We start from the raw sequence: 55,617 nt of genomic DNA, 5'->3' as shown, positions 1-55,617 counted from the left end.
CAGCCGGCCCGGTCGCCGTCCCACCACAGCGCGACGACCGGCCAGGGGGCTCCGACCGCGAGTGCTGTGGCCCAGCCGCCCAGCACGCTGTCGACCGGCTGCTCCCCCGCCTCCTGGCCACCCCCGTCGCCGTTCTCCCGCCAGGGCGTGCCCTCCGGCACGAGGACGCTCCACCCGTCACCGGCGGGGGCGAGCAGCATCCGCTCGCGCAGCAGACGGGCCACCGGCCGTACGGAGTCGGGCTCGGCCCGGCACAGCAGCAGCGCGCCCACGGATGATGTCGCGTTCATGTCCCACACCGTAGGGCAATTTGCCCATATTGAGCGCTATTTGATCCATCCATGGCACCTCGCTCTCCCTTGACTTCCCGAATCCGCGATATATCGTGTTCTGTAAGAGACGCGATATGTTGCGTCGCACTGCGTTCCTCCGGGAGGTCAGATCCATGCCTGTGTCGACGTGGGCCATCGCCGAGCCTCGGAAACTGACCTTCGACGCCCCGGTGACGTCGCTCAATGTGCGCATCGCCAATGGCACGGTCAATGTCGTGGGCACCGACGAGCCGACCACCCGGCTGGAGATCTCCGGGATCGAGGGGCCGCCGCTGATCGTGACCCAGCAGGACGGCAGCCTCTCGATCGGCTACGACGACCTGCCCTGGCACGGTTTTCTGAAGCTCTTCGACCGCAAGGGCTGGCACCGCAGCGCGGTCGTCTCGCTCGCCGTGCCGGCCGGATCGGCGGTGGAGGTCGGCGTGCTCGGCGCCGGAGCGTTCGTCTCCGGCATCCGGGGGCGCACGGATGTGCGCGGCGTCAGTGGGGACACCGCGCTGGTCGGCCTCGCCGGTACGGTCCGCGCGGACACGGTCTCCGGCAACGTGGAGGCCCAGGCCGTCACCGGCAGCCTCCGCTTCAAGTCGGTCTCCGGCGATCTGACGGTCGTCGAGGGGGCCGGGACCTCCGTACGGGCCGATTCGGTCAGCGGCAACATGGTGCTGGACCTGGACCCGACCGGTGAGCCGACGGACATCCGGCTGACCACGGTCTCCGGCGAGGTGGCCATCCGGCTGCCGCACCCGGCGGACGCGACGGTCGAGGCGAGCACGGCGAGCGGCCCCGTCTCCAACGGCTTCGAGGATCTTCGGGTCACCGGCCAGTGGGGGGCGAAGAAGATCACCGGCACCCTCGGTGCCGGCACGGGGACACTGAAGGCCACCACCGTCTCGGGCGCGATCGCCCTGCTCCGCCGCCCACCCGCCGAGGACGACGGATCCGACGCCGAGCCGACCGGAAAGGTGCTCTGACATGCCTCCCGTATTCGCCCATGGGCGCCTGCGCCTCTATCTGCTCAAGCTGCTGGACGAGGCCCCTCGTCATGGCTACGAGGTGATCCGGCTCCTGGAGGAACGCTTCCAGGGGCTGTACGCACCCTCGGCGGGCACCGTCTATCCCCGCCTGGCCAAGCTGGAGGCCGAAGGCCTGGTCACGCATACCACCGAGGGCGGCCGCAAGGTCTACTCGATCACCGACGCCGGCCGCACCGAACTGGCCGGCCGCACCGGCGAACTCGCCGATCTGGAACTGGAGATCCGCGAATCGGTCTCCGAACTGGCCGCCGAGATGCGCGACGACGTGCGCGGCGCCGCAGGCAAGCTGCGCAGCGAGATGCGGGCGGCGGCCGGCGAGACGCGGCACACCGCCGCCGGCGGTGCCGGTGCGAAGGGCGACCGGGGGTCCCCCTTCGGCGACTTCGGCGACAACGAGGCGTGGCGCACCGCCAAGGAGGAACTGCGCAAGGCCAAGCAGGAGTGGAAGGAACAGGCCCGCCGGGCCAAGGACGAGTCGCGGCGTGCCCGCGAGGAGGCCCAGCAGGCCCGCCGCCAGGCCAAGGAGGCCCAGGACAGGGCGCGCGAGCAGATGCAGAACGCGGCCCGGCAGGTCCAGGAACACTTCGCCCGGGGCGACTGGCCCACCGGCGTACGGGAAGGGCTGGCCGAGATCACCGGCCGCCTCGGCGGGCTCGCGGCGACGGGCGGCTGGCCCCCGTACGTCAAGCCGGACCCGGCGGACGCGGACCCCGAGTGGGGCAAGGACACGGTCGGCACGGGCGACCCGGCCCGGGACCTGGACCGCCTGCTCGACCGCTTCCGCGACGACATCCGCGACACGGCCCGGGACCGGGGCGTCACGCAGGCCCAGCTGACGGAGGCCCGCCGCCATCTGTCGACGGCGGCGGCCCACATCGGCGCACTGCTGCGCAAGGACACCCCTGCGGAGGAGGGCGATGCCGAGGGCCGTGGCACCACGTCCGGCGACAAGGGCACCGACGGCGCGCACTGAGCCGGCGGGGGGAGCCTGCCGTACCGGACGGGCTCCCCCACCCGCCCCGGGGGGATCCCGTCAGCCCGCCTTGGCCTGCCCCTGCGCACCCCCGTCCCCGTACAGCGCACGGGTCACCGTCTCGTGCGTAGCCCCGTGCTCAGCCAGCACGTCGGCGACCACACCGGGGATGACGGTGAGCGCCAGCAGGATGTGTTCCTCGCCGATGAACCGGTCGCCGCGCCCGAGTGCGATCCGCAGGGACCTCTCCAGGACGGTCTTCGCCCCGCGGTTGAAGGGCACCCGCCCGGACCGGCCCCGGCGGTCCTTCCGGTCCTCCGCCAGTGCGCCCTCGCCGTGGGCATCCTCGATCCGCGCGACGATCTCCGTCACGTCGATGCCGATTCCGGCGAGTGCGTCCGTATCGGCCTTGGTCAGGCCGCCGCGGCGGTCCGCGGCGGCGAGCGCCGCCTCCACCGAGGCGCGGCGGTCGGTGAGGCCGAGCGCGGTGACGGCGAAGGAGGCCCCGTCGCTGCCCCGCTGATCCAGCAGGGTGAGCAGCATGTGCTGCTCGGTGACGGCGCGGGAGCCCGCCTTTTGAGCGCGGTCCACGGCGCCGGCCACCACGGCACGGGCACCGGCACTGAATCGTTCGAACATCAATTCCTCCCGTACTTCTTGTGCACGGCCTGCCGGCTGACGCCCAGTTCGGCGGCGATCTCCTGCCAGGACCAGCCCTGGACGCGGGCACTTCTGACCTGTACGGCTTCGAGCTGCTCCAGCAGCCGCCGCAGCGCGACGACGGCCCGCAGCCCGACGCGCGGGTCGCGGTCGCCGGCGCGCGCGGCGAGATCCGTTGCTTCCGTCATGGTGTCAACTTACGTTGACATGGAGCCCATGTCAACCACAGTTGACACGGCGGATCCCCGGCCGGACGCACGACGGCGGCGGGGGCGAAGGCCCCCGCCGCCGGTACGGACGGAGTGACGACTGCCATGAGATCCACCCATCGGCACATGCGCGGATCTCATGGACCGAACCGATGCACCGTCACGGTGCGTCAGGAAGCCGTAAGTACGATCTTTCCGAACTGGTCGCCCGAGGCAAGCCGTTCGAACCCTTCGCGGGCTCGGTCCAGCGGCAGCACCTCGTCGATGACGGGCCGCACCCCGGTCGTCGCGCAGAACGCCAGCAGGTCCTCCAGCTCGTCCTTGGACCCCATCGTCGAACCGACGACCCTGAGCTCCAGGAAGAAGATCCGGGTCAGCTCGGCGTGCGAGGGGCGGTCACCGCTGGTCGCGCCGGAGATGACCAGGGTGCCGCCGGGGCGCAGCGACTTCACCGAGTGCGACCAGGTCGCGGCGCCGACGGTCTCGATGACGGCGTCGACACGCTGCGGCAGCCGCGCGCCCGGCTCGTACGCCTCGATCGCACCGAGCTCGACGGCCCGCTTGCGCTTGGTCTCGTCCCGGCTGGTTGCGTAGATCCGCAGCCCGGCCGCTCTGCCGAGGACGATCGCGGCGGTAGCGACACCGCCGCCCGCTCCCTGCACGAGGACCGAGTCGCCGGGACGTACCCCGGCGTTGGTGAAGAGCATCCGGTACGCGGTGAGCCAGGCGGTCGGCAGACAGGCGGCCTGCTCGAAGGTGAGCTCCTTCGGCTTGGGCAGCACATTCCAGCTGGGGACGGTGACCTGCTCGGCGAAGGTGCCCTGGTAGCGCTCGGTGAGGATGGAGCGGGGCTCGTTCGGGCCGACGCCGTGTCCGGTCTGGCCGATGACGGAGTGCAGGACGACCTCGTTGCCGTCCTCGTCGACGCCGGCGGCGTCGCAGCCGAGGATCATCGGCAGCTTGTCCTCGGCGAGGCCGACGCCACGGAGGGACCACAGGTCGTGGTGGTTGAGCGAAGCGGCCCGGACCTGAACCGTGGTCCAGCCGGGCCGCGCCTCGGGTGCCGGGCGTTCGCCCAGCTCAAGGCCGTTGAGGGGGTGGTCGCGGTCGATGCGGGATGCGTAGGCGGCGAACATGGCGCCGACACTAGGCGCGGCGCCGGTGCGACGGAACCGGCCGGGCGTGTGACGTAGCCCGCGTGCGCAAGCGGGCCCCGGCGGGGGCGGCCTTCCGGCCCCCGAGAGGGTCCCCCACGCTCTTGAGGCCATGGAGGAGTGCGCCGTTCGGGGTCCGGGGCGCAGCCCGGGTCCCGGGAGAGGGCGGGGCGGGGAGAGGGCCCGTCACAGTCCCCGCACCCCACCCGCCCAGCCCGCCTCAGCGGCGCGCCACACCCTCCGCACGGGCCGCCGCGGCCACCGCGGCGGTCACTGCCGGAGCGACCCGCTCGTCGAACGGCGACGGGATCACGTAGTCAGCAGCCAGCTCGTCCCCCACGACATCCGCCAGCGCGTTCGCCGCAGCGATCTTCATGCCCTCCGTGATCCGCGACGCACGGACCTGCAGCGCCCCCGCGAAGATCCCGGGGAAGGCGAGCACGTTGTTGATCTGGTTCGGGTAGTCGGAACGCCCCGTCGCCACGACCGCCGCGTACTTGTGCGCGATGTCGGGGTGGACCTCCGGGTCCGGGTTCGCCATGGCGAAGACGAACGCACCGGGCGCCATCGACGCGACCGCCGCCTCCGGCACCGTGCCGCCGGAGACGCCGATGAAGACGTCGGCGCCGACCAGCGCGGTCTCCAGGGACCCGGAGATACCGGCCCGGTTGGTGAGCTCCGCCAGCTCGCGCTTGACGTCCGTCAGGTCCTCGCGGTCCCGGCTGACGATGCCCCTGCGGTCGGCGACGGCGACGTCCCCGAGTCCCGCCTCCAGCAGGAACTTCGCGATCGCCACCCCGGCCGCGCCTGCGCCGGAGATGACGCCGCGCAGGTCGCCGAGGGTCCGCCCGGACAGCTTCGCGGCGTTCCGCAGGGCGGCCAGCGTGACGACGGCGGTGCCGTGCTGGTCGTCGTGGAAGACCGGGATGTCCAGCCGCTCCTTGAGCTTGCGCTCGATCTCGAAGCAGCGCGGGGCCGAGATGTCCTCCAGGTTGACGCCCCCGAAGGACGGCGCGAGACGGACGACCGTCTCGACGATCTCGTCCGCGTCGGTGGTCGCAAGCGCGATCGGCACGGCGTCGACGCCGCCGAACTGCTTGAACAGGATCGCCTTGCCCTCCATCACCGGAAGGGACGCCTCCGGGCCGATGTCGCCCAGGCCGAGCACCGCGGTGCCGTCCGTCACGACGGCGACGACCTGCGACTTCCAGGTGTAGTCGTGGACCAGCTCGGGGTTCTCGGCGATGGCGCTGCACACCTTGGCGACGCCGGGCGTGTACGCGAGGGACAGGTCGTCCTTGTCACGGATCGGGACGGTGGACTGCACGGCCATCTTCCCGCCGCGGTGGAGCGCGAAGGCCGGATCGAACGGATCCTCGACGGCGCCCTCGCCGCTCTTGTCGGTATTGCTGTCGCTGCGAGGATTGACGATCTCCGCTGCCATGGTGTTGACCCCTTAAGTCTTCAACGTTTGAGGGTGGCCACTCCTGATTGAGGAGGGGTGGGCGGGCACCACGTACGTGCCCTGCGCCGGGCGGTTGGCCCGCCCCGGCAGGGGGAGGTACGTACGCGCGGGCGCGCCGCACACGCGCCCTGGGCCCCGGATGAGGGGTGTAAACGTCTTTCTTACCGGACGGACCGCTTCACGGACGAGTCCATACCGGCGCGGTGATGTGCCTCATAGTCGAAAACCTGGACAAGTCCGCCAACACACGAAATATGCGCCAGCATGTGAGACACGCCGTAGATTCTCCGGCTGAAAGAAGGAAAACCCTTGGAAGGTCCGGCCTTGATGTACCGGCCTCTTGGGGTTCGGGGATCGCCCGTTACCCGATTTTGACATGACTGGCACCCTGAATGGGCTAGTCCGAATGGCAAGATGCCCCTAATCGCACGAGGCGGCGACATCCGACGATGTGTGCCAACCGCCTGGCAACTCCACCCTTACCTGCCGGAGGAACCCGATCATGACCGCACGCACCACCCGTCGCACGGCCGCAACGTCCAGGATTGCAGCGGTCTGCGCCATCGCGGTCGCCGGCACCATGCTGCTGACCGCCTGTGGCGACCAGACGAAGAGCGACGACACGAAGAAGAGCACGGACTCCTCCAAGTCCGCCGCACCGCTCGCCAACCTGCTGCCGGCCGACGTCAAGGCCAAGGGCAAGATCATGGTCGGCTCCGACATCGCGTACGCGCCGGTCGAGTCCACGGACGCCTCGGGCAAGACGGTGGGCATCGACCCGGACATCGCCGAGGCCCTCGGCAAGCAGCTCGGGGTGACGTTCGAGTTCCAGAACGGCAAGTTCGCCGACCTCATCGCCGGTCTCGCGGCCAAGCGGTACGACATCGCCATGTCGGCCATGACGGACACCAAGGACCGTCAGAACGGCATCGACGGCGACACCAAGAAGAAGGTCGGCGCGGGCGTCGACTTCGTCGACTACTTCACCGCCGGTGTCTCGATCTACACCAACAAGGGCGCCGACAACGGCATCAAGACGTGGGACGACCTCTGCGGCAAGTCGATCGGCGTGCAGACCGCCACCTTCTCGCAGGACCTCGCCAAGGCCCAGGCCAAGAAGTGCACCGCGGCCGGCAAGAAGACCGTGAAGATCGAGGACTTCCCGACCAACCCCGAGGCCGAGACGCGGATGCGCTCCAAGGGCGTCGACGCGGTGTCCGCGGACTTCCCGATCGCCGCGTACTCGGTGAAGCACTCCGGCGACGGCAAGTACTTCGAGATCGTGGGCGACCAGGTCGAGGCGGGCCCGTACGGGATCGCGCTCGCCAAGGGCAACGACAAGCTGCGGGACGCCATCCAGGCCGCCCTGCAGGCGATCATCAAGAACGGTGAGTACGACAAGATCATCGCCAAGTGGGGCGTCGAGGCCGGCGCCAACCACGACGCGAAGATCAACGGTGGCTCCTGACCCGGGTTCGATACCGCTCCTCAACGGGGGAACTGAAAGGCACCATCGGTGACTGTTGACGTCAGCAAGACGGACGGCCCCGCCGACACTCCGCCGCCCGCTGCCGGACCGGAGGCCATCAAGGCCGTCCCGGTCCGGCACCCGGGGCGCTATGTGTCCGCAGCCGTCGCGATCGCCCTCCTCGTGGGGATCGTGTACGCCTTCTCGCAGGGCAAGATCAACTGGGGCACCATCCCCGACTACTTCTTCAACGACCGGATCGTCACCGGCGTGTGGAAGACCCTCGAGCTGACCCTGCTCTCCATGGCCATCGGTATCGCGGGCGGTCTGCTGCTCGCCGTGATGCGGATGTCCAAGAACCCGGTGACCAGCTCCATCGCCTGGTTCTACATCTGGTTCTTCCGCGGCACGCCGGTCCTGGTCCAGCTCTTCGTCTGGTTCAACCTGGGCCTGGTCTTCGAGTACATCAACCTCGGACCGCTCTACAAGGACTACTGGGCCAGCTTCATGACGCCGCTGCTGACGGCGCTGCTGGGGCTCGGGCTCAACGAGGCCGCGTACATGGCCGAGATCTGCCGCGCCGGTCTGCTCGCGGTCGACGACGGCCAGACCGAGGCCGCCCACGCGCTCGGCATGAGCCACTCCAAGACCCTGCGCCGGATTGTCGTCCCGCAGGCGATGCGGGTGATCGTGCCGCCCACGGGCAACGAGGTCATCAACATGCTGAAGACGACCTCGCTCGTCTCGGCGGTGCAATTCCTCGATCTGTTCAAGGTGGCGCAGGACATCGGGCAGACATCGGGGTCCCCGGTGGAGATGTACTTCCTCGCCGCCGCCTGGTACTTGGTGCTGACCTCGATCTTCAGCATCGGCCAGTACTACCTCGAGCGGTATTACGCACGCGGCTCGACCCGCGCCCTGCCGCCCACCCCGCTCCAGCGACTGCGCGCCACGCTCGGCCGCCGCTCCGCCCGCTCCGAGGGAGGCATCGCATGAGCACCCACGCGATGGTGAAGGCCGAGGGCGTCCACAAGTCCTACGGCAGCGTCGAGGTCCTCAAGGGCATCGACCTGGAGGTCGCCCCCCAGGAGGTCTTCTGCCTGGTCGGCCCGTCCGGCTCCGGCAAGTCGACGTTCCTGCGGTGCATCAACCACCTGGAGCAGGTCAACGCCGGGCGGCTCTACGTCGACGGGCAGCTGGTGGGCTACCGCCAGAAGGGCGACAAGCTCTACGAGCTCAAGGACAGCGAGGTCGCTCTGAAGCGCCGGGACATCGGCATGGTCTTCCAGCGCTTCAACCTCTTCCCGCACATGACGGCCATCGAGAACGTCATGGAGGCACCCGTCCAGGTCAAGGGCGAGGCGAAGGCCGTCGCCCGGGCCCGTGCGGAGCGGCTCCTGGACCGGGTCGGCCTGGGCGACAAGGCGAAGAACTATCCGTCGCAGCTCTCCGGCGGCCAGCAGCAGCGGGTGGCCATCGCCCGCGCCCTGGCCATGGAGCCGAAGCTGATGCTCTTCGACGAGCCGACGTCGGCGCTCGACCCGGAGCTGGTCGGCGACGTCCTGGACGTCATGCGCGGTCTCGCGGAGGACGGTATGACGATGATCGTCGTGACCCACGAGATGGGCTTCGCCCGTGAGGTCGGCGACGCGCTGGTCTTCATGGACGGCGGTGTGGTGGTCGAGTCGGGCCACCCGCGCGACGTACTGACCAACCCGCAGCACGACCGGACGAAGTCGTTCCTGTCGAAGGTGCTGTAGCGCCACGGGCATGACACGAGGGCGGTACGGACTCCGGTCCGTACCGCCCTCGCCCGTGTCCGGCGCCGGCTACTTGTGCAGCTGCAGCTCCGGGCTCAGCATCAGGGTGCGCAGCTGCGCACGGGTGAGCGGTGTGGTCGTCAGCGGCGGGCCCTGCCGCCGGCCGCTGACCAGACCGGCGCTGTCCCGGACGGCCATCATTGCGCCGTCGCCCAGGGTGAGCCGGGCCGTGAGCTCGGGTGCCCACATGGGCGTGCCGCCGTCGGGGTCGGTGTTCGAGTCGCTCCAGATGGTCAGGATCCGGCCGTCCGGCAGCACCTCGCGCACACAGTCGGTCGGCGCCTTCTCCCCGTTGGTCGGGTGGCAGAGGTCGGCCTTGAGGTCCGTGCCGTCCATCTTCGCGGCGATGTACTTGCGGTCCATGGTGTTGAGGGTCAGATAGCCGACTCCCCCGTCCCTGCGGACGGAGTACTCCCCGTCCAGCGGCCCGATGGGCTTCTCCCCCTTGGCCTGCTGCGGGGTCGCGTGCTTGATGACGACGGCCAACGAGACCTGCTCGACCGTGCCCACGCCCTGGGGCAGCAGCTTGACGAGCTTCTTGACCTGACCGCTGTCGCCGGCCGGCTCGGCGGGGGCGGCGACCGAGGTCTGTTCCGGCTTCTCCTGCGAGGCCAGGCCCGGGACCGCGACCGCGCCGGCCGTGACCACGGCGAACGCGGCCGCGGCGACCGTGGCCCGGCGCCGCCGGCGCACCCTGGCGGCTCTGGCGTACACCACCTCGGTGCTGATGACCGGCTGCCCCGCGTGCTCGGCGGCCCGCCCCAGCAGCTCCCTGACGTCGTTCATACCAATTCCTCCGCCATCTCGGCGCGCAGCGCCGCCAACCCCCGAGCCGTGTGGCTCTTGACCGTGTTCTCCCGCATCCCGAGCAGTGCGGCCGTGGCCTCGACGCTCAGGTCCTCCCAGTAGCGCAGCACCAGAACGGCCCGCTGCCTGGCCGTGAGCCGGGCGAGGGCCGCCCGCACCGCAAGGCCGGTGTCCGTGTCGGGCTCATGGCCCACGCGGTCGGGCAGTTCGCCATACGCCTGCTCGCGCCGCCAGAACCGGCGGCGGGCGGCGATGAAGGTGTTGACCAGGGTCTTGCGCGCATAGGCCTCGATGTTGTCGAGCCGCCCGTGACGCCGTCCGCCGAGGACGACCTTGACGAGGGTCGACTGGACCAGGTCCTCGGCCTCGTGGCGGTCGCCGCAGAGCAGATAGGCGCTGCGGAACAGTGCCGTACGTCTGCCCTCGACAAAGGCGTGCAGCACCGCATCGTCCTCGATCCGCATCGTGGGCGCCCCCTTCCCGGGTCCGCGGGTGCGGACCGTCTCACCCTTCCAGTGCGCCGGGATGCGCGGCGGGTTGCAGCGGTTGCGAAAAAAAGCGGGGCGGTACGGACCCGAGTCCGTACCGCCCGTCGAGCGCATGCTGCCGCTATTTGACGGCGAGCACCAGGGCGTCCGAGGGCGAGGCCCAGACGGCCCGGGCCTCGCCGAAGCCGGCGGCGCGCAGGGTGTCCGCGTGCCACTGGGCGGAGGGCATGTCGCCGTCCGCGTGCTCGCCGTAGATCTCGTACCGCTCGGCGGTCGGTCCGGCGAGGACCGGGTCCTGCGCGGCGAGGGCCCACCAGTCCGCCCAGTCGAGGACCCCCGCCTCCTTGGCGCGGTCCATGGCGGCATGCCGGTGAGCGCGTTCGGCCGCGTTGATGCGGGGGGTGGTGGTGTCGATCATGCGGTCGGCGTTCATGAACACCCCGCCGTCCCTGACGAGACCACCGAGCTGCCCGTAGAGCGTGGCGAGCGGCTCCGTGTGCAGCCAGTGCAGGGCGGTGGCGGTGAGGACGGCGTCGTACGTGTCGTACGGCAGCCGCTCCACCCAGTGCGGGTCCTTGAGGTCGGCCGCGACGAAGGTGACGCGCTCGTCGCCGGCGAAGGAGCCGCGGGCGATGGTGAGCAGCGCCGGGTCGAGGTCGACACCGGTGCTGGTGGCCTTCGGGAACCGCTTCAGGAGCCGGTCCGTAATACTTCCCGTACCGCACGCGAGGTCGAGCACCCGTGGTTCGGGCCCCACCACGGCCTCCACCATGTCGATCATCACCCGGAACCGCTCCTCGCGGTCGGGCAGGTACCACTCCTGCTGCCGGTCCCAGCTCTGCTGCCAGGCCTGCCAGTCGGTGCCCGATGCTGTATCCGTCACAAGAATCCCTCCAATGTAATACCCTGGTACCGCAACCGCCTATTACTCCGATCGCCGCACGACGACCCTAGACCGACACGGTAAGGACTACAAGTGGAACTGGCCTATTACTCGGACTATGCGGTGCGCCTGATCAACACCGAGGAGCCGGCCCGCAACAAGGACGTCCTCACCTCCGTCGAGACGGTCCGCGAGCTGTTCGGCACCAATGCGCAGGCCGCCAGGCGCGCCACCGACGCGGACGTGACCCGTTTCCGGTCCGTACGGGCGCGGCTGCGCGCCGTCTTCGAAGCGGCCGACGGCGGCGACGAGACGCTCGCCGTCGACCTGCTGAACTCGCTGCTGCTGGAATTCCCGGTCAGCCCGCAGATCTCCGGCCACGACACCCGCGACGAGGACGGCAAGCCGGACTGGCACATGCACCTGGCGGACCACCCGTCGAACGTGACGGCCGGATACGCCGCCATCGCGGCGATGGGCCTCGCCTTCCACCTCACGTCCTACGGCGTGGACCGGCTCGGCCTGTGCGAGGCACCGCCGTGCCGCAACGCCTATCTCGACACCTCGACCAACCGGTCCCGCCGCTACTGCTCCGACCGCTGCGCGACCCGCGCCAACGTGGCCGCCTACCGGGCCCGCAAACGTCTGGAGGCGGAGCGCACGGCCGACACGGGCCGCAGCGCGGTCGCCGCCCAGACCGCCACACCGAGCACCGATCGCTGATCCTTCCTCAGCGGCCGGTAGCGGGCCCGGACTCTGGCCAGCACCAGTTCCTCGGGCACCGTCCCGTAGTCCGTACTGTCCCCGCCCGCGAACGCGTTGTCGCCCAGCACCCACCAGCCGCCCGCACGGCGCTCGGCAGCGCGCTTGACGACCAGCAGGTCCTGCTGGAAAGGATGACGCAGAATCACCACGTCGCCGGGACGCACGCGCGCCCCGTACTGCACGAGCAGCCAGTCCCCGTGGTAGAGCGTGGGCACCATCGAAGGCCCCGTCACCTCCACCACCTGAAAAGGCACTCGCGCCACCAGCCCGCGCGCGGGCTCGTGCGTCAGCTCCGGCCCCTCCGGCATCTCCGGCACCTCCCCGGTCCGTTCAGTACACCGTCCCGCATACCGTTCCGTACATTCGGCCACTGGTCCCATCCTCGCCCCGGACTTTTGGCCTAAGCCCCTGGGGCCCCCACAAAAACACGTCCCCCACGGAGTAATGTCCCACCTGAGAAGACGATCACGAGGAAGGACAGCTCAATGCTTTCCCGCCTGTTTGCCCCCAAGGTGAAGGTCAGCGCCCACTGCGACCTGCCCTGCGGCGTGTACGACCCGGCCCAGGCCCGCATCGAGGCGGAGTCCGTCAAGGCCGTCCAGGAGAAGTTCCAGGCCAACGAGGACCCGCACTTCCGGGCCCGCGCGGTGGTCATCAAGGAGCAGCGCGCCGAGCTGGCGAAGCACCACGTCTCGGTGCTGTGGAGCGACTACTTCAAGCCCCCGCACTTCGAGAAGTACCCGGAGCTGCACCAGCTGGTCAACGACGCCCTGAAGGCGCTGTCGGCCGCGAAGGCCTCCACGGACCCGGCGACGGGCCAGAAGGCACTGGACTACATCGCCGAGATCGACAAGATCTTCTGGGAGACCAAGAAGGCTTGATCACCGCTCGCGAGCGGCCCGGCCTGCACGGCGGGCCGGAGCGGCGCAAGGAAGGGCCCGACCGGTCTCGCCGGTCGGGCCCTTCCATGCATGGACGTCGGGGGAGACCCAAGTGCGGCCGTCCGCAGCGGACTTGATCGGGACGTCGGCGGGCGGGGCGGACAGCGGGACCGGAGACATCGGTTCGTTCCGGCCGCAGCGGAGGGCAGGACGACGGGCAGGCCCTCACCTGCCTGATACGCCGTGGTCCAGCCGGAAGTCCTGCGGGAACGAGCGTCGGCGGAGGTCGTGACCGGTCCGGGCATACGCGCCCGCCGGTGAGGCGAGCCGCCGCATATCGCGTGGCGGCTGAGGCGTGGAACGCCGTCACCGGTGCCGGCGCAGCCGCGCCGCCCAGGGGTGGCCGGCGCCGTACGCCAGGGTGATGGTCTCGGTCAGCCAGGCGCGCTGGTCGGCGGTCATGACCGGCAGCGCCGTCGTGAAGTCCTCCTCGTCCTTGGGGCGACGGGACTTCGCCTTGTACAACAGCTGCACCTGCAGGGCCAGATACGGAATGCCGTCCCCCGAGACCCGGCCCAGCCGGTCGAGCGGGAGGCGGATGCGGGTGTCGCGGCGGAAGGCCCAGTCCGTGCCGTCCGCCTCGTCGAGCATGATCTGGATGCGCCAGGGCTCGTCGCGGCCCGGCCGGCACCAGATGTCGTGGACCGTGGGCGGCAGGATCTCGCCGGGGAGCCACGGGCGCAGGGTTCCGGGCGGGTCGGCGGCCCACCACTCCCAGCCGGCGAGCACCTGCTGGGTGGTGAGCTGGTCGCGACGGAGCAGTGTGACGTCGATGTCGGAGTGGTTCCGGAAGGCGTGGCCGACGGCCAGTTCGACCGCGTAGCCGCCCGCGATCCACCAGGGGGTGCGCAGCGGGGCGAAGCGGTCGGCGACCTCGGCCAGCGGGGCCGGGTCCCAGGGACCCCAGGGTGTTTCGGTGCGCATGGCCGTCGCCGCATTCCTTCGGTTCGGGGACGGGCGGCCGGCCGGATCGTCCGCCGGCCGCGCCGCCCGAAGGTCAGTCGGCCTTCAGCAGGTGCCGGTAGCTGTCCGGATTCTCGCTCAGGTACGTGGCGAGGCTCTTCCCCGGATGGCGGTAAGGACCGTCACCGCGTCCGAGACCAGGGCCATCTCACCGGCGGCGATGGCCTCGTAGGACGTGACCCAGCCGGCGACCTCCCACCCCTCGGCGCCGTACTGCGCCCGTGAGGCGTATGCCTCCTCCCGGGTCTCCGGATGGTAGGTGACAGTGCGTCCGGTGGCCCGGCTCAGCTCCTCGGCCGCCTCGGCGAGGGTGAACGCCTCGGGTCCGGTGAGGTCGTACGTCACGCCGTCGTGGCGGGTGTCGCCCTCGGTGTCCGCCAGCAGGACGGTCGTCGCCGCGTCCGCGATGTCCTCGTGCGCCACCGCCGCCACGCGGCCGTCGCCGGCCGGGCCGCGCAGCACACCGTCGGCCCCGGCCATCGCGGGGATACCGGCGAGGTACAGGCTGTCGCGCAGGAAGGTGTGGCGCACACCGGAGACACGGATGTGCGCCTCGGTGTGCCAGTGGTCGCGGGCGTACGTGAACGTGGCGTCCGGCGCGGCGCCGAGGAACGACACGTACACGATGCGCTCGACATGGGCGGCGACCGCCGCGTCCACGGCTGTGGTGTGCTCGCGCACCCGGTCGGGGCCCTCGTGCGCCGAGACGAGGAGCAGCGTGTGCGCCCCGGCCAGGGCCAGGCGCATGGCCTCCCCGTCGCCGTACGCGGCGGGCGGCGCGGCGACCGTACCCGGCAGGTCCGGCAGCCGGGACGGGTCGCGGGCGAGGAGCCGTACGGGGACACCGGCGCGCGCGAGCCGCTGGGCGACACGGCCGCCGACCGCGCCGGTCGCGCCGGTGACCGCGATGATCGGGACGTCCGTGGCCGCGGGGGTGCCGGTGCCGGTGGGGGGTGTGGCGTTCATGCGGGGTTGCCTTCCTTGCGCAGCCAGGGACGCACCTCCACGACCGCGTCCACCGGGACGGGGCCGTAGATGTGCGGGAATTCCTCGCCCCCGGGTGCGAGGGCCTCGTACCGCACGGGTACGGAGAGCCGTGCCGGGTCGATGACGAGGACCACCAGATCCGCCGGGCCCTCGGCAGCGGCCGCGGTCCCGGAGCCGTACAGCATCTCGGCCACGCCCGGGAGCTGGTGGGGCAGCGAGCAGTGGATGAAGCCCTCTTCCTGCAGGGTGCGGCCGCGGGTGGACATCTCGTACGTCCCCGTCCCGCGGGCCGCCTCCCACAGAGGGCCTTCGGTGAGGTGCAGCAGCAGTGCTTCGGCCATGGGGCCCAAACTAGACCCCGCGGGCCCTGCTCGGTCCGAACGAAAGGCCCCGGGGGTACGGCAGTCGCCGGCCGGAGGCGACGGTCCGGTCGCCACCCGCCGTCGGGTGGGCGGTGCCGGACTGCGGCGGGATGCGCGGTCCGCCGCCGGTGACGCCGTCGTGGTGGATCTGCGAGACGCCCTCGTGCTGGTTCACGTCGAGCCGGCCGAGGGCGGCGATCGCCCCCTCGGCCTCCGTGACGGCCTCCCTGGCCAGGGAGTCGCCACGGGCGATGATGTCGGCGCCGAGACCGTCGGGCAGCGCCACTGCGCGGGGCGCGAAGCCGCCCACGATGGCCGCCGCGGCCGTCAGCGTCACCGCCACCCTGATTCCTGTGCCATGCCGGTGCATGTAAGTTCTCATAGCGCGCAATATGTAGCTTTACGTACGATCTCTTGGGTACGCCACGCCGAATGGGGCCGGACGGGGTCGGAGACATGTCCCCGACCGCCCGACAACCCGGCCGGGACCGCACGGGGAACGACTCCTCGCTCGGGCGGAAGCTGGGCGCCGGGTGGGGGACACGAAGGACGACGCGTCACGGGTGAACCCCTGCCCCCGCTTGATGCGCCGGCAGCGAACGGCCCCGGCGCGGCCGCTCGTTCGGCGGAAGCTGGGTCCAGCGGCCCGGGGTGAACCGGGTCCTCCCATGGAGGTGCGCGCACCATGAGCAAGCGTCCGGAAACGCTGTACCAGGCCATCGGCGGTGTCGACGTGCTCCGCCGGCTGAGCAACACCTTCTACGACGAGGCGCTGGCGGATCCGCTGCTCGCCCCCGTCTTCGCGGACTTCACGCCGACCCACATCGAACATGTCGCCGTCTGGCTGGCCGAGATCTTCGACGGGCCCGCCGAGTACAGCGGGAGACTCGGCGGCCATCAGGCCCTGTTGCGCTCCCACCTCGGCCTGTCGATCACCGAGCCGCAGCGGCTGCGCTGGATGGAGCTGATGGGGACCGCGGTCGACAAGGAGCTGCCGGACGACGAGCTGCTGCGCCTTCGTGTCATGGAGTACTTCGACTGGGGCACCAGGATCGCGCGCGATGTCTCGGCGACCCCGGCCGGCACGGACCTCGGCGATCCCGGTCCGACACCGCGCTGGGGGTGGGACGGTCTGCGCTGAGGGCGGACGGCCACCGGCCGTAGGGGGCGAGGGGCCGACGCGGTTCGATCGGCCCCGCGTCACGGAGCCGTCGGCAGCGGCGGCGCACGGCGCGCGCCTGGACGCACGAAAGTTGGCGAGGACCCGGGTGGTGGGCGGCCGCTCGCCCCGCGCCGTCGCCTCCGTAGGCGACGGCGCGGGGCACGGACACCGCCGGACGGGCCACGCACCCTGCGTCGTGGCCCTCAGGAGCGTCGCGCCCTCAGGACCGCCTGTGCGTTCAGGCCAGTTCGAGCGGGAAGGCGCCACGGTGTCCGGTGCCCGCACCCTCCGCAGGGCGGGCCTCGAACTCGCGGCAACTCCAGATCTCCTGGACGAACCCGGTCCGCCGGTCCCACAGATCCAGCACGTCGTCCTCGCCCGACGCCCCGCGGTAGGCATCCTTCGCACCCCGGAAGCACGCGAGGCCGCCGGACAGTCCGCGGCCGGGCGTCGCCGGGAAGTAGTCCGAGAACGCGCACGCGATGCAGGTCTGCAAGCGGACTCCGGGCGGGAGGGTGCGCTGGATCGTGGCGAGCGCGGTGGCGAATTCGGTCTCGGCCCGGCGCGAGCCGTAGACCGCGCCGCCGAAATGCAGCTCCAGGTGGAGATCGGCCTCGGGACGGCGCAGCGACAACAGGCAGCCGAGCGTGGCCTGGTGGACCGCGCCGTCCACAAGGACCGGGAGCGGCAGGTCCCACTCCAGTACGCAGTCGGTGAGCGCACCGTCCGCCAGGGCGACCATTCCGCTTTCCGGCGGCATGCCTGCCACCGGAGCGAGATCGTCGAAGCTTTCGCCCTCGAAGTCGATGCCCCTGATCCGGATGCGGAGCTGTTGTCCGTCGGTGGTGAGGATGACGGACTCGGAACCCTGCCGGTCCCGGTACCACCCTGCCCATGACTCGTCTGTCATGGGCACGGACTGTAGCCCCTGCCCGCAGCCGTCGCCCTGCCGCCCTCCACTTCGCTGCCGCGGACGCGGTGGGCTCAGGCTGCCTGCGGCTCTCGCCACATGGGCCACATCGGCGGGCCGTCGGGGAGCTCGACGGTGGTGCCCATGAAGGCGAAGCCGAGCCGTTCGTAGAGCCGCCGGCTGCGGGCGCTGCTCGCTTCCAGGTAGGCAGGCACGCCGTCGCGGTCGCAGCGCTCCAGCACATCGCCGATCAGGGCCGCTCCGATCCCCTCCCCCTGGCGCTCCGGGGAGACCCCGATCATGAGCAGGTACTCATGCGCCCGGTCGTGCGGGTGGATCGCGCCCGTGAGCCTTCCGACCAGCTCGGCCCGCTCGTTGTCGGGGTCCGCCGTCGCCCGCATCAGCGCGGGGGTGGTGTCCTCCTCGACGGGTGCGCCGGAGGGCACGGGCAGCCACAGGGCCACGGCCGTGCCGTCCTCCAGCAGATCGATACGGCCTTCGGCGAGCGTGACGTCGACGAAGACGCCGAGGAACCTTCCGTGCACGGCCCGGCGGTGCGTCGAGTCCGGAAAGACCCAGCTGCTGACCGGGTCGTCGTGGAACGCCTCGTCCAGCAGCCGCACGACCTGTTCCCGGTCTGCCGCATCCGCCTGCCGTATCCGTACGCCCATGCCCGGCTCCCGCTCTCGCTCGTACCGCCTCAACCGACGTACAGGATCCTAGAGTTGACGGCGTACAGGCTGCGCGGGAGCCGGTCACTTCTGCTGCCCTCCTCCCTTCTCTCAGTGCGTCCGGCGGGTGACGAACTCCGCCAGGGCCAGCAGATCGCCCGCCGCGGAGAGATCGGGTACCGCCCGGGACAGATGGTGGACCGCGCGGGCCATCCGGTCGGCCGCGCAGACCTGCGCCCAGTCGCGGCCGCCTGCCCGGTCGACGGCGTCGGCGGCGCGGCTCACCTCGCCGGCCGTGCGCATGGAACCCCGGTAGAGCGCATCGAGTTCGGCTGCCGCCGGGGTGCGGGAGGTGAGCGCGGCGACCACCGGCAGGGACTTCTTGTGGGCGGCCAGATCCGCCCCGACCGGCTTCCCGGTCTGCACCGGGTCCCCCCAGATGCCGATCAGATCGTCGATCAGCTGGAAGGCCAGACCCGCCTCCCGGCCGAAGCCGTCCATCGCGCCGACCGACCGCTCGTCCACCCCCGCGTACAGCGCGCCGAGCGCGCAGGCGCAGCCGAGGAGCGCGCCGGTCTTGGCGGTGGCCATGGCGAGGCACTCGTCGAGCGAGACCTCGTCCGGGCCGCGTTCCTCGAAGGAGCAGTCGGCCTGCTGACCCGCGCAGAGTTCGATGACGCAGTTCGCGAGCCGGCCGGAGGCGCGGGCCGACGCCTGCCGGGTGTCCTCGGCGAGCAGCCGGTGGGCCAGGGCGAGCATGGCGTCTCCCGCGATGACGGCGGCCGGAATGCCGAACACGGTCCAGGCGGCGGGCCGGTGCCTGCGGGTCCGGTCCTCGTCGATGACGTCGTCGTGCAGGAGGCTGAAGTTGTGGACCAGTTCCACGGCCACGGCCGCACGCACCGCCTGCTCCGGGTCGCCGCCGACCGCCCGGGTCGCGGCGAGGACGAGCGCGGGCCTGATCGCCTTGCCGGCCTGCCCGGTGGTCGCGCTTCCGTCCGCCCGCTCCCAGCCGAAGTGGTACATCGCGACGCGCCGGATGGATCCGGGCAGCGACTCGACGGCGGCCCGCAGTCGGGGATCGACAAGATTCCGGGTGCGCTCCAGGAGCGCGACGGCCTCGTGGCCTTCGGTGGCCGCGGTGTCCGTACGGGTCGTCATGGTCACAATCGCTCCCTCAGGTCGCCCGGTCCCGGCGGTGACCGGCCAGGTTCCCCGGGCCGGAGCACCCCCGGGCCGGGGGTGTGGGTGGTTCGGCGAGCGGACGGCCTCCACGGGGGAGCCGCCCGGGGCACCGGGACCGGGCGTCCCGGGCCGGAGGCATGGCCGCTGCGGGCGCCCGGTCCGAGGCGTCGGAGGCGGTGGGCGCCGCCGCCGTGACGGCGCCCACCTCTCCCGGGGGTCAGCGCCAGCGGCTGACCTCGACGTTCTCCAGGACCCCCAGGGCGTCCGGCACCAGCACGGCCGCCGAGTAGTAGGCCGTCACCAGGTAGGAGATGATCGCCTGCTCGTCGATGCCCATGAAGCGGACCGACAGGCTGGGCTCGATCTCGTCGGGGATGCCGGTCTGCTGGAGTCCGATGACGCCCTGCTCGGCCTCGCCGGTTCGCATGCAGATGATCGACGTGGTGCGGGCTTCGGTGACCGGGATCTTGTTCGACGGGAAGATCGGCACGCCGCGCCAGGCCGGCACATGATGACCGCCGATCTCCACGCTCTGCGGCACCAGGCCGCGCTTGCTGCACTCCCGGCCGAAGGCGGCGATGGCCCGGGGGTGGGCGAGGAACAGCTTCGATCCGCGGCGGCGCGACAGCAGTTCGTCCATGTCGTCGGGGCTGGGCACGCCGGCGTGCGGCTGGAGGCGCTGCTCGTAGTCGCAGTTGTTGAGCAGACCGAACTCGCGGTTGTTGATCAGCTCGTGCTCCTGGCGCTCGCGGAGCGCCTCGACCGTGAGCCGCAGCTGCTGCTCGGTCTGGTTCATCGGCTGGCTGTAGAGGTCGGCGACCCGGCTGTGGACCTTGAGCACGGTCTGGGCGACGCTCAACTCGTACTCGCGCGGCGCCGATTCGTAGTCGACGAACGTGTGCGGGACGACGGCCTCGCCGACATGGCCCGCGGAGAGGTCGATCTCCGCCTCGCCGTACTTGTTGGTGCGCTGGTGCGGAATGCTGAGCAGCCCGGCGAGATGCGCACGCAGCGAGTCCGCCCGCTCGGCGAGGTTGAGCACATCCGCCCGCCTCAGCGTCAGCACCGTGCACGCGGTGACGGCACGGGCCGTGTACTCCCAGACGGCGTCACCCTCGATCAGTGAGTGATCACCGAAATAGGCCCCGTCGGCGTGTACCCCGAGCACCGTCTCGTCGCCGTAGGGACCGGTGCCGACCTTCTCGACCTTGCCGTGCGCCAGCAGGAAGACCCGGTCCGCCGACTCCCCCGATGCGGCGATCACCTGCCCGGCGGCGATCTCGCGCTGCTCGCACCGCCTGGCGAGCTCTCCGAGCACTTCCTCGTCTCCGAAGTCCCGCAGCGCGGGCAGTTCGCCGAGCTCCGCGGGGATCACCGTGACCCGGTCGCCGGTCTGCACGAAGGTCACCCGGCCGTCTCCGACCGAGTAACTCAGCCGGCGGTTCACCCGGTAGGTGCCGCCCTGCACCTGCACCCATGGAAGCATGCGCAGCAGCCACCGCGAGGTGATCTCCTGCATCTGCGGAGCGGACTTGGTGGTCGTCGCGAGGTTCCGCGCAGCCGCCGTGCCCAGACTCTGCTGCGGCGGTGTCTGCGTGTTCTGAACCTCTTCACCAACGGACATCTGACGCCCTCCCGATCATCGGCTGACCTGCGACAAGAAGCCTTTCAGCGTGCGGACACGGCACGCCATTACACAAAAGAGTGTGACTAATCGGGCTTTTTGCTGGGCACGACGCCGGGCGACGTCCAGGCGGCCAGATAATTTGCATACTCGATGCAAGTTATCTACCGTGGCCGTCATGCGGCTGACGAGATTCACCGACGTGGCGCTGCGCGTACTGATGCGCCTCGCCGTCGTGACGGACGAGGATCCGCCGACCACCCGGGAGGTGGCGGCGACCATGCAGGTGCCGTACACCCACGCCGCGAAGGTGGTCGCCCGGCTTCAGCACCTCGGCCTGGTCGAGGCGCGCCGCGGCCGCGGCGGTGGGCTCACGCTCACCGGATCCGGCCGGTCCGCCTCGATCGGCGGACTCGTCCGCGAGCTCGAAGGACCCGGCGACGTCGTCGAGTGCGAAGGCAGCACGCCCTGCCCGCTGCGCTCGGCCTGCCGGCTGCGCGGTGCGCTGCACCGGGCACAGGAGGCCTTCTACGCCTCACTCGACCCGATCACCGTCGCCGACCTCGTCGCCTCTCCCACGGGTCCACTGCTGATCGGCATCAGCAGCGGGCGCCCGGCCACCGACTGACCCCCTCCCGGAACGGGCCACTCCCGCGCCGGGGCCGCGTGCCAACAAAAATACGCATCCCAGATACCAATTCAATTCGAGGAGTCCGCCCGATGCTCTCCGAGCCGTCGACCGCCACCGTCCGTGCCACCCTCCCCGCCGTCGGCGCAGCCATCGGGGACATCGCCGACCTCTTCTACCGGAAGTTGTTCGCCGCCCATCCCGAGCTGCTGCGCGACCTGTTCAACCGTGGCAACCAGGCGTCCGGCGCCCAGCGTCAGGCTCTCGCCGGGTCCATCGCCGCCTTCGCGACGCAACTCGTCGAGCACCCGGACACCCGCCCCGACGTGATGCTGAGCCGGATCGCCCACAAGCACGCCTCGCTCGGCGTGACCGCCGCCCAGTACGACGTCGTGCACACCCATCTCTTCGCCGCCATCGCCGAGGTGCTCGGCGACGCGGTCACCCCGGAGGTCGCGGCCGCCTGGGACGAGGTCTACTGGCTGATGGCCAACGCCCTGATCTCCATCGAGGACCGGCTGTACGCACAGCAGGGCGTCGTCGCCGGTGACGTGTGGCGCGAGTGGGAAGTCACCGCCCGGATCGAGGAGACCGCGGACGTGGCCACCTTCCAGCTCCGCCCGGCCGACGGTGCGCCCGCCCCCGCCTTCCGGCCCGGCCAGTACGTCTCCGTACAGGTCGAACTCCCCGACGGGGCCCGCCAGATTCGTCAGTACAGCCTCTCCTGCGCCCCCGGCTCGCCGCTGCGCTCGATCACCGTCAAGCGGGTGCACGGCGGTGGCGCCCCCGACGGCGAGGTCTCGGCGCAGCTGCACGCCCGCACCCGGGCCGGCGACCGGCTGCGGGTCTCCGCCCCGTACGGCGATCTGGTGCTCGACGCCGCCGACGCCCCGCTGCTGCTCGCCTCCGCGGGCATCGGCTGCACCCCGATGCTGTCGATGCTGGAGCACCTGGCGGCCACCGGCCACAGGGCCCCGATCACCGTCGTGCACGGCGACCGCTCCCCCGCCGACCACGCGCTGCGCACCGACCACACCCTGCTCACCGGCAAACTCCCGGACGCCGTCGCGCACTTCTGGTACGAGAACCCCGAGCCCGGCCACCGCGCCGACCGCACCGGCCTGGTCGACCTGAGCGGACTGGCGGTCCCGTCCGGTACGCATGCGTACCTCTGCGGTCCGCTGCCCTTCATGCGGGCCGTGCGCACCCAGCTGCTGGCCAAGGGCGTCGCGGCGGCCGACATCCATTACGAGGTGTTCGGCCCCGACCTGTGGCTCGCCCGGGGCTGAACCTCGCTGGGGGAGAGCGCAATTGACCGGATCGGCTCGCACAACTCCCGAACAGCGCGGGTGGGGATGGCCCGGAGGCCGACGCTCCGGTACAAGCGGAGTACGGACTCTCTCCCCCCACGCCCCAAGGAGTCGGCCATGTCCACCCCCATGTCCGCGAGCACCTTCCTGACAGCCCTGAGGAACGAAGGGCTCACCGTCGTCCAGGTGGGCGACTGGCGTACGCACAACCGCAACCACAAGGGCCCGTGGGGCCCCGTGAACGGCGTGATGATCCACCACACGGTCACCAGCGGCACCGCGGCCACCGTCCGGATCTGCCGCGACGGCTACCCGGAGCTGCCCGGCCCGCTGTGTCACGGTGTGATCGCCAAGGACGGCCGGGTCCACCTGGTCGGCTACGGCCGCACCAACCACGCCGGACTCGGCGACGACGACGTCCTGCGCGCCGTCGTCGCCGAGAAGCGCCTGCCGTCCGACAACGAGGCCAACACCGACGGGAACAGGCACTTCTACGGTTTCGAGTGCGAGAACCTCGGCGACGGCGAGGACCCCTGGCCCGACGCCCAGCTCGAAGCCATCGAGCGGGCGGCCGCCGCGGTCTGCCGCCACCACGGCTGGACCTCCCGCTCCGTCATCGGCCACAAGGAGTGGCAGCCCGGCAAGATCGATCCGCGCGGCTTCACGATGGACTCCATGCGGGCCCGGATCCACGACCGCCTGAAGTAGCCGCACGCCCGCCTGCGAACACAGGCGGCGGGCAACCGGGCAGCGGCCGTCGAGGCGGCGGCTGCACCGGGCGACAATGGGCGCATGCCCTGCGACCCTCTCGAACTCTCCCGGCTGCAGCCGGTGCTCCCGTCACCCCTGCAGCCGGCCGAGGACGAGCGCTTCGCCCGGCACGGCGTACAGCTCCTGCTCAAACGCGACGATCTGATCCACCCGGATCTGCCGGGCAACAAATGGCGCAAACTCGCCCCCAATCTGGCGGATGCCGCCGGGCGCACCGTGCTGACCTTCGGCGGCGCCTACTCCAACCATCTGCGCGCCACCGCCGCCGCCGGCCGACTGCTCGGCTTCCCCACCATCGGCGTCGTACGCGGCGACGAGCTGGCCGGCCGGCCGCTCAACCCGTCGCTGGCGCAGTGCGCGCAGGACGGTATGCGCCTGCACTTCGTGGACCGCGCGACGTACCGCGCAAAGACCGATCCGGCGGTCCTGGAGCGGCTGCTGAGCGGCTACGGGGAGTGCAGCGTCGTCCCGGAGGGTGGCAGCAACGCCCTGGCCGCACAGGGCTGTACAGCGCTCGGGCGGGAGCTGCACGGTGTGGCCGACGTGGTCGCGGTGGCCTGCGGCACCGGTGGCACCCTCGCCGGTCTCGCCGCCGGCCTCGCACCGGGGCAGCGGGCGCTCGGCATCCCGGTGCTGCGCGGGGGCTTCCTGGGGGACGCGGTACGGGAGCTGCAGCGGGAGGCGTTCGGCGGGCCCGCCGGGGCGTGGTCCCTGGACGAACGCTTCGCCTTCGGCGGCTACGCCCGTACGACCGGCGAGCTGCACGCCTTCGCCGACGACTTCGAGGAGCGCCACGGGCTGCCCGTCGAGCGGCTCTACGTCGCCAAGCTGCTGTACGGGCTGACCGTCCTGGCCCGGGAGGGCGCGTTCGCCCCGGGGACCAGGCTCGTCGCTGTCGTCACGGGTCAGCCCTGGGGGGCCTCGGACTCCTCGCGGTAGGCCGCCGCCTCCTCCAGGTCCAGCCGCCGCAGCAGGTTCCGGAGCATCTCGTCGTCGATCCGCCGCTCGTCCCGCAGCCGTACGAAGACCGTGCGCTCGGCGTCGATCATTTCGCGGGCGAGGCGCCGGTAGGTGTCGTCGGCCGACTCGCCGGTCAGCGGGTTGGCCGCGCCGAGCCGCTCCCACACGGAGTTCCGACGCCGCTCCAGGACATTGCGCAGCCGTTCGGCGAGCGGTTCGGGCAGACGGTTGCGCGGGTCGGCGAGCAGCTCCTCCAGGCGCGCATCGGCGGCCGCGGACGCCTCGCTCTGGGCCTGCGCCTCGGCCAGGGTCTCGACCTTCGGGTCGCGTCCCGGGAGCTTCAGGATCCGCACCAGGAGGGGCAGGGTGAGCCCCTGGATGACCAGGGTGCCGATGACGGTGGTGAAGGTCAGGAAGAGCACCAGGTTCCGGGCCGGGAAGTCCTCGCCGGCCGTCGTCACCAGGGGGATGGAGAAGGCGATGGCGAGCGAGACGACGCCGCGCATCCCGGCCCAGCCGACGATCAGCGGCGAGGTCCAGGCGATCGCGGGCTCGCGTTCCCTGATCCGCTTCGACAGCAGAGCCGGCAGGTAGGTGCTCGGGTACACCCAGATGAAGCGGACCACGACGACGGCGAGGAATACGGCCACCGCGTACCAGAGCGCCTGTCCGACGGCGTACGCACCGAGCCCCTTCAGCACGAAGGGCAGCTGCAGTCCGATCAGCGCGAAGACCGCCGACTCCAGGATGAACGCGACCATCTTCCACACGGCCGCCTCCTGGAGCCGGGTCGCGAAGTCGACCTGCCAGGCGCGGTGCCCCAGATAGAGCGCGACGACGACCACGGCGAGCACTCCGGAGGCGTGCACGCGTTCCGCCGCCGCGTACGCCACGAAGGGGATCAGCAGCGACAGGGTGTTCTGCAGCAGCGGCTCCTTGAGGTGGGTACGGAGCCAGTGCAGCGGCACCATCAGCACCAGGCCGACCCCGACACCGCCGACCGCCGCGACCAGGAACTCCGCGATCCCGGCGCCCCAGCTGACGCCCTCACCGACGGCGGCGGCCAGCACCACCTTGTAGGCGGTGATCGCGGTCGCGTCGTTGACCAGGGACTCGCCCTGCAGGATGGTCGTGACCCGGGAGGGCAGCCCGACCCGGCGGGCGATGGCGGCCGCCGTGACGGCGTCCGGCGGCGCGATGACGGCGCCCAGCACCAGCGCGGCGGTCAACGGCAGGTCGGGCACCATCCAGTACGCCAGCCAGCCGACGGCGAAGGTCGCGAAGAGGACATAGCCGACGGAGAGCAGGGCGATCGGCCGGACGTTGGCCCGCAGGTCGAGGTACGAGCTGTCGACCGCGGCCGTGTAGAGCAGCGGCGGCAGCAGCAGGGGCAGGACGATGTGCGCGTCCAGGGTGTACGTGGGAATGCCCGGCAGGTAGGAGGCGAGCAGCCCCACGGCGACCAGCATCAGGGGGGCGGGCACCGGGGTGCGGCGGGCGGCCCCCGCGATCGCCGCACTGGCCGCGACCAGTGCCACCAGGGGCAATGCGTCCATCTCACCGTCCTCACATCCGTCGTAACCTGACAATCATGATGGAGTGCCCGCACGTTCTCGAACTGCCGCGCGCCGAGCCCGCCCCGCTCAGCGCCACGTGTCCCGAATGCCTTGCCGCGGGCACCCACCCCGTACAGCTGCGCCTCTGCCTGACCTGCGGCCACGTCGGCTGCTGTGATTCGTCACCCCTGCAGCACGCCACGGGGCACTTCAAGGAAACCGGCCATCCGGTCATGCGGAGCTTCGAGGTGGGCGAAAACTGGCGCTGGTGCTTCGAGGACGGTTCGATCGTCTGACGTCTGGGTACGTCAAACCGGCGCCGGTTGTTCGCAATTGACCGTCGCAGCCCTCTAGCCACTGTGTGTACTCATGGGCTTACCATGAGTGACAGTCGCGGGATGGGGTACGGGCGACACGGCATCATGGATCGCGATAGCGTCGCCGGACCAAGTACCGAAGACGTACCGCATGGCTCCGGGGCACCCTCCCGGGCCCTCGAAAGAGTTTGTGCCACCTTGGAGGTGAGGGTGTCCCAGATCGCAGGCGAGCCCGGGAATCAGGACTTCGTGGAAGTCCGGCTGCCCGCTGCGGGTGCCTACCTGTCCGTGCTGCGTACGGCCACGGCCGGTCTCGCAGCGCGTTTGGACTTCACTCTCGACGAGATCGAGGATCTCCGTATCGCGGTCGACGAGGCCTGCGCGATCCTGCTGCAGCAGGCCGTGCCGGGCTCCGTCCTCAGCTGCGTCTTCCGGCTCGTCGACGACTCTCTCGAAGTGACGGTGGCGGCCCCGACGACGGACGGCAGGGCCCCGGAGCGTGACACCTTCGCCTGGACGGTGCTCTCCGCACTGGCCGGCAAGGTCGACTCCACGGTCGCCGATGACCGTACGGTCAGCATCAGCCTGTACAAACAGCGCGGCGCGGGACCCGGGCCGGCGTGAGCAACGGGAACGGGGACGGTCCTGTGCGGGACGAGACGATCCGACCAGGGGTGGTGCGACCGGCAGGCATCCCCGATCAGCAGGCGCTGCCCCATCCGGAGGACGGGGCGGACGAGCCGGTGGTCCGTACGGTCGCGGTGGAGCAGGCGGAGCGGGCAGGCCAGATGAGCGAGCACGGACACCACGATCCACATGACCGCAGCGGGGCGCGGGCGCTCTTCATCGAGCTGCGGAAGCTCCCGGACGGCTCGCCGGAGAAGGCCGAGCTGCGCAACCGGCTGGTGCGGATGCATCTGCCGCTCGTGGAGCATCTGGCCCGCCGGTTCCGCAATCGCGGCGAGCCGCTGGACGATCTGACGCAGGTCGCCACGATCGGCCTGATCAAGTCGGTGGACCGGTTCGACCCGGACCGGGGCGTCGAGTTCTCCACGTACGCGACGCCGACGGTCGTGGGCGAGATCAAGCGCCACTTCCGGGACAAGGGCTGGGCGGTGCGGGTACCGCGCAGGCTGCAGGAGCTGCGTCTCTCGCTCACCACGGCCACCGCGGAGCTCTCCCAGCAGCACGGCCGGTCGCCCACGGTCCATGAGCTGGCGGAGCGGCTCGGCATCTCCGAGGAAGAGGTCCTGGAGGGCCTGGAATCGGCCAATGCCTACAGCACGCTCTCGCTGGACGTGCCGGACACGGACGACGAGTCCCCGGCGGTGGCGGACACCCTGGGCTCCGAGGACGAGGCGCTGGAGGGTGTCGAGTACCGGGAGTCGCTGAAGCCGCTGCTGGAGGATCTGCCGCCGCGGGAGAAGCGCATCCTGCTGCTCCGGTTCTTCGGCAACATGACGCAGTCGCAGATCGCGCAGGAGGTGGGCATCTCCCAGATGCATGTCTCGCGCCTGCTGGCCCGCACTCTGGCCCAGCTGCGCGAACGGCTGCTCGTCGAGGAGTAGCGGGCGCGGCGCATCCAGCTTCGCGCGCGGGCACGTCCGGTTGCCGCGCGATGCACGTCCGCCGTCACCGGCCGGGTCGCCGCACGTCCGGCGTCACGCCTCCGGCGTCGCGCGCGGCCCCTGGATGCCCAGCGCCTCCCTGGTCGCCGGCCTGACCAGCTGCACCAGTGCGGTCAGCGCCACCGCGGCCAGGGCGATGCCCGCCGGGATGAGCGCGCCGTGCGAGCGCAGCAGCGTCCAGGCCACCGGCAGCGCGATGATCTGCGTGATCAGCGCCGGGCCCCGGCTCCAGCTGCGCCGCCGCAGCAGCCCGCGGGCGGCGAACAGCGGGATCAGTCCGAGCACGATCAGCGTGAGGCCGCCCATCTCCGCCTGCTGCGGGCTGTCCGGCCGACCGAGCAGGCCCATGACCAGCATGTACATCCCGCCGAGAGCGAGCGCCGCCCCTTCGAGGGCGCTCAGTCCCGCCACGAGGGCGATCCTGGCCGGCTTCGCCGGCTCGATCGCGGGCGACGGGGACGGCGTGTTCTGCTGAGTACTCACCCTTGCAGGTTGGCATCCCCGCGCTGCGAAAGCGAAGCCGGGGTCCGGATCGGAGCGCGGCGGCGCAGCCCCTCGCGCCCGGGTCGTCACCGAGCGTGAAGATGATGGGCCAGGGCTTCAGACCGATACCGCGCGGTAGGTAGTCTGGCGGTCATGCGCGCACTCCTTGTGGTCAATCCAGCTGCTACCACCACCAGTGCGCGGACCCGTGACGTGCTCATCCACGCGCTCGCCAGCGAGATGAAGCTGGAGGCCGTGACCACGGAGTACCGCGGGCACGCCCGTGACCTGGGCCGACGGGCCGCCGACTCCGACGAAATCGATCTGGTCGTCGCCCTCGGCGGCGACGGCACGGTCAACGAGGTCGTCAACGGCCTGCTCCACAACGGTCCCGACCTCGACAGCCTGCCGCGCCTGGCCGTGGTGCCCGGCGGCTCCACCAATGTCTTCGCCCGCGCCCTGGGTCTGCCCAATGACGCGGTGGAGGCGACCGGCGCCATCCTGGACGCGCTCGCCAACCGGACCGAACGCACGGTCGGCCTGGGGCTCGCGGCCGGCACGCCCGGCACCGAGGACGAGTCGGTCCCCGCACGCTGGTTCACGTTCTGTGCCGGTCTCGGATTCGACGCGGGCGTGGTCGGCCGGGTCGAGCAGAAACGCGAACGCGGCAAGCGGTCCACCCATGCGCTGTACGTACGCCAGGTGGTCCGGCAGTTCCTGGAGGAACCGCACCGGCGACACGGGACGATCACGCTGCAGGTCCCGGGCGAGGATCCGGTCACCGACCTCGCGCTGTCCATAATCTCCAACACGGCACCCTGGACCTACCTGGGGAATCGCCCCATATTCGCGTCCCCGAAGGCCTCGTTCGACACCGCCCTGGACGTCCTCGGGCTGAAGCGTCTCTCCACCCCCGCGGTCGCCCGGTACGGCACCCAGCTGCTCACTTCCAGCCCCGACAAGGGCCCGCAGGGGAAGCACGCCGTTTCACTTCACGACCTCACGGACTTCACCTTGCATTCAAAGGTTCCACTGCCGTTCCAGATGGACGGTGACCACCTGGGCCTGCGTACGAGTGTGGCGTTCACAGGCGTACGCCGTGCACTGCGTGTGATTGTGTGAGTGGAAGCGCCGAAAGTCCTTTAACTCGAACGTTTGGACTGGCCTCCACCCCATAGAAGTACGGCTGTGACCTAGCCGACACCGAGGAATCAAAAAAAAGTTTCCAGAAGGGGTTGTATCCGCCGCCGAGGTTTGCGAATCTCTACATGGCGATCGGGACGGCCCGCAACAACGGCCTCCACTGAGAGCCAGAACCCCTCCTCACTGCACAGGACCACAACCAGTTCATCTGGGCGTCGGCCCGTCACCTGTGGGGGGATTCGTGAAAGCGTTCACATTCACAAGCAACCGTATGCAATACCAAGGAGAGGTAGCAGCCATGGACTGGCGTCACAACGCCGTTTGTCGTGAGGAAGACCCCGAGCTGTTCTTCCCCATCGGCAACACCGGTCCTGCGCTGCTGCAGATCGAGGAAGCCAAGGCCGTCTGCCGTCGCTGCCCCGTCATGGAGCAGTGCCTGCAGTGGGCGCTCGAGTCCGGCCAGGACTCCGGCGTCTGGGGTGGCCTCAGCGAGGACGAGCGCCGCGCAATGAAGCGCCGCGCCGCTCGCAACCGGGCGCGTAACGCCAGCGCCTGATCCGACGCCACCGCTACGAGCCTCTGCCAGGCGGCGCGTACAGAGCGTACGCACCACCCCGCCCCCCGAGTCGCAGCGCGCAGTACCCCGAAGCGCACGCTTGACCAGTGAGCCCGGACCGTCAACAACGGTCCGGGCTCACTGCTGTTCCCGCGAGGGAACAGCCCCCGGTCACTTCTCCGCGCTGACCGGAATGTCGAGGATGACCTGCGTGCCGCGCTCGGGGGCCGGGACCATGCCGAACGATCCGCTCAACTCGCCCTCCACCAGCGTCCTCACGATCTGCAGACCCAGATTGCCGGCGCGCTGCGGGTCGAACCCCTCGGGCAGTCCGCACCCGTCGTCCTGGACCGTGATCAGCAGGCGCGCCTCGGACGGAGAGCCGCCGCGTACGGCCGAGACCTCGACCGTGCCGGTCTGGGCGACGGTGAACGCGTGCTCCAGCGCGTTCTGCAGCACTTCGGTGAGCACCATGGCGAGCGGTGTGGCGACTTCCGCATCGAGGATCCCGAAGCGGCCCGTCCGCCGGCAGGTGACCCTGCCCGGGGAGATCTCGGCGACCATCGCGATCACCCGGTCGGCGATCTCGTCGAACTCGACCCGCTCGTCCAGATTCTGGGACAGCGTCTCATGGACGATGGCGATCGAACCGACGCGCCGCACCGCCTCGTTGAGGGCCTCGCGGCCCTGTTCGGAGTCCATCCGGCGGGCCTGTAGCCGCAACAGGGCGGCCACGGTCTGGAGGTTGTTCTTCACCCGGTGATGGATCTCCCGGATGGTGGCGTCCTTCGTGATCAACTCGCGTTCGCGGCGACGCAGTTCGGTGACGTCGCGGAGCAGCACCAGGGAGCCGATGCGGACCCCCTTGGGCTTGAGCGGGATCGCCCGGAGCTGGATCACACCGCCCGCGCACTCGACCTCGAACTCACGGGGTGCGTAACCGCTGGCCAGTTTGACCATCGCCTCGTCCACCGGACCGCGGGACGGGGCGAGTTCGGCGGTCGTCCCGCCGAGGTGGTGGCCGACCAGGTCGGATGCGAGGCCCAGCCGGTGGTAGGCGGAGAGGGCGTTGGGGCTGGCGTACTGGACGACGCCCTCGGCATCGAGCCTGATCAGCCCGTCGCCGACGCGCGGCGACGCGTCCATGTCGACCTGCTGGCCGGGGAACGGGAAGGCGCCGGCGGCGATCATCTGGGCCAGGTCGGAGGCCGACTGGAGGTAGGTGAGCTCCAGCCTGGACGGGGTACGGACGGTCAGGAGGTTGGTGTTCCGGGCGATGACGCCGAGGACCCGGCCCTCGCGGCGCACGGGGATGGACTCGACCCGTACCGGCACCTCCTCGCGCCACTCCGGGTCGCCCTCGCGCACGATCCGGCCCTCGTCGAGCGCGGCGTCCAGCAGCGGACGGCGGCCGCGCGGCACCAGGTGGCCGACCATGTCGTCCTGGTAGGAGGTGGGGCCGGTGTTGGGGCGCATCTGGGCGACGGACACATAGCGGGTCCCGTCGCGGGTGGGGACCCACAGGACCAGGTCGGCGAAGGACAGGTCGGAGAGCAGCTGCCACTCCGAGACCAGCAGATGCAGCCACTCGAGGTCGGTGTCGCTCAGGGCTGTGTGCTGGCGGACGAGGTCGTTCATGGAGGGCACGTGTGCGAGCGTACCTGTGGATCCGCAGTGGTTCCGAACCGAACGACCTGCCCGTACGTGCGAAAGGGAAGGGGCCGGAAATTGCCCGGCTCCGATGGATGGACAGGGCTTAATGGTCTAGTCCACAATGCTCAAGACAGAGCTTCCGCTCTCCCCGCACAGGAGGGCGGACCGAGGTACCCGCGCTCTCTGCCCTGACTGCGCCGGCGCCTCTCCCCGGCCGGGGGCACCGCACACCGCCGGCCGAGCAACTCCGGGCTGCGGTGCCGGTCGGGCTGAGGGTCCCGTCCTGGCGCCGCGGCCCGCGGGTGTTTCCGGGGGCCTGTTCAGCAGGTCTCGGTGACCTCGGCCGACGCGCGGGGCGCGTCCGGGTCCTCGCCACGGGCGATCGTCACCTCGTACGCCGGCATCTGCAGCGGCAGGATCTCCAGGATCGGCCGACCTCCTCGGCAACCCCGGCAGTCGGCAGCACGAAGCCCGCGGACGCCGCCTCCACCTGGGCCTGCGGGCCGACCACGACGAGGTTCGCCGATCCGGGCGGCCACCGCGCGGATTCCGGGGGCTCCTCGGTCGGGGATGCAGCGCAGCACCTCGGGCTGCTCGGCCATCTCGCCGGACATGATGCGGCCCGGCCGCTCGCCCTCTCCGGCCCGATGGGCGGCGGGCCTGTCGCTGCCCTCCCCGGGGGCGCCTCGATGCGTCCTGAGCGCCGTCCGGCCACGGGGGTGCGCGAGGGCCGCCGGCGGGCCTCGCGCGGACACCGCGCGAACGGCACCCGAAAGTCACCGTCCGGCAGCCCGGCTCTGCTAAATTAGACCTCGATTGGTCTATACCACATGTCATCATCTTCTCAGATCGGCAGGCCCCGCGTGGAAGTTGTCATCGTCCCGGACGCCAAGGCAGGCGGCGAGCTCATCGCGGGGGCCATCGGCGCCCTGCTCGGCCGCAAGCCCGACGCACTTCTCGGCGTTGCCACCGGCTCGACCCCGCTGCCCATCTACCAGGCCCTGGCCGCCAAGGTCCGCTCCGGCGAGGTGGACGCGTCGCGCGCCCGCATCTGCCAGCTCGACGAGTACGTCGGCCTTCCGGCCGGCCACCCCGAGTCGTACCGCTCGGTGGTACTGCGCGAGGTCGTCGAACCGCTCGGCCTGTCCGAGGCGTCCTTCATGGGCCCCGACGGCACCGCCGAGGACGTCCAGGCGGCCTGCGAGGCGTACGACAAGGCACTTGCCGCGGCAGGCGGGGTGGACCTGCAGCTGCTCGGTATCGGCACCGACGGGCACATCGGTTTCAACGAGCCGTGCTCCTCGCTCGCGTCCCGCACCCGGATCAAGACGCTGACCCAGCAGACCCGGATCGACAACGCGCGCTTCTTCGACGACGACATCACCCAGGTGCCGCACCACGTGATCACGCAGGGCATCGGCACGATCCTGGAGTCGCGCCACCCGATCCTGCTGGCGACCGGCGAGGGCAAGGCCGAGGCGGTGGCACTGACCGTGGAGGGGCCGGTGGCGGCGTTCGTACCGGCGTCGGCGCTGCAGCTGCATCCGCGGGCGACGGTGGTGGTGGACGAGGCGGCGGCGTCGAAGCTGAAGCTGGCGGACTACTTCCGGGCCACCTATGCGGCGAAGCCGCGGTGGCAGGGAATCTAGGGCACCGGACACGGGAGGGCCGAGGCACCGTGTCGGTGCCCCGGCCCTCCCGTCTGCCGCTGCGGCGAGCGGACGCGCCGTCCTCGCACGCCGGACGGGCCGGGGTCAGGCAGCGGACGTGCCGGGGGCCTCGGTGAGGGCCTCTGCCGCCGCTCGGCCGCAGACCCGGGCCGCGCCGTGGGTCGCCACGTACAGCGCTCCCCTCGGCTCCGCCTGAGGGACTCCCATCTCGACCACCGCCGTGTCGGGACGCTCCGCGAGGAGGGCGTCCAGGGCCTGTGACATCCACGCGTGGCGGTGTGCGTCCCGTACGACCGCGACGATGCGCCGCTCCCCCGCGGCCCGCATCACCGCGGCCGCGGTTTCCTCGGTCTCGCCGCTGTAGGTGTCCGTCGCGGTGCCGGGCAGGATGCGGGCCAGTTCGGCCGCGACGCCCCACGGGGTCTCGTCACCGACCGCGATGTTCGCGACCGGCGTGAACGCGGCCACGTACGCCGGCTCCGTGAGCGGCTCGCCCGTACCGGTCAGCCGCACCGCGCGACGGGCGGCGATCAGGCCGATGTCGGCAGCGATACCGGTGCCGGGCGCGGTCCCCTCCTGCGTTGCCGCGCCCGGCTCCGGGTCGGCCCCCCGGGCCCGCCGCGTCCAGGACGCGAGGGCACGTACCCGTGCCGCCGCGTCGGCCAGCCGCTCCTCGGGCAGTTCGCCGGTCCGTACCGCTGTGACCAGCGCGTCGCGCAGCCGCAGCACAGTGGCTTCGTCCTCCAGGCCGCCGCCGACGCAGATCGCGTCGGCACCCGCCGCGATCGCGAGGACGGAGCCGCGCTCGATTCCGTAGGTCGAGGAGATGGCCTGCATCTCCATGCCGTCGGTGACGATCAGGCCGTCGTATCCCAGCTCCTCGCGCAGCAGACCGGTGAGGATCTGCGGGCTCAAGGTGGCCGGGCGGTCCGGGTCGAGCGCGGGCAGCAGGATATGCGCGCTCATCACCGATTTGGAACCCGCTGCGATCGCCGCCCGGAAAGGCACCAGCTCACGGGCGTGCAAGGTGTCGAGGTCCACATCGATGCGGGGCAGCGCATGGTGCGAGTCGACGGCGGTGTCGCCGTGCCCCGGGAAGTGCTTGGTGCAGGCGGCGACGCCGGCGGCCTGGAGGCCCTCGACGTACGCGGCGGTGTGCCGGGCGACGAGGTGCGGGTCGGCTCCGAAGGACCGTACGCCGATGACCGGATTGCCCGGGTTCGAGTTGACGTCGGCGGACGGCGCCCAGTTGAGGTTGACCCCGCACTCGGCGAGCCTGCGGCCGAGCTCCCGGGCGACCGCACGGGTCAGCTCCAGGTCGTCGACGGCGCCGAGCGCATGGTTGCCGGGGAAGGACGAGCCGTGACGCACTTCGAGCCGGGTGACGTCACCGCCCTCCTCGTCGATCGCGACGAGCACGTCGTCCCGCTCGGCCCGGAGCTGGGCGGTGAGCGCCGCGAGCTGCTGCGGCGACGTGATGTTGCGGCCGAACAGGCCGACGGAGGAGAGGCCTTCGCCGACGCGGCGGAGCAGCCAGTCGGGGGCGGTGGTGCCGGTGAACCCGGGCTGCAGGACGGCGAGGGCGTCGCGCGTGACGGTGTCCGTGGTGGAGGTGAAGGTGGTCATGGGCGGCGTTATCCCTTCACGGCGCCGTCGGTAAGACCGCTCACGGCCTTGCGCTGCAGGTAGATGAAGAGGATCAGGATCGGCACGGCGAAGAGCGAGGACGCGGCCATCGTCGCACCCCAGTCGTCGCCGAACGCGGTCTGGAACTGGGAGAGCCAGAGCGGCAGGGTCTGCGACTCGATGTCCTTGTTGATGATCAGGACGAGCGGGAATTCGTTCCAGGCGGTGATGAAGCCGAACAGCGAGGTCGCCATCAGACCGGGGCCGAGCAGCGGCAGGATCACCTTCATGAAGGCCTGCGGGCGGGTGCAGCCGTCGACCATGGCGGACTCCTCCAGCTCCTTGGGCACCGCGGCGACATAACCGCGCAGCGTCAGGACGGTGAAGGGCAGGACCATCATCATGTAGAAGATCGTCAGCGGGACCAGGCTGTTCAGCATGTCCGCGTCGCGGACCAGCATGTAGATCGCGATGACCATGACTTCCCACGGCGCCATCTGCGCGATCATGAAGGTCAGCAGGAAGCCGCGCCTGCCCTTGAAGCGCATGCGCGCCATCGCGAAGGACGCCAGCAGCGCGATGACCAGCGAGGCGAGCACGGAGAGCACGGTGACGGTGAACGAGTTGCCGACCAGGGTCCAGAAGTGGTCCGCCGCGACGGCCTTCTTGAAGTGCGCGAAGGTGACGTCCGTGGGGAACCACACCGGGGTGTCGGTGATGATGTCGCCGGTCGGCTTGAAGGCCGTGCTGAACATCCAGTAGACGGGGAAGGCGAAGCCTATGAAGAGGCCGACTGCCGTCGCGTTGGGCCAGATCCGGCCGAACAGTGAGCGCCTCACAGCTCGTCCTCCTCTTGCTTGAGTACGGTGCGCAGGTAGTAACCGGTCATCGCCAGCAGAACGATGATGGTCAGGAACGAGATGGCCGCGCCCATGCCGAAGTGCTGGTTGCCGACACCTTCGACGAAGGCGTAGACGGGCAGGGTCTCGGTGAGCCGGTCGGGGCCGCCGCCGTTGATCGCGAAGAGCTGGGCGAAGGACTTGAAGACCCAGATGACTTCGAGGAACGTGGTGGCCAGCAGGAACGGCTTGAGGAACGGGAACGTCACCGAGGTGAAGCTCTTCCACGTGCCGGCGCCGTCCAGCGAGGCGGCCTCGTACAGTTCCTTGGGGATCGTCGTCGACGCGGCGTACAGGTTGATCGCCACGAACGGGATGGACTGCCAGACGATCACCAGGGTGACCAGCGAGAACGTGGAGAACTGGGTACTCGTCCAGTTGTAGTCGGCCATCGAGTGCCAGCCGAGGCTGTCGAGCACGTAGTTGACGACACCGAAGCGCTGGGCGAACAGCCACTGGTAGACCGTGGTCGCGGCGATGATCGGCATCGCCCAGGCGAGCACGAGGCCCAGCATGAGCAGCAGCCTCATCTTCTTGCCGAGGCGTGCGAGCAGCAGGCCGACCAGCAGGCCGAGCAGCATGATCAGGACGACGTTGGCGGCGGTGAAGACGATCGACCGCTCGACGACCTTCCAGAAGTCCGAACCGCTGAGGACTTCCTGGTAGTTGTCGAAGCCGTTCCACTCGGTCAGGTGGAGGATCAGCTGGCGCGGGTTGAGGTTCTGGAACGACAGCATGCCGTTCTTGACCAGCGGATACCCGAGGAGCACCGCTGTGGCGAGCAGTGCGGGCAGGAGGAGCAGGTACGGGGCCGAGCCACCGACCCGCTTCTTGCGCGATGCGGCGGGGCCGCCGGGAGGCGCGTCATCCTTGCGGACACCGGCTGCCGGGACCGAGTCCACTTGTTCGGTCTGCACTGACATGCTCGCCATCTCTTCTTGGGCCGTACGGTCGAGTCACGCGGGAGCGCCGGGGAGCGGTGGATGTCCGCCCCCCGGCGCCTGCGGGTCAGCTCGTCTGCGAGAGACGCTTGTTGATCTCGGCCTCGACCGCCTTGGCGGCGTCGGCCGGGGACTTGCCGTTCAGAACCGCGGTCATGTAGCTCTTGATCGGGTTCGGCGCGTTCTCGACAGCGGCCCACTCGGGGATGAGCGGGGTGGTGCCGCCACCGACGGCGGCCGGGGCCGCGGCCTCGGCGGCGCCGTTGCCGGTCAGGTTGGAGTTGAGCGACTCCTTGTTCGGGATGACGCCGTTCTCCTTGGCCAGCTGGCCCTCGAACTCGTCCGACAGGGCGAGCTTCAGGAACTCCTTGGCGAGGTCCTGCTTCTTGCTGCCCGCGGCGACCGCGAAGTTGGAGCCACCGAGGAAGACGCCCTCGGGCTTGTCGGCGGTCTCACCCGGGATGGTGAAGTAGCCGATGTCGCTCTCGATCTTCTTGTTGGCCGCGATGGCCGTGCCGGCCTCCCAGCCCATGCCGATGAAGGCACCGACGTTGCCCTTGGCGAAGACCTCGGCCTGCTGCGGGGTGGCCTCGTCCTTGTCCTTGGGGGCCTTGGAGTAGGCCTGGTACTTCTTGTAGAGCTCCATGGCCGCGGTGACCTTGGGGTCGGAGAGGTTGGAGACGTACTTGTCGCCTTCCTTCTTCACCAGGTCCGCGCCCTGCCCGATGGTCAGACCGTCGAAGAAGTACCAGTTCTGGCCGGGCAGGTAGATCGGCTCGGCCTTGCCCTTCTTCTTGATGGCGTCGAGGTCCTTGAAGAACTCGTCGCGCGTCTTCGGGGTGTCCGTGATGCCGGCGTCGGCCCAGACCTTCTTGTTGTAGATGACGACGCGGTTGGCGAAGTACCACGGCGCGGCGTACTGCTTGCCGTCGAAGACCGAGGACTTGTTGAGGGCCTCGACCCAGTCGCCGCCGACCTCCTGCTTGAGGTCGCTCAGGTCGGCGAGGCCACCGGTGGCCGCGTACGCCGGGGTCTGGGTGTTGCCGACCTCGAGGACGTCCGGCGGGGTCGACTCGGAGAGAGCCGTCGTGATCTTCTGCTGAATGCCGTCCCACTTCTGGGTCTGGAACTTCAGCTTGGCGCCGGTCTTCTTCTCGAAGGCGGCGGTCAGGCTCTTGGTCCAGCCGGGAGGCGTGGAACCGTCCATGGCCCAGACGGTCAGCGTCTGGCCCTTGTAGCTGTCGGGGCCGGTCTTCTTGGCACTGTCGTCCTTGCCGTCGTCCGAACCGCACGCCGCGATCGAGACCAACATGCCCGCAACGCCGATCGCCGCGATGAGCTTGCGCTTCACGACACCCTCCTCAGGGATGCAAGAGAATTCCCCCCACCACCCGAGATCGCCGACCGTCGCACAACCGCATACGACGGGTACTGCCCGTGGGGCTGGGACCTGGTCTTTAATGGTTTAGACCAGTACCCGGGAGCTTGGCCTAGACCTTTAGGGGTGTCAAGGGTGTATAAGAAGTGCACTCGCGTCCGTTATAGGACCGACACCTGAGGGAGGGCGACGAGCCGTGACCGGACCGTGCCACCATGTGAGCCGCTACAGACGGAGGAGCCGGTGACGGCAGCAGCACAGCAGTCGGGAAGGCGGGCCATGGGTGCCGACGGGGGCAGTTCGGACAACGGGAGCGGCACGGGCGCGGCCACGCGTACGGCGCGGGTGCCCAAGTACTACCGCCTCAAGCGCCATCTTCTCGACATGACGGACACCATGCCGCCCGGCACCCCGGTGCCGCCGGAGCGGACCCTGGCCGCCGAGTTCGACACCTCGCGCACCACCGTGCGGCAGGCACTCCAGGAACTGGTCGTCGAAGGCCGGCTGGAACGCATCCAGGGCAAGGGCACGTTCGTCGCCAAGCCGAAGGTCTCACAGGCCCTGCAACTGACGTCGTACACCGAGGACATGCGCGCCCAGGGCCTGGAGCCGACCTCCCAGCTGCTCGACATCGGCTACGTCACGGCCGACGACACCCTGGCCGGGCTGCTCGACATCACCGCGGGCGGCCGGGTGCTGCGGATCGAGCGACTGCGTCTGGCCAGCGGCGAACCCATGGCCATCGAGACCACCCATCTCTCGGCCAAGCGCTTCCCGGCGCTGCGCCGTTCACTCGTGAAGTACACCTCGCTCTACACCGCGCTGGCCGAGGTGTACGACGTGCGGCTGGCCGAGGCCGAGGAGACCATCGAGACCTCCCTCGCCACCCCGCGCGAGGCCGGGCTGCTCGGTACGGACGTGGGCCTGCCGATGCTGATGCTCTCCCGTCATTCCCTGGACGGACACGGTGAACCCGTCGAGTGGGTGCGGTCGGTGTACCGCGGCGACCGCTACAAGTTCGTGGCGCGCCTGAAGCGGCCGACCGACTGACTCCGGGCCCCGGCTCCTGACCGGACGTCGGCCGGACGACCCTCCGCCGAAAGGCCGTTGCCGACGCGAAGCCTGTCCGAACAGGGACGGACCATCAGGAGTCGGACCACCGGACGGCCCTCCCCTCGCCGGTCCCGGCAGACCGTTGCCGGACCGAAATGCGGACAGGGGGTGACGCTGGCCGGATCTCTCCCCTAGATTTCCTGCGCATTACAACAGGTGGTCAGCGAGGGACGGAGTCGCCACATGCCAGAAGAAACAGATACAAGACCACCAACGGTCACCCCCGTCAGAGTGGTCATCGCCCTCTGCCTCATCGCGCCTTTCGTGGCGATGCTCTGGGTGAGCTCGTACGCGAAGGTGGACCCTGCCTTCATCGGCATTCCGTTCTTCTACTGGTACCAGATGCTCTGGGTACTGCTTTCCACCGCGCTCACGATGGTCGCGTACAAGCTGTGGCAGCGTGACCAGCGCTCCCGCAAGGGGGGTGCGTCCGCATGAAGGACGGCGTGAACGGCGTCGCACTCGGCGTCTTCATCTTCTTCTTCCTGGCCGTCACGGTCATCGGCTTCATGGCCGCGCGCTGGCGCAAGGCCGAGAACGAGGCCAGCCTCGACGAATGGGGGCTGGGCGGACGGTCGTTCGGCACCTGGGTCACCTGGTTCCTGCTCGGCGGCGACCTGTACACCGCGTACACCTTCGTCGCCGTCCCCGCCGCGATCTACGCGGCCGGCGCGGCAGGGTTCTTCGCGGTGCCGTACACCATTCTCGTGTACCCGCTGATCTTCACCTTCCTGCCGCGGCTCTGGTCGGTGTCGCACAAGCACGGGTACGTCACCACCTCGGACTTCGTCCGCGGCCGCTTCGGGTCGAAGGGGCTGTCGCTGGCCGTCGCCGTCACCGGCATCCTCGCCACGATGCCGTACATCGCGCTTCAGCTCGTCGGCATCCAGGCGGTGCTCGACGTGATGGGCGTCGGCGGCGGCGAGAACACCAACTGGTTCGTCAAGGACCTGCCGCTGCTGATCGCGTTCGCGGTGCTCGCCGCGTACACCTACTCCTCCGGGCTGCGGGCCCCCGCACTGATCGCGTTCGTCAAGGACGGCCTGATCTACCTGGTCATCGCGGTGGCGATCATCTACATCCCGATCAAGCTGGGCGGCTTCGACGACATCTTCGCGAAGGCCGGCGAGGCGTTCTCGCAGACCAACCCCGCAACGGGCAAGCCGCGCGGCGCCCTCGCGCCGGCCGATCCGGGCCAATGGGGCTACGCCACCCTGGCCCTGGGTTCGGCGCTCGCGCTCTTCATGTACCCGCACTCGATCACGGCGACGCTCTCCAGCCGCAGCCGTAACGTGATCCGGCGCAACACCACGATCCTGCCGCTGTACTCGCTGATGCTGGGCCTGCTGGCGCTGCTCGGCTTCATGGCGATCGCCGCCGGGGTCAAGGTGCAGAACGGGCAGCTGGCCATCCCGCAGCTGTTCGAGAACATGTTCCCCGACTGGTTCGCGGGCGTCGCGTTCGCCGCGATTGGTATCGGCGCGCTGGTGCCCGCCGCGATCATGTCGATCGCCGCGGCGAACCTCTTCACCCGGAACATCTACAAGGACTTCATCAAGCCCGACGCGACGCCGGCCCAGGAGACGAAGGTCTCCAAGCTGGTGTCGCTGCTGGTGAAGGTCGGTGCGCTCGTCTTCGTCCTCACGATGGACAAGACGGTCGCGATCAACTTCCAGCTGTTGGGCGGGATCTGGATCCTGCAGACGTTCCCGGCACTGGTCGGCGGCCTGTTCACCCGGTGGTTCCACCGCTGGGCGCTGCTCGCCGGCTGGGCGGTCGGCATGGCGTACGGGACGCTCGCCGCGTACGGCGTGGCGAGCCCGACCCAGGCGCACTTCGGCGGGTCCTCGAAGGAGATCCCGGGCATCGGCGAGATCGGCTACATCGGTCTGACCGCGTTCGTGCTGAACGTCGTGGTGACGGTGGTGCTGACGTTCGTCCTGAACGCGGTGAAGGCGCCGGCCGGAATCGACGAGACGTCGCCGGCGGACTACACGGCGGACGCGGGCGACCCGGGCGTGAAGGTCGAGCTTCCGTCGGCCAGGCCCGAGCCGGCCACCTCCCCCGACGCGAGCCCGTCGGCCAACTAGCGGCTTCGTTCGGATCGGGCTGGATCGAGCCCAGCATGATCCGAACGAGCGGCCCTGGCGCCGACCTGCCAGGATGCGGCCCGTCCGGCTCCCGCCGGGCGGGCCGCGTCCTGCCCGGGAACCGGTCCGATCGGCACATCGAGGACGACGCGGCCCCGGGCTCCGCCGGAAACCCGTTGCCCGCCCCCGCACCCCGTGCGGCACACTGCCGCCCATGGACATCTCCATCAGGCCCGTCGCCCCCACCGAACACCGCCCCCTCGGTGAGATCACCGCACACGCGTACCTCGACGACGGCCTGCTCCACTTCGGCGCCGACGACCCGTATCTCGAACTGCTCCGGGACGTCCCCCGCCGCGCCGTCGAAGCCGAAGTGCTGGTCGCGGCCGGCGCCGACGGACAGCTGCTGGGCGGCGTCACCTACGTATCGCCCGGCAACCCGTGGGCGGATATCGCCGGCCCCGACGAGGCCGAATTCCGGATGCTCGCCGTCGCTCGGGAGGCGCGCGGCCTCGGCACCGGCGAGGCGCTCGTTCGGGCCTGTATCGACCGGGCACGCGGCACGGAGGGCATCGCGCGGCTCGTCCTGTCGACGACGCCGGACATGCACGGGGCACACCGGATCTACCGCCGTCTCGGCTTCGTCAGGACTCCGGAGCGCGACTGGGAGGCAGTTCCGGGCCTTCCGCTGCTCACATACAGCCTGAGCCTCTGAGGCCGTACGACACAACATGTGGGGGCCGCCTCATCAGGCGGCCCCCACATGTATGCTCGTGCTCGCTGTCGCCGCAGGGAAATCCGGTGCGAATCCGGAACTGTCCCGCAACGGTGTGTTCGGTGCACTTTTGCGCACCCTGAAAGTCCGAGGACCTGCCGACAGCGCGTCCGGCTCGACCGATCCGGACGCCCAGACGTCCGGGCCTCGCGGTTGGGCCGGTGGACGCCGCACAGAGCGCTGCCCTCCTTCTCCGGGCCACCCCTCTGCCCGGCTGCCCCCGCCCCCGCCGGCCCCGAGCCGAGCGAGGGAGAGCACCACGTGACCATCGCGCCAGCCGATCCGGCTTCAGTCGCCGAGTCCGCGGGAACCACGAACGACGGACCCGGGACCGCACTGCTGCGGACCCTGACCGACCTCACCGTCGATCTGCCCGACACCGACCCTGGTCGCGTCGCCGCCGCCGCGCTGCGCGGCCGCAACGCCCGTTCGGACGAGGCGGAGTTGCGCTCGCTGGCCACCGAGGCCGCCGCGGGCCTGATCGCCGAGGACCCCGCGTACTCCCGGCTCGCCGCCCGCCTCCTGACCCGCACCATCGCGGACGAGGCGGCCGGTCAGGGCGCGGTGTCGTTCTCCGCCTCGGTCGCCGTCGGTCACCGCGAGGGTCTGATCGCGGACCGCACGGCCGAGTTCGTCGCGCTCCACGCGGCCCGGCTCGACGCGCTGGTCGAGCGGTCGCTCGCCGACGGCGCCGACGACCGGTTCGGCTACTTCGGGCTGCGCACGCTGCACAGCCGCTACCTGCTGCGTCACCCGCACACCCGCCAGGTCATCGAGACGCCGCAGCACTTCATGCTGCGGGTCGCGGCCGGCCTCGCCGAGGACGACTCCGAGCGCGCACTGGACGAGGTCGCCTCGCTGTACGGCCTGATGAGCCGCCTCGACTACCTCCCCTCCTCCCCCACGCTCTTCAACTCCGGTACCCGGCACCCGCAGATGTCCTCGTGCTATCTGCTGGACTCGCCGCTGGACGAGCTCGACTCGATCTACGACCGCTACCACCAGGTGGCCCGGCTCTCCAAGCACGCGGGCGGCATCGGTCTCTCGTACTCCCGGATCCGCGCCCGCGGTTCGCTGATCCGCGGCACCAACGGGCACTCCAACGGCATCGTGCCGTTCCTGAAGACGCTCGACGCCTCGGTCGCCGCCGTGAACCAGGGCGGCCGCCGCAAGGGCGCCGCCGCCGTCTACCTGGAGACGTGGCACGCGGACATCGAGGAGTTCCTGGAGCTGCGCGACAACACGGGTGAGGACCAGCGGCGTACGCACAACCTCAACCTGGCGCACTGGATCCCGGACGAGTTCATGCGCCGGGTCGACTCGGACGGCGACTGGTCGCTGTTCTCCCCCGCCGACGTGCCCGAGCTGGTCGACCTGTGGGGCGACGAGTTCGACGCCGCGTACCGGGCCGCCGAGGCCAAGGGCCTGGCCCGCAAGTCGATGCCGGCGCGTGAGCTGTACGGCCGGATGATGCGGACCCTCGCGCAGACCGGTCAGGGCTGGATGACCTTCAAGGACGCCTCCAACCGGACCGCGAACCAGACCGCCGAGCCGGGCCGCGTCGTCCACTCGTCGAACCTGTGCACCGAGATCCTCGAAGTCACCGACGACGGCGAGACGGCCGTCTGCAACCTCGGCTCGGTCAATCTCGGGGCGTTCGTGGCCGACGGTGAGATCGACTGGGAGCGGCTGGACGCCACCGTCCGTACCGCCGTGACGTTCCTCGACCGGGTCGTCGACATCAACTTCTACCCGACCGAGCAGGCCGGCCGCTCCAACGCCCGCTGGCGTCCGGTGGGCCTGGGGGCGATGGGGCTCCAGGACGTCTTCTTCCAGCTGCGGCTGCCGTTCGACTCCCCCGAGGCCCGCGCGCTCTCCACGAAGATCTCCGAGCGGATCATGCTCGCCGCGTACGAGGCGTCCTGCGACCTCGCCGAGCGGTCCGGACCGCTGCCCGCCTGGTCCGAGACGCGGGCCGCCCGCGGTGTGCTGCACCCCGACCACTACGCCACCGAGCTGACCTGGCCGGAGCGCTGGGACGCACTGCGCGCCCGGATCGCGAAGACCGGCATGCGCAACTCGCTGCTGCTGGCCATCGCGCCGACCGCCACGATCGCCTCGATCGCCGGGGTGTACGAGTGCATCGAGCCCCAGGTCTCCAACCTCTTCAAGCGCGAGACGCTCAGCGGTGAGTTCCTCCAGGTCAACGCGTACCTGGTGGACGAGCTGAAGAAGCTCGGCGTGTGGGACGCACGGACCCGTGAGGCACTGCGCGAGGCGAGCGGCTCGGTGCAGGGGTTCGCCTGGATCCCGGAGGACGTACGGGCGTTGTACCGCACGGCATGGGAGATCCCGCAGCGCGGACTGATCGACATGGCGGCGGCGCGTACGCCGTTCCTCGACCAGAGCCAGTCGCTGAACCTGTTCCTGGAGACGCCGACGATCGGCAAGCTCTCCTCGATGTACGCGTACGCCTGGAAGCAGGGGCTGAAGACGACGTACTACCTGCGCTCGCGCCCGGCGACCCGGATCGCCCGCGCGGCCTCCGGCCGGGCCGCGGCCGCCGTCCCCCTTCCCGTGCAGCAGGCGGCGGCTCCCGACGCGGACGCGATCGCCTGCTCCCTCGAAAACCCCGAGTCCTGCGAGGCCTGCCAGTAATGAGCAACACCGAGAAGAACCTGCTCGACCCGGGCTTCGAGCTGACCCTGCGGCCCATGCGCTACCCGGACTTCTACGAGCGCTACCGCGACGCGATCAAGAACACCTGGACGGTCGAGGAAGTCGACCTCCACTCCGACGTGGCCGACCTCGCCAAGCTGTCCCCCGGCGAGCAGCACATGATCGGCCGGCTCGTCGCCTTCTTCGCGACCGGCGACTCGATCGTGTCGAACAACCTCGTGCTGACGCTGTACAAGCACATCAACTCCCCCGAGGCGCGGCTGTATCTGTCGCGGCAGCTCTTCGAGGAGGCCGTGCACGTCCAGTTCTATCTGACGCTGCTCGACACGTATCTGCCCGACCCGGACGACCGCGCGGCAGCGTTCGACGCGGTCGAGGAGATCCCGTCCATCCGCGAGAAGGCGCAGTTCTGCTTCAAGTGGATGGACTCGGTCGAGAAGATCGAGCGGCTGGAGACGAAGGCCGACCGCCGTCGCTTCCTGCTGAACCTGATCTGCTTCGCGGCGTGCATCGAGGGACTGTTCTTCTACGGCGCGTTCGCGTACGTCTACTGGTTCCGCTCGCGCGGCCTGCTGCACGGTCTCGCCACGGGGACCAACTGGGTCTTCCGTGACGAGACGATGCATATGAACTTCGCGTTCGAGGTCGTGGACACCGTCCGCAAGGAGGAGCCCGACCTCTTCGACGACGAACTCCGGCAGCAGGTCACCGACATGCTGAAGGAGGCCGTCGACGCGGAGCTGCAGTTCGGCCGTGACCTGTGCGGCGACGGTCTGCCGGGCATGAACACCGAGTCGATGCGCGAGTACCTGCAGTGCGTGGCCGACCAGCGGCTCGCCCGGCTCGGCTTTCCGGCGGTCTACGGCTCCGAGAACCCGTTCTCGTTCATGGAGTTGCAGGGTGTTCAGGAGCTGACGAACTTCTTCGAGCGCCGCCCCTCGGCGTACCAGGTGGCGGTGGAGGGCTCGGTCGCCTTCGACGACGACTTCTAGACGCTCCGGGCTCTCGCCCCGATCCCGAGATCAGGACGCCGCACAGCCTTCACCGGCGGTGCGGCGTCCGCCGTTTCCGGTGGCTCGGCGTGCCGTTCCCGTACCGCCAGCTGCTGCGGCAGCGGGTCCTGTCGGCCCAGCGTGCGCGCGGAGACCTCCGATGAAATGACGGATATGATCGCGGACCGGACCGGCTTCGCCCCTGCGCATGCGCCGCACCATCGGTTCACCAAGCCCCTTGGACCAGACCAAATGCACACCATCGCGCGCTCCTTGGCCTGCGCGTCACCTCTGGACCACCTGACCCTCTCGGGGCTGGCCTCGCATCATTCGTCCAACCACTTTCCACATCAGTCCATGGACCACGAGCCCCACTCCCCACGAAGGTCGGGCGCATGGACATGCGGATGGCAAGACGAAGGACCATCGGGGCCGTGGTGACGGCGCTCGCCGCTGCTCTGCTGCCGTGGCAGAGCGCGGCGGCCGAAGGCGGCGCGGGCGCAACGGCCCCGCCCGAGGTGCTGCCCACGCTCCGCACATGGCAAGGCGGCCAGGGCGAGTTCGCGCTCACCGATCGGGCCAGGATCGTGCTGGACGGGGTACGGGACAGCCGCACGGCCGCCGACGCGAACCGGTTCGCCGGTGAGCTGAACGGCAAGGCGCAGGTGTCGCGGAGCCGGGCGGCCCGTTCCGGGGACATCGTGCTGCGGCAGGACCCGTCCCAGAAGGGCGCGCTGGGCGCGGAGGGCTACCGGCTCACGGTCGGCGACCGCGTGACGGTCACCGCCGCGACCTCCACCGGTGTGTTCTACGGCACCCGGACCGTCCTCCAGCTGCTGAACGACGACGGCCGCGCCGCACGGGGTTCGGCAACCGACGTGCCCGCGTACCGCGAGCGCGGGGTCGGGGTCTGCGCCTGCTACATCAACATATCGATGCAGTGGTTCGAGCGGCTGATGAAGGACATGGCTTCGCAGAAGCTCAACCAGCTGTGGATCGAGGCCAAGGTCAAGAGCGACACCGACCCGGCGTCGGCGTTCTGGGGCTACTACACCAAGCCGCAGATCCGCACGCTGGTGGCGATGGCCGGGAAGTACCACATCGAGCTCGTACCGGAGATCAACTCGCCCGGCCACATGGACACCTACCTGGAGAACCACCCGGAGCTCCAGCTCAAGGACCGGGACGGCGTCGCCTCCCCGCCCCGGCTCGACATCTCCCGGCCCGAGGCCCTGGCGTACTACACCTCGATGGTCGACGAGGCGCTGAAGGTCTGGGACAGCCGCTACTGGCACATGGGCGCCGACGAGTACATGCTCGGCTCCTCCTACCCGAGCTACCCGCAGCTGCAGGCCGCGGCGACCGCGAAGTTCGGTGCGTCGGCGACCCCCGACGATCTCTTCACCGACTTCATCAACCAGGTCAACGCGCACGTGAAGGCGGACGGCAGGTCGCTGCGGATCTGGAACGACGGGCTCGCCGGCAAGAACGCCGTCGTCCCGCTGGACCGTGACATCACCGTCGAGCACTGGCTGGGCGGCGGTTCCATCCAGCAGCCGTCCTCGCTGCTCGCCGAGGGCCGTCCGGTCATGAACTCCGCCTACTCGCTCTACCTGGTGCGCGGCGGCTTCACGATGCAGACGCAGAAGCTGTACGAGAGCGACTGGACGCCGTTGCGTTTCGAGGGCCAGACGCTGACCCAGGGGGCGGCGAACCTCACCGGCGCGAAGATCAGCCTGTGGCCGGACAGCGCGGCGGCCGAGACGGAGAACGAGGTGGAGACGAAGGTCTTCATGCCGCTGCGTTTCGTGGCCCAGGCGACCTGGGGCGGCCCGAAGCCGAGCCCGACGTACGCCGGTTTCGAGGCGCTCGCCCGGAAGATCGGTCACGCGCCGGGCTGGGAGAACACCGACCGCACGCCACTCGCCGACGGTACGTACCGGCTGACCGCGGGCGCGAAGGCACTGGCCCCCGCGGCGGACGCGGGCGTGTCCCTGGCCAAGGGCAGCGCGGCTTCCTGGGCGCTGACGGCGACCGCCGACGGGTATTACACGGTGCGGTCCACGGAGACCGGTCAGTGCCTGGACGTGGTGCGCGGCAAGAAGTATCTGGGCGCACCGCTGGAGGTGGGGGCCGCGCTGTCGCTCGGGACCTGCTCGGCGACGGCGCGTACGCAGCGCTGGCAGCTGGATGCCGGGGCGGGTGCGCTGACGCTGCGCAACGCGATCTCGCAGCTGCATCTGACGGAGCGGGCGCCGGACGGCGCCGCGGTCCAGACGACGGGCGCGACCCGCCTGACGCCGCGCGCCGCCTGACAGACCCGACCGAGGACGCCACTCGTCCGAGGCGACCCGGCTGACGGCGCGACCCGCCCGACGCCGCACCGAACGGGGCCCCGCCCGCCGGATCACCTGACGACCGGCGCGCGGGGCCCTCACCACGACGGGGGTGCGGAGGCAGACCCTGCCGGACCGGTCGGCACGCCTCGACCAGGCCTGGACGAAGGACGGTTGAAGGCAGGCGAAGCCGTGGAGGAACGCAGACGGGCCCGGTCTCCCCGTGGGGAGACCGGGCCCGTCGAAGGTTCTAGTCGTTCGGCACGATCTCGTAGCGCGGGGTGTTCTCCGCCATCTGCCGCAGCGCGTCCTTGCGGTCCCGCTTCGAGAGCCGGTCGATGTACAGGTAGCCGTACAGGTGGTCCGTCTCGTGCTGGAGGCAGCGCGCGAAGTAACCGGTGCCGCGGACCTTGATCGGGTTGCCCTTGGCGTCCTGTCCGCGCACCACCGCGTAGTCCGGGCGGGCCAGCGGCGCGTACGCCGTCGGAACGGAGAGGCAGCCCTCGTTGGAGTCGTCGAGGACGCGCTCCTCGGGCGGCAGCTCGTCCAGCACCGGGTTGCAGACGACACCCACGTGCCGCACACCGTCGTCGTCCGGGCAGTCGTAGACGAAGACCTTGAGGTCCACACCGATCTGGTTGGCGGCCAGGCCCACGCCCTCCGCCGTCTTCTGGCTGGCGAACATGTCGTCGATCAGCCGGCCCAGCTCGTCGCCGAACTCGGTGACGTCCTTGCACTCCTTGTGGAGCACCGGGTTGCCCACGACCGTGATCGGCCGGGAGGTCCCACGCTCGCGGTACGCCGCCTCACGCGCCTCGCAGTCCTCGGTGTCCACGACGAATCCTTCGTCGTCGACGCTGATCTGCTCGTCCGTCTCCTGCTGCGCCATGTCCGCCGTACGCCTTCCTCAAAACCCGAATCGATGCCCGTACAGCCTAGCGGCCGGGCCACGGACGCACGGCTCGGTGAACTTCTGGCTCAGCAGACTTCTTCGAGATCGCGCCACTCGCGGCTGTCCGGGCTGTCCGCCACCCAGCCGTCCAGCAGTCCGCGCACCAGTCCCGCGGGGGCCGCTATCCCGCACTCGCGCTCGGGCACCCACAGCTCACCGGCGGTCCGGTGGCCGAGCGGTCCCGGGTGGCCGGGCTCACTGTGGTCGTGCGGGTCGAGGTGCTCGCCGTCGCCCTCGTCGCTCTCCATCCGGCTCTCCGAGCAGGCCCGGCAGAGCAGCCGCACGGACGACGACCAGTCCTCGGCGGCGAATCCGGCATCGGACGCCAACTGCTCCAGGGCGTCCCGGTCGTCCTCGGTGGCGGCCTCGAGGAGCACCACCCAGGTGGGTACGGGAGACGGCGCCCAGAGCTCGATCTCGTCGAACACGGGGTACGAGGGGCCGGCGGCCGTGACCCGCTCACCGTGCGGCACGCCGTCGTGCAGGACGACCTCGCCCCAGCGCCGTCCGGAGGACGGCAGCGGAATCGACAGCACTTCCATCCGGGCCGGATCGAGCCTGCGGCCCCAGACGACCTCCGCCTCACCCTCGGGCGACAGCCGTACGGCCGCGCTGCCGAGCTCCATGCCGGACGGCTCGCTGTTGGCCGCCGAGGTGTGCTGGCCGCCACCGGGCACCTTCAGGCCGTACGCCTGCCAGGCGCGGCGGGCCAGCGGCCAGTCCTGCAGTGCGGTGGCGGCGATCCCGACGTTCCACCAGTCGGGAGCGCCGGACTCCTTGTCGAGCAGCGCCACGGCCCGCAGGCCGGCCGCCCTCGCCTGTTCCCAGTCATGCCGGAACTTGTGCAGCAGTGCCAGGTTGAACCACGACTCGGAGAGCCAGGGTTCCAGGTCCGCCGCGCGTGTCAGCAATGCGCCCGCGTCCTCGTACCGGCCGTCGCCGATCAGCGTGAACGCGCGGTCCGTGGCCTGCCGCCAAGAGGCGGAGGGCCGATGCCGTACCTTCCCGAAGATCCTCACGATTCCCGCCTGTCCCGACTCGGACACCCTCGTTTTCCGGTCTTCTTCGCATCCAACCATGCCTGGCCGGACACCCGCTCATTACCCATGGGTTACCCAGGCAGGACAGGGGTCAGACCGCCCCGGGCCAGGACGCGCGCGAGCGATTCCACGACCTCCGGCTGATAGTCGTGGCCGGTCCCGAGCCTGAGCTGTTCCAGGGCGTCGAGCGGCCCGCTGAGACCTTCCCCGCACAGGTCGTCGTATGCGTTGACGGCCCGGACGATCCGGGCGGGCAGGGGCTGCTCCCGGTACGGGTCGGCCTGCCGCTCCACCACGACGGCGATCTCGGTGTCCACCCCGGTCTGCCGGACCACGGCCCCGCCGAGCAGTGCTATCCGCCGCTGCTCGGCGGCGGGCAGCAGGGCGGTGGCTCCGTCGGGCACCGGATCGACGAGGGAGAGCTGCCCGATGTCGTGCATGAGGGCCGCGTACTCCAGCACGGTCAGCTCGGACCCGGAGAGCCCGAGCTCCCGGCCGACGGCGGTGCAGAGCATCGCCACCCTGCGGGCGTGCCCGTGCGGGGTGTAGCCGGCGATCTCGGTCGACCGGGCGAGCGAGGTGATGGTCTGCCGGTAGGTGGTCCGCACAGCGACGAACCGGCGGAACGACACCTGGGTCAGCAGCAGCGGTACGCAGAGCACGGGCAGCGCCCACAGTCCGGCGACGGCGACGCCCAGGGCCATCACCGCCCCGGTGGCGCAGACCGCCGACCCGATGCCCAGCAGGGCGCGCAGCTCGTCGCGGAGCAGTGGCCCGTAAGGGAAGGGGGTCCGCGACCGCAGCAGCAGGGCGCCGAGCACGGCGTCGCACAGGGCGGTGAGCCCGAGCAGTACGAGCAGGAAGACCGCGAAGTACGGGCCCTCGCCGAACCAGACGGCGGACCGGCCGGAGGTGTACAGCGGCTGGAAGCACACGGCCGCGAAGGAGACGATCACGATCCGCCGGGCCGCCTGGTCGGCGGTGGGCCCGTTGCCGCGCGCCACATGGGGCACGGCGGCGACGAGCTGCGCGGCGACGAGCACGGCGATGACCTGGAACACCCCGTGGCCGGCGGGCCCGCCGCCACTGCGTCCGAGCAGTGCGTACGCGAGCGCGCCGGCGGCGCCGAGCGGGGCGGGCTCCCGCTCCCCGGGCAGCGCACCCCAGCGGGCCAGCTCACCGACGGTGATGAGCACCCCGAAGGCAAGGGCGTGCCCGGGTTGGTGGACACCGTGCCAGAGGGTGTGGGCAAGCCCGGCAACGGCGAGGAGACCGGCGGCGGCGCGGACGGCGAGAACCGCGGGAGGCGGCCGCGTCCGCCCCCGGGCGGGGCTCACCGCGGCCGGGGGCGGCCCGACGCCACCCCCGGCGCCCGTTCGATCACGTCCGCGGACGGCGCCCCGCCGGCCTTCGCGTCGAGCCCCTGCGCCGACGGCGCCCCGCCGGCCGTCACATCAAGCCCCTCCGCCGACGGTGACGCACCCGTCATCGCATCGAGCCCCTCCGGCGATCGAGCAGGAACCGGCCCCCGGACAGCCCCGGCGCCCCCACCCACCCGTGGCACCGGCACCCGCACCGCCCCCGCCTCGTCCGCGGTCGACGCCGCCGACCACCCGTGCCGGTCCAGCCCCCGCGCCAGCGCCCGCACCATCTGCGGATCGAACTGCGTCCCCGCGCACCGCTTCAGCTCCTCCACCGCCGCCTGCACCGGCCTCCCCCTCCGGTACGACCGCGTCGACGTCATCGCGTCGAACGCATCAGCCACCGCGACGACCCTCGCGAACTCGGGAATCTCCCGCCCACTGAGCCCGTAGGGATATCCGCTGCCGTCGAGCCGCTCGTGATGGTGCAGGATCGCCGCACGCGCCTCGCCCAGAAAGCCGATGCTCCGGACGATCTCATGCCCGTACTCCGGGTGCAGCTCGATCACGCGCCGTTCCTCCGGGGTGAGCGGCCCCTCCTTGCGCAGCACCCTGGTCGGGACGCAGAGCTTGCCGACGTCGTGCAGGATCCCCGCGAACCGGAGCACTTCGAGCCGCTCCTCCGCCATGCCGAGTTCCCTGGCGATCAGCACGGATGCCCGCCCGACGCGCTCGCTGTGCCCGCGGGTGTAGGTGTCCTTGATGTCGACGGCCTGCACCAGCGCCCTGATGGTCGCGCGGTGGGCGGCGTGCTCGCGGTGGTACTGGGCGAAGACCCAGCAGGAGATGTACATGGGCAGCAGGACGAAGAGCGCGGACAGCGGCCCGTACGAGCTGCGCCACAGCACGGCCATCATGAGCCCCGCGAGACCGTGCACCAGGTGCGGTCCGAGAGAGCGCGGCAGCAGCCCGCTCCAGGCACGTCGCAGCGGCAGCCGTTCGGCCGTCACCAGGATCGATCCGTCGAGGGCGGTGAGGACAAGGCTGAAGGCCAGCGCGGCGGCGCAGGCCGGTACCAGCGCGTACGGGAAGTCGGGCAGACGTTCGGGATCCGGACCGCCGAGCGTGGCGGCGCCGCCGAGCAGACCGTGGACGAAGGACGCCGCCCAGACGGTGAGCGCGAGCTGCGCCGCCCGCCACACGCGGCGGGCCGTCGCCGGCGCGGTCTCCACCCGGCCGATGAGCGAGCCGGGGATGACGACCAGCGCGGCGGCGGCGGGCGGCAGCAGAAACGCGGCGGCGAGCAGCAGCGGGAAGAACGACCCGGCGCTGACCGGCACGGAGCTGCCGAAGAACCGGCAGCGGCCGGGGAGTTCACAGGCCAGATAGAGCGCCGCGAGCAGACCGGCGGTGCCCCACGGCACCTCCGCGCCGGGCCGGAGCGCGGGCGCCGTGCAGAGGATGGCGCAGACCGCGGTGACCAGAATGTGCGCGCGCGCAGCTGAGGGTGTGGCTCTCACCCGCCCCATCCCCGCCCCCCAACGATGGTCAATGGAGGCGCCAGGCTAGCGAGTTGGGCGAGCCGTCGAGAGCCGATGAGCCGGATTAGCACGTTCGGGTGAGACGTCTGCGGTACCGGTGGTACGCGTGAGGGCGCGCCGCATCACTCGCGGCGCGCCCTCACGCGTACAGAATTCGTCCTGGACGGCATCGCCCCACGGCGGCACTCGGCCGCCGGCCGCCGCCTGTCAGCGGCAGCCGCCCGTCACTCGCCGGCGGCGGACGGCAGCTGGCTCTCGGCCACCACGTCCTGCTCCGGCACCGCCTGCCCCGAGCGGATCAGATCGATCCGGCCCATGACCTTGGAGCGCAGGTCGCTCGGCACGTCGTCGTGCCCGCAGCAGCGCTTCACCAGCTTCTTCACGGCCTGCTCCAGGCCGTACTTCTCCAGGCACGGGGAGCACTCCTCGAAGTGCACCTCGAACTTCGTGCAGTCGCTGTCGGGCATCTCATGGTCGAGAAACTCGTAGAGATGATCGAGGACCTCAGAGCAGTCCGTCTCGTGCGGCTCTCCGCAGCTCATGAGCCCGAGCCTTTCCGATCGTCCGACTCCCCGGCGCCGGCCGGGACGAGCCCGCGCTCGCGGGCGTAGTCCTCCAGCATGCCGCGCAGTTGGCGGCGGCCCCGGTGCAGTCGGGACATCACCGTACCGATGGGAGTCCCCATGATGTCCGCGATCTCCTTGTAGGCAAAGCCCTCTACATCCGCAAGATAAACGGCAATGCGGAACTCTTCGGGAATCGCCTGCAGCGCGGACTTCACGTCCGAGTCCGGCAGGTGGTCGAGCGCCTGCGACTCGGCGGAGCGCAGACCCGTCGACATGTGCGACTCGGCGCGCGCCAGCTGCCAGTCCTCGATCTCCTCGGCGGCACTGCGCTGAGGTTCGCGCTGCTTCTTGCGGTACGAATTGATGAAGGTGTTCGTGAGGATGCGGTACATCCACGCCTTGAGGTTCGTACCCTCGCGGAACTGGTGGAAGGAGCCGTACGCCTTCGCATACGTCTCCTGGACCAGATCCTCGGCGTCTGCGGGGTTGCGCGTCATGCGCAGCGCCGCCGAGTACATCTGGTCGAGGAAACCGAGGGCGTCCCGCTCGAAGCGCGCATTGCGCTCGGCGGTCGTCTCCTCCGCGCGGCCGTCGTCGGTCCCTGTGTCGGTACCGGTGACCGGACCCACCTCCTCCAACGCTGTGGCGGATCCGAAACCGGAACCGCTCGAATCGGAGAATAGTCGACCTTGCTTCGACGCGGGCTGTCGATCCGATCCGCTCAGTGCCCGCTCGGGAGTGGTCTTCGCCGCATGCAGCACCGTCCACTCCAGGTCAGCGGCGTTCGAGCGGCGCGGGCAGATGGTCGAACCCATGCGACGGACTCCCTCTCCACGTACGACGTTGATATACCGACGTCCGGCACAACAGTGACCCCCCACTCAACATTCCCGGGGGCTGCGCCCGGTCGACCCCGCGTGGGATCCGGTCACCCGGAAGGGCGTGACGATCACCCGGAAGGGGGTGCGGGGCTTGCGGTACGGGCGCCTACGGAAGCCGGTCCAGCCATGCCGTGACGGCGGCAGTGACGATCTCCAACGCCTGGTCCTGGGTCGGCCCGGCCTTCTTCGGCACCGCGAACCCGTGGTCCGCGTACGGCACCTCAGTGATCTCGTACTCCCCCGGCGGGAATTCGCCGGGCCGTCCGAACGGGTCGTGGCCGCCCTGGACGACGAGTGTGGGCACGCCCGAGCCGAGCAGCTCGTCCTCGCGGGACTTCTCCGGCCTGCCCGGCGGGTGCAGGGGGAAGCTGAGCGCGAGAACCGCGTGGGCGCCGAGCTCGGTCGCCGTCCGGCAGGCGACCCGGGCCCCGGCGCTGCGCCCTCCGGAGACGACCGGGAGCCCCGGGGCGGCGAGAGCGGGCCACAGGCCGCGCCAGCCGGTGTCCAGGGTCTTCGGGGCGGCTGCGAGCTTCTTCCCGGCGACCCGCCACGGCTGCTCCACCAGGGCGACGCTCACTCCGTGGGCGGGCACCACGGCGGCCAGGGCCTGGAGGTCGCGGGCCTCGATGCCGCCGCCGGCTCCGTGACCGACGGCGAGGACCAGGCGGGGCTTCTTCGCGGGCAGCCAGGTGATCCGGGCCGGGCCCGCGTCGGTGTCGACCGTCTCGGTCGTCGTACGACCTGTCTCTGTAGGGCTCACACGTCTCATCCTGCCCGGTCGGCCCCTTCCTGCCCGGTCAGAAGAGCGTGCTGACCTCCGGCGCGGCCAGCTCCTCCAGCAGTTCGGGCCCGTTGTTGCGGACGTTGCTGACGGCCGTGGCCACCGGGTAGGCCCGCATCAGTCCACCG

Annotated in this window: 56 protein-coding genes, 2 pseudogenes and 1 riboswitch (2 of these 59 running past the window's edge); of the genes and pseudogenes, 25 read left to right on the top strand and 33 right to left on the bottom strand. The window is 70.5% G+C overall.

Going from position 1 to position 55,617, the window contains the following annotated elements:
• Positions 1-290: the 5' end (the start) of a hypothetical protein gene (locus tag LRD69_RS22395; RefSeq protein WP_277328328.1), read on the bottom strand. Its footprint begins 565 nt before the window's first position; only the first 290 of its 855 coding nucleotides appear in the window; it begins with the start codon at positions 288-290; its stop codon lies beyond the left edge, outside the window.
• Positions 291-445: 155 nt separating this feature from the next.
• Here LRD69_RS22395 and LRD69_RS22390 point away from each other — a divergent pair, with 155 nt between their 5' ends.
• Both LRD69_RS22390 and LRD69_RS22385 read left to right on the top strand, forming a co-directional pair.
• On the top strand, positions 446-1,303 hold the full coding sequence (locus tag LRD69_RS22390; RefSeq protein WP_277328327.1) for a DUF4097 family beta strand repeat-containing protein: 858 nt from the start codon (positions 446-448) through the stop codon (positions 1,301-1,303).
• A gap of 1 nt (position 1,304) precedes the next feature.
• Positions 1,305-2,339, top strand: a complete 1,035-nt coding sequence (locus tag LRD69_RS22385) for a PadR family transcriptional regulator (RefSeq protein WP_277328326.1) — start codon at positions 1,305-1,307, stop codon at positions 2,337-2,339.
• A 60-nt stretch (positions 2,340-2,399) separates the two neighbouring features.
• On the opposite strand, the gene LRD69_RS22380 is transcribed toward LRD69_RS22385, so the two are convergent.
• The 4 genes from LRD69_RS22380 to LRD69_RS22365 form a co-directional block, all read right to left on the bottom strand.
• Positions 2,400-2,978 carry a Clp protease N-terminal domain-containing protein gene (locus tag LRD69_RS22380; RefSeq protein ID WP_277328325.1) on the bottom strand — a complete coding sequence of 193 codons (579 nt, stop codon included), beginning with the start codon at positions 2,976-2,978 and terminating at the stop codon, positions 2,400-2,402.
• A complete protein-coding gene (locus LRD69_RS22375; RefSeq protein WP_030915748.1) occupies positions 2,978-3,187 on the bottom strand; it encodes a sigma factor-like helix-turn-helix DNA-binding protein in 210 nt (69 codons plus the stop codon). Before LRD69_RS22375 ends, LRD69_RS22380 begins: the two co-directional genes overlap by 1 nt.
• Before the next feature lie 191 nt (positions 3,188-3,378).
• Positions 3,379-4,344 (bottom strand): zinc-binding dehydrogenase, encoded by a 966-nt coding sequence (locus LRD69_RS22370; protein WP_277328324.1) that lies wholly within the window; start codon positions 4,342-4,344, stop codon positions 3,379-3,381.
• A gap of 238 nt (positions 4,345-4,582) precedes the next feature.
• Positions 4,583-5,806, bottom strand: a complete 1,224-nt coding sequence (locus LRD69_RS22365) for an NADP-dependent malic enzyme (protein WP_277328323.1) — start codon at positions 5,804-5,806, stop codon at positions 4,583-4,585.
• Positions 5,807-6,329: 523 nt separating this feature from the next.
• Here LRD69_RS22365 and LRD69_RS22360 point away from each other — a divergent pair.
• Genes LRD69_RS22360 through LRD69_RS22350 form a run of 3 tightly spaced genes read left to right on the top strand, consistent with a single transcriptional unit; the run spans position 6,330 to position 9,055 of the window.
• Entirely contained in the window at positions 6,330-7,295 is a 966-nt protein-coding gene (locus LRD69_RS22360; RefSeq protein WP_277328322.1) for an ABC transporter substrate-binding protein, read from the top strand.
• A 48-nt stretch (positions 7,296-7,343) separates the two neighbouring features.
• Complete coding sequence (locus LRD69_RS22355; RefSeq protein WP_277328321.1) at positions 7,344-8,291, top strand: amino acid ABC transporter permease; 948 nt, start codon at positions 7,344-7,346, stop codon at positions 8,289-8,291.
• Complete coding sequence (locus tag LRD69_RS22350) at positions 8,288-9,055, top strand: amino acid ABC transporter ATP-binding protein (protein ID WP_277328320.1); 768 nt, start codon at positions 8,288-8,290, stop codon at positions 9,053-9,055. Before LRD69_RS22355 ends, LRD69_RS22350 begins: the two co-directional genes overlap by 4 nt.
• A gap of 69 nt (positions 9,056-9,124) precedes the next feature.
• Here LRD69_RS22350 and LRD69_RS22345 read toward each other — a convergent pair whose 3' ends face one another.
• The 3 genes from LRD69_RS22345 to LRD69_RS22335 form a co-directional block, all read right to left on the bottom strand.
• On the bottom strand, positions 9,125-9,901 hold the full coding sequence (locus tag LRD69_RS22345) for a hypothetical protein (protein WP_277328319.1): 777 nt from the start codon (positions 9,899-9,901) through the stop codon (positions 9,125-9,127).
• Complete coding sequence (locus LRD69_RS22340) at positions 9,898-10,386, bottom strand: SigE family RNA polymerase sigma factor (RefSeq protein WP_277329843.1); 489 nt, start codon at positions 10,384-10,386, stop codon at positions 9,898-9,900. The genes LRD69_RS22345 and LRD69_RS22340 overlap by 4 nt, the downstream gene beginning before the upstream one ends.
• 145 nt (positions 10,387-10,531) lie before the next feature.
• A complete protein-coding gene (locus LRD69_RS22335; protein WP_277328318.1) occupies positions 10,532-11,293 on the bottom strand; it encodes a class I SAM-dependent methyltransferase in 762 nt (253 codons plus the stop codon).
• A gap of 93 nt (positions 11,294-11,386) precedes the next feature.
• Here LRD69_RS22335 and LRD69_RS22330 point away from each other — a divergent pair, with 93 nt between their 5' ends.
• Positions 11,387-12,016 carry a CGNR zinc finger domain-containing protein gene (locus tag LRD69_RS22330; protein ID WP_277328317.1) on the top strand — a complete coding sequence of 210 codons (630 nt, stop codon included), beginning with the start codon at positions 11,387-11,389 and terminating at the stop codon, positions 12,014-12,016.
• Here LRD69_RS22330 and sodX read toward each other — a convergent pair.
• Positions 11,920-12,366: a nickel-type superoxide dismutase maturation protease gene (gene sodX, locus LRD69_RS22325; RefSeq protein ID WP_277328316.1), complete on the bottom strand. Its 447-nt coding sequence runs from the start codon at positions 12,364-12,366 to the stop codon at positions 11,920-11,922. The genes LRD69_RS22330 and sodX overlap by 97 nt on opposite strands.
• Positions 12,367-12,543: 177 nt before the next feature.
• Here sodX and sodN point away from each other — a divergent pair, with 177 nt between their 5' ends.
• Complete coding sequence (sodN, locus tag LRD69_RS22320) at positions 12,544-12,939, top strand: superoxide dismutase, Ni (protein WP_277328315.1); 396 nt, start codon at positions 12,544-12,546, stop codon at positions 12,937-12,939.
• Positions 12,940-13,305: 366 nt separating this feature from the next.
• Here the strand turns inward: sodN and LRD69_RS22315 are convergent, their stop codons facing one another.
• The 4 genes and pseudogenes from LRD69_RS22315 to LRD69_RS22300 all read right to left on the bottom strand — a co-directional run bounded on the left by LRD69_RS22315 (position 13,306) and on the right by LRD69_RS22300 (position 15,693).
• The gene (locus LRD69_RS22315) at positions 13,306-13,923 is read right to left on the bottom strand and encodes an amino acid transporter (protein ID WP_277328314.1); all 618 of its coding nucleotides are present in this window, start codon (positions 13,921-13,923) and stop codon (positions 13,306-13,308) included.
• 73 nt (positions 13,924-13,996) lie between these two features.
• Positions 13,997-14,928: pseudogene (locus LRD69_RS22310) on the bottom strand (NAD(P)H-binding protein).
• Entirely contained in the window at positions 14,925-15,290 is a 366-nt protein-coding gene (locus tag LRD69_RS22305) for a DUF952 domain-containing protein (protein ID WP_277328313.1), read from the bottom strand. Before LRD69_RS22305 ends, LRD69_RS22310 begins: the two are co-directional and overlap by 4 nt.
• Positions 15,291-15,300: 10 nt before the next feature.
• A complete protein-coding gene (locus LRD69_RS22300; protein WP_277328312.1) occupies positions 15,301-15,693 on the bottom strand; it encodes a hypothetical protein in 393 nt (130 codons plus the stop codon).
• Positions 15,694-15,996: 303 nt separating this feature from the next.
• Between LRD69_RS22300 and LRD69_RS22295 the strand changes: the two genes are divergently transcribed.
• Positions 15,997-16,452 carry a group II truncated hemoglobin gene (locus tag LRD69_RS22295; protein WP_277328311.1) on the top strand — a complete coding sequence of 152 codons (456 nt, stop codon included), beginning with the start codon at positions 15,997-15,999 and terminating at the stop codon, positions 16,450-16,452.
• Positions 16,453-16,711: 259 nt separating this feature from the next.
• Here LRD69_RS22295 and LRD69_RS22290 read toward each other — a convergent pair whose 3' ends face one another.
• The 4 genes from LRD69_RS22290 to LRD69_RS22275 form a co-directional block, all read right to left on the bottom strand.
• Positions 16,712-17,383 (bottom strand): DUF6304 family protein, encoded by a 672-nt coding sequence (locus LRD69_RS22290; RefSeq protein ID WP_277328310.1) that lies wholly within the window; start codon positions 17,381-17,383, stop codon positions 16,712-16,714.
• A 74-nt stretch (positions 17,384-17,457) separates the two neighbouring features.
• Positions 17,458-18,054, bottom strand: a complete 597-nt coding sequence (locus tag LRD69_RS22285) for a GNAT family N-acetyltransferase (protein WP_277328309.1) — start codon at positions 18,052-18,054, stop codon at positions 17,458-17,460.
• A gap of 111 nt (positions 18,055-18,165) precedes the next feature.
• Positions 18,166-19,215, bottom strand: a complete 1,050-nt coding sequence (locus LRD69_RS22280; RefSeq protein WP_277328308.1) for a family 2 encapsulin nanocompartment cargo protein polyprenyl transferase — start codon at positions 19,213-19,215, stop codon at positions 18,166-18,168.
• A gap of 241 nt (positions 19,216-19,456) precedes the next feature.
• Complete coding sequence (locus LRD69_RS22275; RefSeq protein ID WP_277328307.1) at positions 19,457-20,863, bottom strand: family 2B encapsulin nanocompartment shell protein; 1,407 nt, start codon at positions 20,861-20,863, stop codon at positions 19,457-19,459.
• Between the two features lie 178 nt (positions 20,864-21,041).
• Between LRD69_RS22275 and LRD69_RS22270 the strand changes: the two genes are divergently transcribed.
• The 4 genes from LRD69_RS22270 (at position 21,042) to LRD69_RS22255 (ending at position 24,511) form a co-directional block, all read left to right on the top strand.
• The gene (locus LRD69_RS22270; protein ID WP_277328306.1) at positions 21,042-21,491 is read left to right on the top strand and encodes an Rrf2 family transcriptional regulator; all 450 of its coding nucleotides are present in this window, start codon (positions 21,042-21,044) and stop codon (positions 21,489-21,491) included.
• Between the two features lie 92 nt (positions 21,492-21,583).
• A complete protein-coding gene (locus tag LRD69_RS22265) occupies positions 21,584-22,780 on the top strand; it encodes a globin domain-containing protein (RefSeq protein WP_277328305.1) in 1,197 nt (398 codons plus the stop codon).
• Between the two features lie 138 nt (positions 22,781-22,918).
• Positions 22,919-23,509, top strand: coding sequence for an N-acetylmuramoyl-L-alanine amidase (locus LRD69_RS22260; RefSeq protein WP_277328304.1), 591 nt, complete (start codon positions 22,919-22,921; stop codon positions 23,507-23,509).
• Between the two features lie 84 nt (positions 23,510-23,593).
• Entirely contained in the window at positions 23,594-24,511 is a 918-nt protein-coding gene (locus LRD69_RS22255) for a pyridoxal-phosphate dependent enzyme (RefSeq protein WP_277328303.1), read from the top strand.
• Here LRD69_RS22255 and LRD69_RS22250 read toward each other — a convergent pair.
• The gene (locus tag LRD69_RS22250; RefSeq protein WP_277328302.1) at positions 24,478-26,088 is read right to left on the bottom strand and encodes a Na+/H+ antiporter; all 1,611 of its coding nucleotides are present in this window, start codon (positions 26,086-26,088) and stop codon (positions 24,478-24,480) included. The genes LRD69_RS22255 and LRD69_RS22250 overlap by 34 nt on opposite strands.
• Before the next feature lie 35 nt (positions 26,089-26,123).
• Between LRD69_RS22250 and LRD69_RS22245 the strand changes: the two genes are divergently transcribed.
• From LRD69_RS22245 to LRD69_RS22235, 3 genes are all read left to right on the top strand, one after another.
• On the top strand, positions 26,124-26,384 hold the full coding sequence (locus LRD69_RS22245; protein WP_277328301.1) for a UBP-type zinc finger domain-containing protein: 261 nt from the start codon (positions 26,124-26,126) through the stop codon (positions 26,382-26,384).
• Positions 26,385-26,615: 231 nt separating this feature from the next.
• Complete coding sequence (locus tag LRD69_RS22240) at positions 26,616-27,029, top strand: anti-sigma regulatory factor (protein WP_030915678.1); 414 nt, start codon at positions 26,616-26,618, stop codon at positions 27,027-27,029.
• Between the two features lie 23 nt (positions 27,030-27,052).
• Positions 27,053-27,973, top strand: coding sequence for an RNA polymerase sigma factor SigF (locus LRD69_RS22235; RefSeq protein ID WP_277329842.1), 921 nt, complete (start codon positions 27,053-27,055; stop codon positions 27,971-27,973).
• A gap of 93 nt (positions 27,974-28,066) precedes the next feature.
• Here the strand turns inward: LRD69_RS22235 and LRD69_RS22230 are convergent, their stop codons facing one another.
• Positions 28,067-28,444, bottom strand: a complete 378-nt coding sequence (locus tag LRD69_RS22230) for a hypothetical protein (protein WP_277329841.1) — start codon at positions 28,442-28,444, stop codon at positions 28,067-28,069.
• Positions 28,445-28,669: 225 nt separating this feature from the next.
• Here LRD69_RS22230 and LRD69_RS22225 point away from each other — a divergent pair, with 225 nt between their 5' ends.
• Positions 28,670-29,638: a diacylglycerol kinase family protein gene (locus LRD69_RS22225; RefSeq protein WP_277328300.1), complete on the top strand. Its 969-nt coding sequence runs from the start codon at positions 28,670-28,672 to the stop codon at positions 29,636-29,638.
• Between the two features lie 319 nt (positions 29,639-29,957).
• Entirely contained in the window at positions 29,958-30,215 is a 258-nt protein-coding gene (locus tag LRD69_RS22220; RefSeq protein WP_003953983.1) for a WhiB family transcriptional regulator, read from the top strand.
• Positions 30,216-30,386: 171 nt separating this feature from the next.
• Here LRD69_RS22220 and LRD69_RS22215 read toward each other — a convergent pair whose 3' ends face one another.
• Positions 30,387-31,853, bottom strand: coding sequence for a PAS domain-containing sensor histidine kinase (locus LRD69_RS22215; protein ID WP_277329840.1), 1,467 nt, complete (start codon positions 31,851-31,853; stop codon positions 30,387-30,389).
• A gap of 335 nt (positions 31,854-32,188) precedes the next feature.
• Positions 32,189-32,391, bottom strand: a pseudogene (locus LRD69_RS22210) (glucosamine-6-phosphate deaminase); the annotation flags it as partial.
• A 340-nt stretch (positions 32,392-32,731) separates the two neighbouring features.
• Between LRD69_RS22210 and nagB the strand changes: the two are divergent.
• Entirely contained in the window at positions 32,732-33,517 is a 786-nt protein-coding gene (gene nagB, locus LRD69_RS22205; RefSeq protein ID WP_277329839.1) for a glucosamine-6-phosphate deaminase, read from the top strand.
• A 105-nt stretch (positions 33,518-33,622) separates the two neighbouring features.
• Here nagB and LRD69_RS22200 read toward each other — a convergent pair whose 3' ends face one another.
• From LRD69_RS22200 to LRD69_RS22185, 4 genes are all read right to left on the bottom strand, one after another.
• Positions 33,623-35,164, bottom strand: a complete 1,542-nt coding sequence (locus LRD69_RS22200; RefSeq protein ID WP_277328299.1) for a glycoside hydrolase family 3 protein — start codon at positions 35,162-35,164, stop codon at positions 33,623-33,625.
• Positions 35,165-35,172: 8 nt separating this feature from the next.
• Positions 35,173-36,003: a carbohydrate ABC transporter permease gene (locus LRD69_RS22195; protein ID WP_277328298.1), complete on the bottom strand. Its 831-nt coding sequence runs from the start codon at positions 36,001-36,003 to the stop codon at positions 35,173-35,175.
• Positions 36,000-36,986 (bottom strand): sugar ABC transporter permease, encoded by a 987-nt coding sequence (locus tag LRD69_RS22190; protein WP_277328297.1) that lies wholly within the window; start codon positions 36,984-36,986, stop codon positions 36,000-36,002. Before LRD69_RS22190 ends, LRD69_RS22195 begins: the two co-directional genes overlap by 4 nt.
• A gap of 85 nt (positions 36,987-37,071) precedes the next feature.
• The gene (locus LRD69_RS22185; protein WP_277328296.1) at positions 37,072-38,355 is read right to left on the bottom strand and encodes an extracellular solute-binding protein; all 1,284 of its coding nucleotides are present in this window, start codon (positions 38,353-38,355) and stop codon (positions 37,072-37,074) included.
• 306 nt (positions 38,356-38,661) lie between these two features.
• Between LRD69_RS22185 and LRD69_RS22180 the strand changes: the two genes are divergently transcribed.
• The 7 genes from LRD69_RS22180 to LRD69_RS22150 all read left to right on the top strand — a co-directional run bounded on the left by LRD69_RS22180 (position 38,662) and on the right by LRD69_RS22150 (position 48,346).
• On the top strand, positions 38,662-39,432 hold the full coding sequence (locus LRD69_RS22180; protein WP_277329838.1) for a GntR family transcriptional regulator: 771 nt from the start codon (positions 38,662-38,664) through the stop codon (positions 39,430-39,432).
• A 246-nt stretch (positions 39,433-39,678) separates the two neighbouring features.
• Entirely contained in the window at positions 39,679-39,933 is a 255-nt protein-coding gene (locus LRD69_RS22175) for a DUF3311 domain-containing protein (RefSeq protein WP_277328295.1), read from the top strand.
• A complete protein-coding gene (locus LRD69_RS22170; RefSeq protein WP_277328294.1) occupies positions 39,930-41,585 on the top strand; it encodes a sodium:solute symporter family protein in 1,656 nt (551 codons plus the stop codon). Before LRD69_RS22175 ends, LRD69_RS22170 begins: the two co-directional genes overlap by 4 nt.
• Before the next feature lie 214 nt (positions 41,586-41,799).
• Positions 41,800-42,300, top strand: a complete 501-nt coding sequence (locus LRD69_RS22165) for a GNAT family N-acetyltransferase (RefSeq protein WP_277328293.1) — start codon at positions 41,800-41,802, stop codon at positions 42,298-42,300.
• A 39-nt stretch (positions 42,301-42,339) separates the two neighbouring features.
• Positions 42,340-42,478, top strand: a riboswitch (cobalamin riboswitch).
• A 143-nt stretch (positions 42,479-42,621) separates the two neighbouring features.
• Positions 42,622-45,018, top strand: coding sequence for a ribonucleoside-diphosphate reductase subunit alpha (locus tag LRD69_RS22160; RefSeq protein WP_277328292.1), 2,397 nt, complete (start codon positions 42,622-42,624; stop codon positions 45,016-45,018).
• Complete coding sequence (locus LRD69_RS22155) at positions 45,018-46,031, top strand: ribonucleotide-diphosphate reductase subunit beta (protein ID WP_277328291.1); 1,014 nt, start codon at positions 45,018-45,020, stop codon at positions 46,029-46,031. The genes LRD69_RS22160 and LRD69_RS22155 overlap by 1 nt, the downstream gene beginning before the upstream one ends.
• A gap of 407 nt (positions 46,032-46,438) precedes the next feature.
• Entirely contained in the window at positions 46,439-48,346 is a 1,908-nt protein-coding gene (locus tag LRD69_RS22150) for a family 20 glycosylhydrolase (protein WP_277328290.1), read from the top strand.
• 271 nt (positions 48,347-48,617) lie between these two features.
• Here the strand turns inward: LRD69_RS22150 and def are convergent, their stop codons facing one another.
• The 8 genes from def to LRD69_RS22110 all read right to left on the bottom strand — a co-directional run.
• Positions 48,618-49,256: a peptide deformylase gene (gene def, locus LRD69_RS22145; protein ID WP_277328289.1), complete on the bottom strand. Its 639-nt coding sequence runs from the start codon at positions 49,254-49,256 to the stop codon at positions 48,618-48,620.
• A gap of 89 nt (positions 49,257-49,345) precedes the next feature.
• Entirely contained in the window at positions 49,346-50,338 is a 993-nt protein-coding gene (locus LRD69_RS22140) for a hypothetical protein (protein WP_277328288.1), read from the bottom strand.
• Positions 50,339-50,430: 92 nt separating this feature from the next.
• Positions 50,431-51,696 carry an HD domain-containing protein gene (locus LRD69_RS22135; RefSeq protein WP_277328287.1) on the bottom strand — a complete coding sequence of 422 codons (1,266 nt, stop codon included), beginning with the start codon at positions 51,694-51,696 and terminating at the stop codon, positions 50,431-50,433.
• A complete protein-coding gene (locus LRD69_RS22130; protein WP_346771919.1) occupies positions 51,693-53,240 on the bottom strand; it encodes an HD-GYP domain-containing protein in 1,548 nt (515 codons plus the stop codon). Before LRD69_RS22130 ends, LRD69_RS22135 begins: the two co-directional genes overlap by 4 nt.
• A 245-nt stretch (positions 53,241-53,485) precedes the next feature.
• On the bottom strand, positions 53,486-53,803 hold the full coding sequence (gene rsrA / locus LRD69_RS22125) for a mycothiol system anti-sigma-R factor (RefSeq protein ID WP_277328285.1): 318 nt from the start codon (positions 53,801-53,803) through the stop codon (positions 53,486-53,488).
• The gene (locus LRD69_RS22120; protein WP_266990480.1) at positions 53,800-54,456 is read right to left on the bottom strand and encodes a sigma-70 family RNA polymerase sigma factor; all 657 of its coding nucleotides are present in this window, start codon (positions 54,454-54,456) and stop codon (positions 53,800-53,802) included. The genes rsrA and LRD69_RS22120 overlap by 4 nt, the downstream gene beginning before the upstream one ends.
• A gap of 358 nt (positions 54,457-54,814) precedes the next feature.
• A complete protein-coding gene (locus LRD69_RS22115) occupies positions 54,815-55,477 on the bottom strand; it encodes an alpha/beta family hydrolase (protein WP_277328284.1) in 663 nt (220 codons plus the stop codon).
• Positions 55,478-55,505: 28 nt separating this feature from the next.
• Positions 55,506-55,617, bottom strand: partial view of an SOS response-associated peptidase gene (locus LRD69_RS22110; RefSeq protein WP_277328283.1) — the final stretch only. It continues 704 nt past the right edge of the window; 112 of the gene's 816 nt are visible here — the last part of the coding sequence; the start codon falls outside the window, past its right edge; it ends in the stop codon at positions 55,506-55,508.

The sequence above is a fragment of the Streptomyces sp. JH14 genome (genome assembly GCF_029428675.1).
GTDB lineage: Bacteria > Actinomycetota > Actinomycetes > Streptomycetales > Streptomycetaceae > Streptomyces.
The sequence above is the reverse complement of the archived record's forward strand: the minus strand, read 5'-3'. Positions and strand labels throughout refer to the sequence as shown.

Excerpts from the sequence above, each read along its gene's own strand:
- LRD69_RS22390 (WP_277328327.1), top strand. The coding sequence starts at position 446 with ATGCCTGTGTCGACGTGGGCCATCGCCGAGCCTCGGAAACTGACCTTC.
- LRD69_RS22385 (WP_277328326.1), top strand. The coding sequence starts at position 1,305 with ATGCCTCCCGTATTCGCCCATGGGCGCCTGCGCCTCTATCTGCTCAAG.
- LRD69_RS22380 (WP_277328325.1), bottom strand. The coding sequence starts at position 2,978 with ATGTTCGAACGATTCAGTGCCGGTGCCCGTGCCGTGGTGGCCGGCGCC.
- LRD69_RS22375 (WP_030915748.1), bottom strand. The coding sequence starts at position 3,187 with ATGACGGAAGCAACGGATCTCGCCGCGCGCGCCGGCGACCGCGACCCG.
- LRD69_RS22370 (WP_277328324.1), bottom strand. The coding sequence starts at position 4,344 with ATGTTCGCCGCCTACGCATCCCGCATCGACCGCGACCACCCCCTCAAC.
- LRD69_RS22365 (WP_277328323.1), bottom strand. The coding sequence starts at position 5,806 with ATGGCAGCGGAGATCGTCAATCCTCGCAGCGACAGCAATACCGACAAG.
- LRD69_RS22360 (WP_277328322.1), top strand. The coding sequence starts at position 6,330 with ATGACCGCACGCACCACCCGTCGCACGGCCGCAACGTCCAGGATTGCA.
- LRD69_RS22350 (WP_277328320.1), top strand. The coding sequence starts at position 8,288 with ATGAGCACCCACGCGATGGTGAAGGCCGAGGGCGTCCACAAGTCCTAC.
- LRD69_RS22345 (WP_277328319.1), bottom strand. The coding sequence starts at position 9,901 with ATGAACGACGTCAGGGAGCTGCTGGGGCGGGCCGCCGAGCACGCGGGG.
- LRD69_RS22340 (WP_277329843.1), bottom strand. The coding sequence starts at position 10,386 with ATGCGGATCGAGGACGATGCGGTGCTGCACGCCTTTGTCGAGGGCAGA.
- sodX (WP_277328316.1), bottom strand. The coding sequence starts at position 12,366 with ATGCCGGAGGGGCCGGAGCTGACGCACGAGCCCGCGCGCGGGCTGGTG.
- sodN (WP_277328315.1), top strand. The coding sequence starts at position 12,544 with ATGCTTTCCCGCCTGTTTGCCCCCAAGGTGAAGGTCAGCGCCCACTGC.
- LRD69_RS22315 (WP_277328314.1), bottom strand. The coding sequence starts at position 13,923 with ATGCGCACCGAAACACCCTGGGGTCCCTGGGACCCGGCCCCGCTGGCC.
- LRD69_RS22305 (WP_277328313.1), bottom strand. The coding sequence starts at position 15,290 with ATGGCCGAAGCACTGCTGCTGCACCTCACCGAAGGCCCTCTGTGGGAG.
- LRD69_RS22300 (WP_277328312.1), bottom strand. The coding sequence starts at position 15,693 with ATGAGAACTTACATGCACCGGCATGGCACAGGAATCAGGGTGGCGGTG.
- LRD69_RS22295 (WP_277328311.1), top strand. The coding sequence starts at position 15,997 with ATGAGCAAGCGTCCGGAAACGCTGTACCAGGCCATCGGCGGTGTCGAC.
- LRD69_RS22290 (WP_277328310.1), bottom strand. The coding sequence starts at position 17,383 with ATGACAGACGAGTCATGGGCAGGGTGGTACCGGGACCGGCAGGGTTCC.
- LRD69_RS22285 (WP_277328309.1), bottom strand. The coding sequence starts at position 18,054 with ATGGGCGTACGGATACGGCAGGCGGATGCGGCAGACCGGGAACAGGTC.
- LRD69_RS22280 (WP_277328308.1), bottom strand. The coding sequence starts at position 19,215 with ATGACGACCCGTACGGACACCGCGGCCACCGAAGGCCACGAGGCCGTC.
- LRD69_RS22275 (WP_277328307.1), bottom strand. The coding sequence starts at position 20,863 with ATGTCCGTTGGTGAAGAGGTTCAGAACACGCAGACACCGCCGCAGCAG.
- LRD69_RS22270 (WP_277328306.1), top strand. The coding sequence starts at position 21,042 with ATGCGGCTGACGAGATTCACCGACGTGGCGCTGCGCGTACTGATGCGC.
- LRD69_RS22265 (WP_277328305.1), top strand. The coding sequence starts at position 21,584 with ATGCTCTCCGAGCCGTCGACCGCCACCGTCCGTGCCACCCTCCCCGCC.
- LRD69_RS22260 (WP_277328304.1), top strand. The coding sequence starts at position 22,919 with ATGTCCACCCCCATGTCCGCGAGCACCTTCCTGACAGCCCTGAGGAAC.
- LRD69_RS22255 (WP_277328303.1), top strand. The coding sequence starts at position 23,594 with ATGCCCTGCGACCCTCTCGAACTCTCCCGGCTGCAGCCGGTGCTCCCG.
- LRD69_RS22250 (WP_277328302.1), bottom strand. The coding sequence starts at position 26,088 with ATGGACGCATTGCCCCTGGTGGCACTGGTCGCGGCCAGTGCGGCGATC.
- LRD69_RS22245 (WP_277328301.1), top strand. The coding sequence starts at position 26,124 with ATGATGGAGTGCCCGCACGTTCTCGAACTGCCGCGCGCCGAGCCCGCC.
- LRD69_RS22225 (WP_277328300.1), top strand. The coding sequence starts at position 28,670 with ATGCGCGCACTCCTTGTGGTCAATCCAGCTGCTACCACCACCAGTGCG.
- LRD69_RS22220 (WP_003953983.1), top strand. The coding sequence starts at position 29,958 with ATGGACTGGCGTCACAACGCCGTTTGTCGTGAGGAAGACCCCGAGCTG.
- LRD69_RS22215 (WP_277329840.1), bottom strand. The coding sequence starts at position 31,853 with ATGAACGACCTCGTCCGCCAGCACACAGCCCTGAGCGACACCGACCTC.
- LRD69_RS22200 (WP_277328299.1), bottom strand. The coding sequence starts at position 35,164 with ATGACCACCTTCACCTCCACCACGGACACCGTCACGCGCGACGCCCTC.
- LRD69_RS22190 (WP_277328297.1), bottom strand. The coding sequence starts at position 36,986 with ATGTCAGTGCAGACCGAACAAGTGGACTCGGTCCCGGCAGCCGGTGTC.
- LRD69_RS22180 (WP_277329838.1), top strand. The coding sequence starts at position 38,662 with ATGGGTGCCGACGGGGGCAGTTCGGACAACGGGAGCGGCACGGGCGCG.
- LRD69_RS22175 (WP_277328295.1), top strand. The coding sequence starts at position 39,679 with ATGCCAGAAGAAACAGATACAAGACCACCAACGGTCACCCCCGTCAGA.
- LRD69_RS22170 (WP_277328294.1), top strand. The coding sequence starts at position 39,930 with ATGAAGGACGGCGTGAACGGCGTCGCACTCGGCGTCTTCATCTTCTTC.
- LRD69_RS22165 (WP_277328293.1), top strand. The coding sequence starts at position 41,800 with ATGGACATCTCCATCAGGCCCGTCGCCCCCACCGAACACCGCCCCCTC.
- LRD69_RS22155 (WP_277328291.1), top strand. The coding sequence starts at position 45,018 with ATGAGCAACACCGAGAAGAACCTGCTCGACCCGGGCTTCGAGCTGACC.
- LRD69_RS22150 (WP_277328290.1), top strand. The coding sequence starts at position 46,439 with ATGGCAAGACGAAGGACCATCGGGGCCGTGGTGACGGCGCTCGCCGCT.
- def (WP_277328289.1), bottom strand. The coding sequence starts at position 49,256 with ATGGCGCAGCAGGAGACGGACGAGCAGATCAGCGTCGACGACGAAGGA.
- rsrA (WP_277328285.1), bottom strand. The coding sequence starts at position 53,803 with ATGAGCTGCGGAGAGCCGCACGAGACGGACTGCTCTGAGGTCCTCGAT.
- LRD69_RS22115 (WP_277328284.1), bottom strand. The coding sequence starts at position 55,477 with ATGAGACGTGTGAGCCCTACAGAGACAGGTCGTACGACGACCGAGACG.